The sequence below is a fragment of the Bifidobacterium pullorum subsp. gallinarum genome, assembly GCF_000741215.1.
Classification (GTDB): domain Bacteria; phylum Actinomycetota; class Actinomycetes; order Actinomycetales; family Bifidobacteriaceae; genus Bifidobacterium; species Bifidobacterium pullorum_B.
In genome coordinates, this window is sequence record NZ_JGYX01000007.1 from 1 (window position 1) to 57276 (window position 57276).

Annotated in this window: 52 protein-coding genes, 2 tRNA genes and 1 pseudogene (1 of these 55 only partly in view); 30 read left to right on the top strand and 25 right to left on the bottom strand. The window is 62.9% G+C overall.

Translation table 11 applies throughout. The features are described from left to right. The coding region (locus BIGA_RS07885; RefSeq protein WP_034259938.1) for a transposase at positions 1-414 on the top strand (414 nt) is incomplete at its 5' end. A 365-nt stretch (positions 415-779) separates the two neighbouring features. Here the strand turns inward: BIGA_RS07885 and BIGA_RS07890 are convergent. After that, complete coding sequence (locus BIGA_RS07890) at positions 780-1940, bottom strand: sensor histidine kinase (protein WP_033506959.1); 1161 nt, start codon at positions 1938-1940, stop codon at positions 780-782. A 6-nt stretch (positions 1941-1946) separates the two neighbouring features. Next, positions 1947-2612: a response regulator transcription factor gene (locus BIGA_RS07895; protein WP_033506957.1), complete on the bottom strand. Its 666-nt coding sequence runs from the start codon at positions 2610-2612 to the stop codon at positions 1947-1949. Positions 2613-2798: 186 nt separating this feature from the next. On the opposite strand from BIGA_RS07895, the gene BIGA_RS07900 reads away from it, so the two are divergent. Further along, the gene (locus tag BIGA_RS07900; RefSeq protein ID WP_152596000.1) at positions 2799-3482 is read left to right on the top strand and encodes a hypothetical protein; all 684 of its coding nucleotides are present in this window, start codon (positions 2799-2801) and stop codon (positions 3480-3482) included. 31 nt (positions 3483-3513) lie between these two features. After that, entirely contained in the window at positions 3514-4086 is a 573-nt protein-coding gene (locus BIGA_RS07905; RefSeq protein WP_033506953.1) for an ATP-binding cassette domain-containing protein, read from the top strand. A 161-nt stretch (positions 4087-4247) separates the two neighbouring features. On the opposite strand, the gene trpS is transcribed toward BIGA_RS07905, so the two are convergent. Further along, positions 4248-5348, bottom strand: coding sequence for a tryptophan--tRNA ligase (gene trpS / locus BIGA_RS07910; RefSeq protein WP_033506951.1), 1101 nt, complete (start codon positions 5346-5348; stop codon positions 4248-4250). 133 nt (positions 5349-5481) lie between these two features. Between trpS and BIGA_RS07915 the strand changes: the two genes are divergently transcribed. After that, positions 5482-5856, top strand: coding sequence for a DUF3073 domain-containing protein (locus BIGA_RS07915; RefSeq protein ID WP_033506949.1), 375 nt, complete (start codon positions 5482-5484; stop codon positions 5854-5856). A 15-nt stretch (positions 5857-5871) separates the two neighbouring features. Here the strand turns inward: BIGA_RS07915 and BIGA_RS07920 are convergent, their stop codons facing one another. After that, positions 5872-6303 (bottom strand): sterol carrier family protein, encoded by a 432-nt coding sequence (locus BIGA_RS07920; RefSeq protein WP_033506947.1) that lies wholly within the window; start codon positions 6301-6303, stop codon positions 5872-5874. Positions 6304-6619: 316 nt separating this feature from the next. Between BIGA_RS07920 and BIGA_RS07925 the strand changes: the two genes are divergently transcribed. Continuing rightward, positions 6620-9076 carry a glycogen/starch/alpha-glucan phosphorylase gene (locus BIGA_RS07925; RefSeq protein WP_033506945.1) on the top strand — a complete coding sequence of 819 codons (2457 nt, stop codon included), beginning with the start codon at positions 6620-6622 and terminating at the stop codon, positions 9074-9076. Between the two features lie 170 nt (positions 9077-9246). On the opposite strand, the gene BIGA_RS07930 is transcribed toward BIGA_RS07925, so the two are convergent. Continuing rightward, positions 9247-9486 carry a hypothetical protein gene (locus BIGA_RS07930; RefSeq protein ID WP_033506943.1) on the bottom strand — a complete coding sequence of 80 codons (240 nt, stop codon included), beginning with the start codon at positions 9484-9486 and terminating at the stop codon, positions 9247-9249. Positions 9487-9641: 155 nt separating this feature from the next. Between BIGA_RS07930 and BIGA_RS07935 the strand changes: the two genes are divergently transcribed. Continuing rightward, positions 9642-10433 (top strand): rhomboid family intramembrane serine protease, encoded by a 792-nt coding sequence (locus tag BIGA_RS07935; RefSeq protein ID WP_033506941.1) that lies wholly within the window; start codon positions 9642-9644, stop codon positions 10431-10433. Positions 10434-10601: 168 nt separating this feature from the next. On the opposite strand, the gene BIGA_RS07940 is transcribed toward BIGA_RS07935, so the two are convergent. Continuing rightward, on the bottom strand, positions 10602-12122 hold the full coding sequence (locus BIGA_RS07940) for a class I SAM-dependent methyltransferase (RefSeq protein WP_033506940.1): 1521 nt from the start codon (positions 12120-12122) through the stop codon (positions 10602-10604). 87 nt (positions 12123-12209) lie between these two features. Between BIGA_RS07940 and BIGA_RS09560 the strand changes: the two genes are divergently transcribed. After that, positions 12210-12554: a hypothetical protein gene (locus tag BIGA_RS09560; protein WP_152595999.1), complete on the top strand. Its 345-nt coding sequence runs from the start codon at positions 12210-12212 to the stop codon at positions 12552-12554. Positions 12555-12719: 165 nt separating this feature from the next. Here BIGA_RS09560 and BIGA_RS07945 read toward each other — a convergent pair whose 3' ends face one another. Next, on the bottom strand, positions 12720-13970 hold the full coding sequence (locus tag BIGA_RS07945) for an MFS transporter (protein ID WP_033506938.1): 1251 nt from the start codon (positions 13968-13970) through the stop codon (positions 12720-12722). Positions 13971-14257: 287 nt separating this feature from the next. Here BIGA_RS07945 and BIGA_RS07950 point away from each other — a divergent pair, with 287 nt between their 5' ends. Further along, positions 14258-14443 (top strand): hypothetical protein, encoded by a 186-nt coding sequence (locus tag BIGA_RS07950; protein ID WP_033506936.1) that lies wholly within the window; start codon positions 14258-14260, stop codon positions 14441-14443. A gap of 109 nt (positions 14444-14552) precedes the next feature. On the opposite strand, the gene crgA is transcribed toward BIGA_RS07950, so the two are convergent. Beyond that, on the bottom strand, positions 14553-15005 hold the full coding sequence (gene crgA, locus BIGA_RS07955) for a cell division protein CrgA (RefSeq protein WP_394295748.1): 453 nt from the start codon (positions 15003-15005) through the stop codon (positions 14553-14555). 94 nt (positions 15006-15099) lie between these two features. Between crgA and BIGA_RS07960 the strand changes: the two genes are divergently transcribed. After that, complete coding sequence (locus tag BIGA_RS07960; protein WP_033506932.1) at positions 15100-15852, top strand: DUF881 domain-containing protein; 753 nt, start codon at positions 15100-15102, stop codon at positions 15850-15852. After that, positions 15849-16964 carry a class E sortase gene (locus BIGA_RS07965; protein ID WP_033506930.1) on the top strand — a complete coding sequence of 372 codons (1116 nt, stop codon included), beginning with the start codon at positions 15849-15851 and terminating at the stop codon, positions 16962-16964. Before BIGA_RS07960 ends, BIGA_RS07965 begins: the two co-directional genes overlap by 4 nt. A gap of 172 nt (positions 16965-17136) precedes the next feature. On the opposite strand, the gene pknB is transcribed toward BIGA_RS07965, so the two are convergent. From pknB to BIGA_RS08000, 7 genes are read right to left on the bottom strand one after another with little or no spacing between them, the layout of a single operon-like run. Next, positions 17137-19176, bottom strand: coding sequence for a Stk1 family PASTA domain-containing Ser/Thr kinase (gene pknB / locus BIGA_RS07970; RefSeq protein WP_033506928.1), 2040 nt, complete (start codon positions 19174-19176; stop codon positions 17137-17139). Beyond that, on the bottom strand, positions 19173-20198 hold the full coding sequence (locus tag BIGA_RS07975) for a serine/threonine-protein kinase (protein ID WP_081885352.1): 1026 nt from the start codon (positions 20196-20198) through the stop codon (positions 19173-19175). The genes pknB and BIGA_RS07975 overlap by 4 nt, the downstream gene beginning before the upstream one ends. Further along, positions 20195-21661 carry a peptidoglycan D,D-transpeptidase FtsI family protein gene (locus BIGA_RS07980; RefSeq protein WP_033506926.1) on the bottom strand — a complete coding sequence of 489 codons (1467 nt, stop codon included), beginning with the start codon at positions 21659-21661 and terminating at the stop codon, positions 20195-20197. Before BIGA_RS07980 ends, BIGA_RS07975 begins: the two co-directional genes overlap by 4 nt. Then, positions 21658-23085 carry an FtsW/RodA/SpoVE family cell cycle protein gene (locus tag BIGA_RS07985; protein WP_033506924.1) on the bottom strand — a complete coding sequence of 476 codons (1428 nt, stop codon included), beginning with the start codon at positions 23083-23085 and terminating at the stop codon, positions 21658-21660. Before BIGA_RS07985 ends, BIGA_RS07980 begins: the two co-directional genes overlap by 4 nt. Next, positions 23082-24674 (bottom strand): BofC C-terminal domain-containing protein, encoded by a 1593-nt coding sequence (locus tag BIGA_RS07990; RefSeq protein WP_033506993.1) that lies wholly within the window; start codon positions 24672-24674, stop codon positions 23082-23084. Before BIGA_RS07990 ends, BIGA_RS07985 begins: the two co-directional genes overlap by 4 nt. 5 nt (positions 24675-24679) lie before the next feature. Beyond that, a complete protein-coding gene (locus tag BIGA_RS07995) occupies positions 24680-25195 on the bottom strand; it encodes an FHA domain-containing protein FhaB/FipA (RefSeq protein ID WP_033506922.1) in 516 nt (171 codons plus the stop codon). A gap of 28 nt (positions 25196-25223) precedes the next feature. Continuing rightward, entirely contained in the window at positions 25224-25922 is a 699-nt protein-coding gene (locus BIGA_RS08000; RefSeq protein WP_033506920.1) for an FhaA domain-containing protein, read from the bottom strand. Positions 25923-26099: 177 nt separating this feature from the next. On the opposite strand from BIGA_RS08000, the gene BIGA_RS08005 reads away from it, so the two are divergent. The 6 genes from BIGA_RS08005 to BIGA_RS08030 all read left to right on the top strand — a co-directional run bounded on the left by BIGA_RS08005 (position 26100) and on the right by BIGA_RS08030 (position 32590). Continuing rightward, positions 26100-28664: a prolyl oligopeptidase family serine peptidase gene (locus BIGA_RS08005; RefSeq protein ID WP_033506918.1), complete on the top strand. Its 2565-nt coding sequence runs from the start codon at positions 26100-26102 to the stop codon at positions 28662-28664. A gap of 42 nt (positions 28665-28706) precedes the next feature. Further along, entirely contained in the window at positions 28707-29768 is a 1062-nt protein-coding gene (locus BIGA_RS08010) for an alpha/beta fold hydrolase (RefSeq protein WP_169743575.1), read from the top strand. Positions 29769-29858: 90 nt separating this feature from the next. After that, the gene (gene mscL / locus BIGA_RS08015) at positions 29859-30371 is read left to right on the top strand and encodes a large conductance mechanosensitive channel protein MscL (RefSeq protein ID WP_051917190.1); all 513 of its coding nucleotides are present in this window, start codon (positions 29859-29861) and stop codon (positions 30369-30371) included. Between the two features lie 182 nt (positions 30372-30553). Further along, positions 30554-31045, top strand: a complete 492-nt coding sequence (locus BIGA_RS08020; RefSeq protein ID WP_033506914.1) for a prolyl-tRNA synthetase associated domain-containing protein — start codon at positions 30554-30556, stop codon at positions 31043-31045. Positions 31046-31064: 19 nt separating this feature from the next. Continuing rightward, on the top strand, positions 31065-31532 hold the full coding sequence (locus BIGA_RS08025; RefSeq protein WP_033506912.1) for a class I SAM-dependent methyltransferase: 468 nt from the start codon (positions 31065-31067) through the stop codon (positions 31530-31532). A gap of 155 nt (positions 31533-31687) precedes the next feature. Beyond that, positions 31688-32590 (top strand): DMT family transporter, encoded by a 903-nt coding sequence (locus tag BIGA_RS08030; protein ID WP_033506910.1) that lies wholly within the window; start codon positions 31688-31690, stop codon positions 32588-32590. 116 nt (positions 32591-32706) lie between these two features. Here BIGA_RS08030 and BIGA_RS08035 read toward each other — a convergent pair whose 3' ends face one another. Then, complete coding sequence (locus BIGA_RS08035; protein ID WP_394295749.1) at positions 32707-33948, bottom strand: Nramp family divalent metal transporter; 1242 nt, start codon at positions 33946-33948, stop codon at positions 32707-32709. Positions 33949-34209: 261 nt separating this feature from the next. On the opposite strand from BIGA_RS08035, the gene BIGA_RS08040 reads away from it, so the two are divergent. Next, positions 34210-34725, top strand: coding sequence for a P-loop NTPase family protein (locus BIGA_RS08040; protein WP_033506908.1), 516 nt, complete (start codon positions 34210-34212; stop codon positions 34723-34725). A gap of 102 nt (positions 34726-34827) precedes the next feature. On the opposite strand, the gene BIGA_RS08045 is transcribed toward BIGA_RS08040, so the two are convergent. Next, entirely contained in the window at positions 34828-35034 is a 207-nt protein-coding gene (locus BIGA_RS08045; RefSeq protein ID WP_033506906.1) for a helix-turn-helix domain-containing protein, read from the bottom strand. Continuing rightward, positions 35034-35528, bottom strand: coding sequence for a DUF2975 domain-containing protein (locus BIGA_RS08050; RefSeq protein WP_051917191.1), 495 nt, complete (start codon positions 35526-35528; stop codon positions 35034-35036). The genes BIGA_RS08045 and BIGA_RS08050 overlap by 1 nt, the downstream gene beginning before the upstream one ends. 216 nt (positions 35529-35744) lie before the next feature. On the opposite strand from BIGA_RS08050, the gene BIGA_RS08055 reads away from it, so the two are divergent. From BIGA_RS08055 to BIGA_RS08085, 7 genes and pseudogenes are all read left to right on the top strand, one after another. Then, the gene (locus tag BIGA_RS08055; protein ID WP_033506904.1) at positions 35745-36200 is read left to right on the top strand and encodes a zinc ribbon domain-containing protein; all 456 of its coding nucleotides are present in this window, start codon (positions 35745-35747) and stop codon (positions 36198-36200) included. A gap of 238 nt (positions 36201-36438) precedes the next feature. Beyond that, entirely contained in the window at positions 36439-37596 is a 1158-nt protein-coding gene (locus tag BIGA_RS08060) for a substrate-binding domain-containing protein (protein WP_033506903.1), read from the top strand. Positions 37597-37737: 141 nt separating this feature from the next. Next, positions 37738-39237 (top strand): annotated as a pseudogene (locus BIGA_RS08065) (ATP-binding cassette domain-containing protein); the annotation flags it as partial. Beyond that, a complete protein-coding gene (gene mmsB / locus BIGA_RS08070; RefSeq protein ID WP_033506901.1) occupies positions 39234-40451 on the top strand; it encodes a multiple monosaccharide ABC transporter permease in 1218 nt (405 codons plus the stop codon). The pseudogene BIGA_RS08065 and the gene mmsB, both read left to right, overlap by 4 nt. A gap of 93 nt (positions 40452-40544) precedes the next feature. Continuing rightward, positions 40545-40805, top strand: coding sequence for a hypothetical protein (locus BIGA_RS08075; RefSeq protein WP_033506900.1), 261 nt, complete (start codon positions 40545-40547; stop codon positions 40803-40805). A gap of 34 nt (positions 40806-40839) precedes the next feature. Then, positions 40840-42012, top strand: a complete 1173-nt coding sequence (locus BIGA_RS08080; RefSeq protein ID WP_033506899.1) for an ROK family transcriptional regulator — start codon at positions 40840-40842, stop codon at positions 42010-42012. A 47-nt stretch (positions 42013-42059) separates the two neighbouring features. Further along, the gene (locus BIGA_RS08085; RefSeq protein WP_033506897.1) at positions 42060-42926 is read left to right on the top strand and encodes an ATP-binding cassette domain-containing protein; all 867 of its coding nucleotides are present in this window, start codon (positions 42060-42062) and stop codon (positions 42924-42926) included. 331 nt (positions 42927-43257) lie between these two features. On the opposite strand, the gene BIGA_RS08090 is transcribed toward BIGA_RS08085, so the two are convergent. Continuing rightward, positions 43258-43716 (bottom strand): GNAT family N-acetyltransferase, encoded by a 459-nt coding sequence (locus BIGA_RS08090; protein WP_033506895.1) that lies wholly within the window; start codon positions 43714-43716, stop codon positions 43258-43260. Positions 43717-44093: 377 nt separating this feature from the next. On the opposite strand from BIGA_RS08090, the gene BIGA_RS08095 reads away from it, so the two are divergent. From BIGA_RS08095 to BIGA_RS09365, 5 genes are all read left to right on the top strand, one after another. Continuing rightward, a tRNA-Ile gene (locus tag BIGA_RS08095) sits at positions 44094-44167 on the top strand. Positions 44168-44206: 39 nt separating this feature from the next. Further along, a complete protein-coding gene (locus BIGA_RS09040) occupies positions 44207-45307 on the top strand; it encodes a DUF7695 domain-containing protein (protein ID WP_051917192.1) in 1101 nt (366 codons plus the stop codon). A gap of 136 nt (positions 45308-45443) precedes the next feature. Beyond that, positions 45444-45896: a hypothetical protein gene (locus BIGA_RS08105; protein WP_033506891.1), complete on the top strand. Its 453-nt coding sequence runs from the start codon at positions 45444-45446 to the stop codon at positions 45894-45896. 266 nt (positions 45897-46162) lie between these two features. Next, a complete protein-coding gene (mobC, locus tag BIGA_RS09045) occupies positions 46163-46615 on the top strand; it encodes a plasmid mobilization relaxosome protein MobC (protein WP_081929597.1) in 453 nt (150 codons plus the stop codon). 199 nt (positions 46616-46814) lie between these two features. Further along, complete coding sequence (locus BIGA_RS09365; protein WP_161786262.1) at positions 46815-47813, top strand: DUF4238 domain-containing protein; 999 nt, start codon at positions 46815-46817, stop codon at positions 47811-47813. Positions 47814-47876: 63 nt separating this feature from the next. Here BIGA_RS09365 and BIGA_RS08120 read toward each other — a convergent pair whose 3' ends face one another. The 6 genes from BIGA_RS08120 to tgt form a co-directional block, all read right to left on the bottom strand. Next, complete coding sequence (locus BIGA_RS08120; RefSeq protein WP_081929601.1) at positions 47877-51008, bottom strand: type I restriction endonuclease subunit R; 3132 nt, start codon at positions 51006-51008, stop codon at positions 47877-47879. A 3-nt stretch (positions 51009-51011) separates the two neighbouring features. Continuing rightward, positions 51012-52181, bottom strand: a complete 1170-nt coding sequence (locus BIGA_RS09370; protein WP_081929603.1) for a restriction endonuclease subunit S — start codon at positions 52179-52181, stop codon at positions 51012-51014. A gap of 1 nt (position 52182) precedes the next feature. Then, positions 52183-53751, bottom strand: a complete 1569-nt coding sequence (locus BIGA_RS08125) for a type I restriction-modification system subunit M (protein ID WP_033506886.1) — start codon at positions 53749-53751, stop codon at positions 52183-52185. A 352-nt stretch (positions 53752-54103) separates the two neighbouring features. Continuing rightward, positions 54104-54186: transfer RNA gene (locus tag BIGA_RS08130), tRNA-Leu, on the bottom strand. A gap of 105 nt (positions 54187-54291) precedes the next feature. After that, positions 54292-55191, bottom strand: a complete 900-nt coding sequence (locus tag BIGA_RS08135; RefSeq protein WP_051917194.1) for a nitroreductase family protein — start codon at positions 55189-55191, stop codon at positions 54292-54294. Between the two features lie 91 nt (positions 55192-55282). Further along, positions 55283-56584: a tRNA guanosine(34) transglycosylase Tgt gene (gene tgt / locus BIGA_RS08140; RefSeq protein WP_033506884.1), complete on the bottom strand. Its 1302-nt coding sequence runs from the start codon at positions 56582-56584 to the stop codon at positions 55283-55285. Positions 56585-56928: 344 nt separating this feature from the next. On the opposite strand from tgt, the gene BIGA_RS08145 reads away from it, so the two are divergent. After that, positions 56929-57276, top strand: partial view of a S1C family serine protease gene (locus BIGA_RS08145; protein WP_033506882.1) — the 5' end (the start) only. Its footprint extends 1500 nt past the window's final position; the window shows 348 of its 1848 coding nt (coding positions 1-348); the start codon lies at positions 56929-56931; its stop codon lies beyond the right edge, outside the window.

Genomic DNA, 57276 nt, shown 5'->3' on the forward strand with positions numbered 1-57276 from the left:
TCCAGGGTCAGCCACAAACACATGGCATGGGCCGCGTCGGCGCTCAAGGCCATATTCGCCATGGAATCCCGGGAATCCGCGTTGGAGAAGGCCGAATGCGTGGCCGCGCAGATGGAATCCACGGGATTGAAGGCCGCGGCCTCATGCCTCAGGGAGGGCGTCGGCGAGGCGACCACCTACCTGCTCGACGAGTATCCCGTCGAGCACCGGCGGCGGATCCGCACGAACAACATGATCGAACGGCTCAACCGGGAGATCCGCCGCAGGACGCGCGTGGTCGGCTCGTTCCCCGACGGCAGGAGCGCGCTCATGCTCGTCTGCGCGCGCATCCGCTACGTCACCGCCAACCAATGGTCCACGCGCCGCTACCTGGACATGTCCCGGCTCGGTGACACCATGCAGTCAACCGACTGAAACCGACCCGGCAACGGGCCAGACCGCTTTTGCGCAAGACTTCGGGCACAACCGCGATTTGAAGGAAATCGTTGCATTCCATTCTTTTATTGCATGATTGCATGCATAGATTTCACTCTTTTGTGCATAGATTTCATTCTTTATTGCATCATTGGTCAATGATTCTACAATCATTGATGAAATCGGTTGATTCTTTATATAAAGAACGCCACATCAGTGGGCAGGGAGATTATCTTCGCAGGCTGACGGCGAGCGTGCGCTTCCGTGCTGGCACGGGAGGATGAGTGTGCGTTGCAGTATGTGTTTGGTTGCGAATCAGCAACCCAATGCATACTGCAGCACACAGCAGTGCGTCTCGTGCCCGTTCATCGATCAATCACCGAATCCGCAGCATTGGGGATTCGGATACGGACGATCCACTGTGAATCGGTGTGCTGTACCTCGATATCCCCTTGGGCATCGGAAATTTGTTGTCTGATGCGTTTGAGGCCGGTGTGGAGCGAGGCATCTTGCGGATGTGTGGATGCGCCGTCGATGCCGTTCACCGCGGTGACGGCGATGTGATCATCAATGGTGATGTGCAGGAAGTATCCGCGCTGTGGGTCCCCGTATTTCATGATATTGCCGTATAGCTCCGGTACGAGTTCGTTGAGCAGGTCGGCTTGCTGCTCGCCGAGGATGGCATCAGGTCCGTGGTGGATGCTGCTGGTTCCCTGGAACCCGAGTTCGTGCAACTGTCGGTCGTATTGGCGGCAGCAGGCTTCCACCCGTGCCAGACATGCCGCATTGTCGGCGTCGGGCGCGGCGGAACGTGGAGACCGCATTGTGTCTGTGGCGGGCTGGGAGTCGGCGGGCGTTGCGCTGTCGAGCAGCCGGATGGCGGTACGGGTCTTCTCCAATGCGTCTTGGGCGACTCGGGCAATCTCCCCCTTGGATGACGAAGCTTGGCTCTGCGCGACGTATGAGATATAGACCAGATCGTTGCATACCGAGTTATGCAGTTGGGATGCGATTCTGGCATTGCGGGCATGCTGCTGTTGCAGTTCCTTCTGATGCTCCCGCTGACTGTTAGCGAGTTGGCGGTGCCAGACCTCCTCGATGAGCAGTGCGATGCAGATGGCAGCGAGGACCGATTGGGCTCGGGTGTAATCGACACGACCGGTGTTGATCCAGTCTGCGAGACAATTCAATGTGAGTAATGCGATGCCCGCGGCGATTCCCCTCCGGAAGGAAGCCACCGCTAGATAGGCGATACCGGCGATAATCGGAATCGAGGCGTAGTCCGGTAGGGGAATCCTGGCGATCATTGCGATGCCGGCGATTGCAATGAGGATCCAGGTCACGTGAGGACCGTACATACCCAGCAGTACAGCGAACACGCAGATCAGGATGGAAACGACGATGGCTGTGCCACTCATCTCGGCATGACGAATGGCGACATATAACAGCAGGGGTAACGTCGCGAGCAGGAACAGCGACGTTCGCGCGGATACGCGCTGTTTGAGGGAAGCGAGACGTTTATGCATCGGCGATCACCCGAACAGGTGAAGCCGTTCGCAGATGGCCACGGCCTCGGTTCGATTCCGGGCATGAAGCTTGGCAAGGGCGCGTTCTTCGTACGACCGGAGCGTTCCCTTGGATGTCTGCATGAGGTCGGTGATGTCGTTGGTGCTCAGACCTTGTGCGTAATACCGTAGGGTCTCCAATTCTCTTCTGGATAATCGCGGCGTGGCCGGGACTGTGACGCGAGTATGCGTCTCGGCGTTGACGTCGCCCTTGGCATTGTCGCCACTGTCGCCATTGCTGCCGGCTTGGTCGGGGATCGGGCGCATCGCGTTCACGATGGCTGCCGGTATCGCCCGGAAGTTGTCCTTGGCTACGATGCCGAACGGACGCTGTGCAGCGGAAGATGACGTCGGCGTTTGGGGGAACGCCGTGATGCCGACAAACCGTACCGAGGGGGCCATCTGGTGTACGAGTTTGCACAGTTCCGCACCGCTCATGCCATCAAGCGCCATATCGGTCAGAAGCACATCGGGACGGCTCGCCGTATCCAGGCAGGATTGAATCGCCACGGCTGAGTCTGACACAGCCCACTTGAGGGTGAAAATCGGCTGCTGCAGGACAATGCGTTTCAGCATCTCCAACGAAAGTCGATCGTTGTCCACAACCCCCACGGCAATAGTCGTTCTCGTCATGAGAACAGCCTTATCCGGTATGTAAGACAAATGCCTGCCGTGGGCGGGCAATGGCTGGTCCGCGTGCGCGAAAGCCTCAAAACTTATGAGCGGCAATGGCCACAAGACGCAGCAGCAGGAGGCAATGTGCTAAGAAAGACATGCACAGTATCGTTCGTTTTCCTTCGCTCGCAAATGAGACACTTGGTGCCTTGGACACTGACACTGGCAGTGCCGATTGTGTTGTTCGCGGTGACGTACGGGTTACGGGCCCCAGTCAGCCCTGAGTCAGGTGCCGAGGCAGCGATGTTCTTTGAAAGCTATGTTGTGGTAACGGGCATATTGAACAATCTGATTCTTCGCTGGGCGCAGATACGGGAATCCGGTGTATTGGTGCAGGTGTCTTATATGTGCGGGGCACGGTGCGAGCCGTTGTTCGCCGCCGTACTTGCCGGCGCTGCTCAAACCTCGGCAAGTGGCGCTATCTTCGCGATATTTTGCAGCGCTACCGGTTATTGCTCCGGGCTTGATGCGGTGCTGTTGATCGGGGCGACGATGTGGCTCGTCGCGTTACTGTCATGTGTTGCCGTACTGTTCCTGATTCCCAGGTTTTCCATTACGACCATTTCAGTGTGGGGTTCCATGCTGCTGCTGGCGATGTGGTGCACCGCAGGAGGGATTGGCGGCGGTTCGGGTATGAATGCAATACTGACCGTTTGCAATCCCATGCGCTACGCATTGCAGACCTATGCAATGGCATACATGGGGGCGCATGACATGGCGATTCCAATTGCATTGATTGCCGCTCTAGCGCTGGGAGCGCTGCTGTACTGCGCAATCGGCGGAACTGCTGTCAGATTCGTGAATTCCAGGATGCTGCCGACGCAGTGAACAAAAGAGCCATGGTATTCAGGGAGGGACCATGAAACTGGAGCATTGTAACTTGGCTTTCCGCGACCACATTGTTTTTGATGATGACACGTTTGTCTTTGCGGATCATCGCCTGAATATTCTTGTGGGCGACAATGGTGCGGGCAAGACCTCACTGCTCAACATATTGGCAGGCGCCGAGGCGAACGCGGCAGATGTGCATACTGCAGGTCTGCCGCCGGCCGAGTGTGTTGCCTATCAGATGCAGCATCCGGCCTTCTTGGATGGTATCCATGTTGAGGAGATGCTGGCACTATACCGGCTGCACGCCGGGGCGGCTGTCCGAGAGTACGATGCGCTATCGCAACGATTGCACGGGTTACGTTACAGCATCGTTGATGCATTGTCAGGCGGGGAACGTCGGCTGCTGGCCGTGTACGGCGCGATGATCCTCGACCGGAGTCTGTATCTGTTTGATGAGCCGACGAGCGAGCTGGACGAGCATAACGCCGATCTGGTTTTCTCGTTGCTGACCCGACTGGCGGGGAGTGGGAAGACCGTCATCGTGGCCACCCATGATCTCGACCGTATCCGCGACTTGGATGCGTGGAAGGTTGATATCTGACTCAATAGTAATGACGCAGCCTGATATCAACTGCGCTGGCGATACGCTTCTCTCATTTGTGGGGCAGCAACGATGTCGCCGCAACGGGATACGTTGCGGCGACCAGTCATATTGCACTTGTGTACGGTTTCACGGCACGGCTGCCGAATGAAGCGGGGATATCAGTACTTCATGCCCATGGCGGCGCGCACCTCGTCAAGGGTCTCCTCGGCGATTGCGTTCGCGCGCTTGTTGCCGTCATGCAGGATGTCGCGGATCGCGTCCATATCCTTGGCCAGCTCGACGCGGCGCTCGCGGTGCGGGGCCAGGAACTCGTTGACCGATTCCGTGACGTACTTCTTCAGCGCGCCGGCGCCGGCATCGTCGATCTCCTCGGCGATTTCCTGCGGGTCGCGGCCGGTCACCAGACCTGCGGTGGTCAGCAGTGCGGAGACCTGCGGACGGTTGATCGGGTCGAAGGTGATGCGGCGCTCGGAATCGGTCGGGCTCTTCTTGATCAGCTTGGCCGTCTCCTCGGCGGTGGCACCCAACATGATCGAGTTGCCGTACGACTTGCTCATCTTGCGGCCGTCCAGACCCGGGATCTCCGGTGCCTCGGACAGGATGGCGGCCGGCTCCGGGAACACCGGATGCTTCTTGGCGTAACGCTCGTTGAACCGGCGGGCGATGGTGCGGGTGATCTCCACATGCGGCAGGTTGTCCTTGCCGATCGGCACCACGTTGGCCTTACAGAACAGGATGTCGCATGCCTGATGCACCGGGTAGGTCAGCAGCAGGCCGGTCAGCGCGTGGCCCGAGGCCTCCATCTCCGACTTGACGGTCGGGTTGCGGTGCAGTTCCGCCTCGGTGACCAGCGAGAGGAACGGCAGCATGAGCTGGTTCTCGGCCGGCACCGCGGAATGCGTGAAGATCATGGTCTTGGTCGGGTCGATGCCGGCGGCCATGTAGTCAAGCACCAGGTTGAGCACGTTGTCGTCGATGTGTTCGGTGGTGTCGCGGTCGGTGATGACCTGATAGTCCGCGATGATGATGTTCGTGTTCACACCGCGCTCCTGCATGGCCACGCGCTCGCGGATCGAACCGAAGTAGTGGCCCAGGTGCAGACGTCCGGTCGGTCGGTCGCCGGTCAGCATCGTGAACTTGCCCGGGTTGGCCTCCAATGCGGCCATCGTCTCATCCGAACGCTTCTTGGCGGCGAGGAAGCTGGCGCTCACCTCATTGCCGGCCGCGGTGATCTCGGGTTCCACTGTCTCGTTCGTCATCTTCGCATCCCTTGCAATAGTCCGGTTTTCGGCTGTTTTTCATCGTAAAAGGCTGAGCCGACAACGAAAGGGGAAAACTAGTGGTACGCTCTAATGTGATGAATTGAACACACAGTAATCCTCAGGGGGTCAGATGGGCCGCGGACGACAGAAGGCAAAACAGCAGAAGATAGCCCGAAAGCTCAAGTATCTGACCACTGACACCGATTACGACGAGCTCGCCAAGGAGCTCAGTGCGCAGGAGCCGGGCACCGGTTCGGTCGACCCGTTCTCCCATGAGGAAGTCCAGTACGTCCATGATGTGGACGACGATGCCGATGATGCGTACGACGGGGAACCCCCCGCACCGGTTGACGACGATCTGGACGAGTACGCCAAGTGGGCCGCCGAAGCCGCCGCCAAGGCCACAAGCGGAGAGATGCCCGCGGTGAAGGCCGTGCCGAAGCCGCGTCCCATCCCGATGCCGATGCCGAGCGCGCTCAAGCCGAAGCCCGCCGCCGGCAAGTAGTTGGTATCTCCTCCCTTACGTCAGCGGCAGCAGGTCGCTCAGGTCGTCGCGTTCGCCGACGGCGCTGATGCGTCCGGCCGTCTTCTCCTCATCCCATGTGGTGACGCCTGTGGCCAGGCGCAGCCATACCTCCGGGTCGAGTTCGATGACGTCGGGCGGGGTCAGGTTATGCGGGTCGGAGGCCGGGCCGTCGAGGATCTTGATCGCGCCCCACGGGGCCACGCGCACCTCCACGCCGGGGCCGGGCGCCTTGCGTTCCAGCAGGTGCAGCGAATAGCGCACCGCCATCGCCCATACTGGGCGCGGCAGGTTCGGTTTCAATGCGAGCCGGAACGCCGTCGCTGATGCCTGCGTCCCCGCGCCGTCGAGCATGCTCTCCGCTGCGTCGCGCCACTGGGCGAACGCCGCCCGTCCCTTGTCCAGATCCTGTTCCCGTATCACTGCCATGCGAGCCATTGTCCCTCGGGCTGATGACCGTTGACGCCCATTGAAATGTTTCGGGCTTTCGGATTCTATCCAATCTGGAATCTCGCCATATCGGGTAGAGTGTGAGCGATAACACCCGCCACATCCCTTGTTTTGGCGGCAATGGAGGCGGTTCGGGCGGGTTTCGGGTCGTCGTTTTTTCAGTAGGGGTCGTGATAGGCTCGGGGATGAAAACGTATGCAAGAAGTCATGCGCCGTTCATGTTGCGGAAGGACGGAGCGGGCTGACTCAAGGCATAATGTTTCTCGGAGTGTTATCCGTCAGAGGGAGTCAGATAATGACTGAAATTACCGCACCGAAGTCCCCCATCACGACTGCGGAGTTCGCGGATGAGATCCGCGAGCAGCTCAAGTACACGCAGGGCGTGACCGTTGAGCAGGCCACGCCGGCCGACGTGTACGTCGCCGCCTCCACCGCAGTGCGCCGTCATCTCATGGATTCCTGGATGAAGACGCAGCAGGACATGGTCAACGGCAACACCAAGGCCGTCGGTTACCTGAGCGCCGAGTTCCTGATGGGCAAGCAGCTGCGCAACGCGCTGCTCAACGCAGGCCTGACCGAGCAGTTCGACGAGGCCGTCGAGCAGCTCGGCTTCGATTACCAGGACGTCGTCGACGCCGAGTACGAGCCCGCGCTCGGCAACGGTGGCCTGGGTCGTCTGGCCGCCTGTTTCATCGACTCGCTGGCCTCGCTGGGCGTGCCGGCATTCGGCTACGGCATCCAGTACCAGTACGGCATCTTCAAGCAGTCCTTCAACGAGCAGGGCCAGCAGATCGAGAACCCGGAGTACTGGCTGGCCAACGAGGAGCCGTGGGGCCATGTGGACTACAACCGTTCGCAGCGCGTGGACTTCGGCGGCTACGTGGCCGATGAGGACGGCAAGCGCGTGTGGCACCCGGCCACCTGCGTGCGCGCCGTGCCGGTCGACTACATGGTGCCGGGCTACGCCTCGGGCCGTGTGAACACGCTGCGCCTGTGGACCGCCAAGAGCTACGACGAGTTCGACCTGCTCACCTTCAACCGTTCCGACTATCTCAACGCCGTCCGCCCGCAGGTCGATGCCGAGAACATCTCCAAGATCCTGTACCCGGAGGATTCCACGCCGCAGGGCAAGCGTCTGCGCCTGCAGCAGCAGTACTTCTTCGTGTCCGCGTCCATCCACGACGCAATCCGCGTGTTCTACCCGGGCCAGGACAAGCCGGACCTGACCACCTTCCCGGACAAGATCACCTTCCAGCTCAACGACACGCACCCGGTCATCGGCATCCCGGAGCTCATGCGCGTGCTGATCGACGAGTACGGCTACGACTGGGATACCGCGTGGGACATCACCACCCGCACGTTCAACTACACCTGCCACACGCTGCTGCCGGAGGCGCTTGAGGTGTGGCCGGCCAACCTGATCGGCGAGCTGCTGCCGCGTCATCTGGAGATCATCTACCAGATCAACGACCACTTCCTGAACGAGATCGCCGGCAAGACCCGCGACAAGGCCAAGATCGAGCGCATGCGCATCGTCACCGAGGGTGACGACCCGCAGGTGCGCATGGCCTACCTGGCTGTGGCCGGCGGCTCGCACGTCAACGGCGTGGCCGAGCTGCACTCGCAGCTGCTCAAGGACATCACGCTCAAGGACTTCTCCGACCTGTACGGCGAGAAGTTCACGAACGTGACCAACGGCGTGACCCCCCGCCGCTTCATCAAGCTGGCCAACCCGCGCCTGTCCGACCTGATCACCGAAGGCCTGGGCACCGACAAGTGGCTGAGCGACCTGGAGCTGCTCAAGGGCCTCGAACCGCTGGCGCAGGATGACGAGTTCGTCAAGAAGTTCGCCGAGGTCAAGCACGCCAACAAGGTGAGCTTCGCCAACTACGCCAAGCGTCAGTACGGCTTCGACATGAACCCGGACACCATGTTCAACTCCATGATCAAGCGTCTGCACGAGTACAAGCGTCAGAGCCTGAAGATCCTGGCCCTGATCGCCCGCTACGCGGACATCAAGAACGGCAACATGTCCGCCGACGATGTCATGCCGCGCACCGTGATCTTCGGCGCCAAGTCCGCCCCGGGCTACTACATGGCCAAGCTGACGATCCAGCTGATCAACAACGTGGCCCGCGTGGTCAACAACGATCCGGACGTCAAGGGCAAGCTCAACGTGTTCTTCCCGTGGAACTACAACGTGCGTCTGGCCCAGCACCTGATCCCGGCCACCGACCTGGACGAGCAGATCTCGCAGGCCGGCAAGGAGGCCTCCGGCACCGGCAACATGAAGTTCGCCCTCAACGGCGCGCTGACCGTCGGTACGCTCGACGGCGCGAACGTGGAGATCCGCGAACGCGTCGGCGCCGAGAACTTCTTCCTCTTCGGCATGACCGTGGACGAGGTGGAGGAGCTCTACGCCAAGGGCTACGGTCCGGCCGCCTACTACGAGGCCAACCCGCGCCTGAAGCAGGCCATCGACATGATCTCCAACGGCACCTTCTCCAACGGCGACCGCAACACCTTCGCGCCGCTCGTTGCCGACTGGCTGACCAAGGATTACTTCATGACCCTGGCCGACTTCGACTCCTACACCGCCATCCAGTCCGACATCGAGGCCCTGTACCGCACCCCGCTCGAATGGCACCGCAAGGCCCTCATCAACGTGGCGAACTCCGGCTACTTCAGCTCGGACCGCTCGATTGAGGATTACCTCGAGCGCATCTGGCACACCGGCCCGCTCGCCGACTGACGAAGTGTCCGCTCACTGAGCGTTGAACTGCAACGGGGCCCGCACCAGCAGGTGCGGGTCCCAACTTATATCGTGCCGTATTGCCGCTGGGCGGTTCCGGACACAACGAAAAGGTCCGCCCCTGTGAAGGGACGGACCTTATCAAGTCCATATTGCGGATGGAACCCCGATCAGGCCTCTTCCGGAGTCTCCTCGGCTTCGGCTTCCTCGGCCTCGACAGCCGGCGTCTCGGTGGCGGCTTCCTTGGCCAGGCCCAGATCAACGGGCGAGGAGCTGTTCTCCCACGGTTCCTCCCACGGATCATAATCCGGATTCTGCTGCTTGTAGATGTACAGGCCGACGACTGCGGCAAGCAATGCACCGAACAGCAACGCGAAGAACTTCCAACCGCTGGACGACTTACGCTCCATAGCGGCCTCCTTTCCGTACATGTGGCCTGCTCATCCAAGCCAACTCTGCTATCCATCATACGGCGAGGTTTGTAACGATTGGGTGGATTTCCGCAATGCGGCGCCGGTGTGGCGGCGGCGGAACGGTAATCCGACCGCCCGCTAGAGTGGATGCCATGGCATACCGTCGTTTCAGTCTGTTCCCCGAGTCGCCGACCCTGCGCGACATATTCTCCAAACGTGCGATCCGCTACCATTGGCGTGACAATGGCCCGGTATTCTGTGCGGCGATCGCGATCATCTGCATCGCCATCTGGCTGATCGAACTGCTGTTGTCGATCGTGTCGCCGTCCGCGTTGAACGCGCTGGTGAACTTCGGCGCGATCCAGCCGATGCTGGCCGTGAGCCGTCCATGGACGTTCATCACCTCGATGTTCCTGCACCAGCCGACCTCGATCCTGCACATCCTGTTCAACATGCTGACGCTGTGGTCGGTGGGCCCGCTGCTGGAACGTCTGATGGGGCATTGGCCGTTCCTGGCGCTGTACATGCTCTCCGGCATCGGCGGCGGCATGGGCATGATGCTGTGGGGCGCGCTGGCTCCGGGCCAGGCCGGATGGTTCACGGCCGCCTACGGCGCCTCCGGCGCGCTGTTCGGTCTGTTCGCGGCGGTGCTGGTCGTCTACCGCCGTGTGGGGGCGGACATCACCTCCATGCTGGTGTGGATGGTCATCAACTTCCTGATGCCGGTGGTGGTCCGCAACGTGGCCTGGCAGGCGCATGTGGGCGGCTTTCTGGTCGGAGCGCTGTTCACCTGGCTGCTGGTCTCCGGCCTGCATGCGCTGCGCGGCAAGAGCCTGGCCTACCGTTCGGCGGTGTATGGCGCGGCCGTGTTCGTGCTGATGGTGGTGGTGATCCTGCTGTGCGATCTGGGCAACCCCATCGGCTGGATGCTCCGGCTGTTCTGATGAACCCTGGCGTCCCGCATCATACTGGTGCGGGACGCCGGCTTGCGGATGCGGGATTCGCCGCATGCAGGTTGAGGGCCGGGAATCGGTTGACGGCGCGGCGGTCACGGTTGGCTGCGTACGTTATGCAGCCGACGAAGTAGCCGGCGGCTCGGCGGACGCGGCTGATCACAGGTGTGTGGCGCGGATGATGATGCGTCTGTCGTCGCGGTCGGTGGTGGCGAACAGGTAGGCGTCTCCGCCGTCTTGAAGTTTGAGTCTGCCGCGCAGCTGGCTGACCGACATCGGGAAGTTGCGCGTGGCGATGTTGGCGTGCGTCAGCCCGGACAGTCCGCGCTTGAGGTCCTTCTTGCCCATCGTCATGATTGCGTCCACCCGGAACGCTCGCCCCGGGAACCCCTCCACCGGCGTATCCGAAACGAATAGGTGACTGTTCGGCGCCAGCTGCGGCACCCCGAACGCCGACGACAGGGCGGCGAAGCATCCGGCCTTCATAATCGCCGCGTTCGGCTCGTACAGATACCGGAACGGCAGCCCATCATCCGCGTGGCTCACCGGATCGCCATCCGCATCGGTGGTCGAACTGTCTTCCGCGACCGTTCCGCCAGCCGTGACACCGGTTGCAGCGCCATCCGCGGAACCGGCGAGGGCTTCACCGTCATTGGCCGATTCGATATTCGTTGTGCCGGTTGCAGCGCCGTCCGAATGCCGGGCGGTACCGACGGAGTGCACTCCGGTCGCATCCGCCGCAACCGTGAACCGCTCCGTGCCCCGTGCGGTGATGTTGACGCAGTGGACCGTCACCGGCGCATCCTCGACGGGCACCGCATCGGGCTGCCCGCGCAGCACCAGCAGCAGCTCCTTGCACTCGTTCGCCACCGCAACGATGTGAACCTCCCGCACCGTGCCGCGGCAATCTTCCACGGCCTTGTGCCAGTCCAGCATCGGGGATAGCTTGACCAGCACATGCCCGGCCTTGGCGGTCAGCAGGTCCAGCATGCCCAGAATGTCGGGCGTGCAGTCGGCGATGGCGAACGTGCGGCCGCCGTGCTCGTCCCTCCGTGCGGGATCGATGACGATGATGTCCGCGCGGTCCGCCGTCGCCAGGAACGAGGCGGCGTCGGCGTTGACGACCTGTGCGTCGCCCAGTCCCAGCAGATCAAGGTTGTGACGGGCGATGTCGCACAGGTCCGGTTGCCGCTCCACGTACACGGCTTGGGCGAAGTTCCGCGCCATGGTGGAGAAGTCGACGCCGAACCCGCCGGTCAGGTCAATCAGTCGGCCACGACGTGGGGCGGCGGAGGCGACGTCGGGGGCGGCAGTGTCGGCGGTCGTCGTGGATACCGTGGTGTCGTGGGGTTCGTCGGATTGTTCGGACTGGGCATGTGCTGCGATGTCGGACTGCGCGGGGGCTCCGTCCGACGCCATGAGCCGCGTCGCCAGTTCGGCTTTGTACCGGGCGGTCGGCTCCGATGAACATTGCTCCATCGACAGGTGGGGAGGGTAGATGATGCCGTCGGTATCCGCCCATTGGGGCAGTTTGGTGCGGGCCGTCTGCCAACCCGCGATCTGATCCAGCGCCCACGGCAGATCGAGATCCGGTGTGCGCTTGGCGTGCAACGCGAGATCCCGCACATCGTCCGTGCGATGGCTGCGGATGAATTCACGGGTTTGTTGGCTGATTTCCACGACAAGTATTGTATCGGCGTCATGTGGGCGGCATGCGCGGCATCCACATGTACATGACGGAACGCTGATAGACGCGCGACTGTAGACGTGAGCGTGAGCGGCGCTCACATGTACATGATGAAATGGCTGACGCACCGCCACGGGTTATTGGTGGCCATACTGCACCCACATGCACACAACGGAACATGGTGGATTGTGGATAACTCTGTCCACACTTCTCCACACGGTGAGACCGTTGGTATTGGTGGATTTGTGTATAACTTTGTGGATAACTTGGGGCATTATCCACCGGTTATACCCACACTATCCCCAACTTATCCACATGGATATCCACAGATTGTGGAAAACTACACCGGTGTTGTTTATCGCAGTCTGCTTATCGAAGGCACAGTGAGTATTTTTGCTCAGTTGTTGAGTAAAAATACTCAATGACTGAGCAAAAATACTCAATCGAATGAAAAACGCTACATATATCGGTTCTTCTGGTCTCTGCGTGGCACGCCTCAGGATGGTGGTGTCTCACTGCGTACGCACATGAAATCAGTGGTGCCGCCCCGGCTGCAACGGTAGCGGCGCCTCCAACCGGGCACGGCCGGCTTATAACGAGATCTTATCCCAGTCGCTCGCCTTGGGGATGCGTCTGATCGGTGGATAGACCCATATCGCGATGGCGCTCAATGCCATCAGCGTCAGAAAGACGATGACGGCGACGGAGAACCCCCACCGTGCCAGCAGACTTCCCGCAGCGGCGCTGCAGAACGCCGTCAGGATGTTGCACGGTACGGTCAGCGCCACCGAGACCCTGCCCTGCATCGATTCGGGTGCCTTGGCGAAGATGAATCCCAGAAGCAAAGCGTTGACGATCGGGAATGGGAAGCATGCCACGGAGTTGCTGATCAGAATCCCCCAATAGTTGTGGGTGAACACCATCGGCAACATGGCGATGCAGACGAATGCGAACGCGCTACAGGTGGTGAGACCGACCGGTGCCCGTGTGCTGAGCCGGCTGGACACCAATGCGCCGACGAACATGGAAAGAAACACGCCGGTGCTGATGAATCCGATGTAGGTGGCGTTTGTGCCTGCTGAGGCCAGATGCAGCTGGATGGCGTATTGGATGCCGTTGATGCCGAAATTCAGCACGCTGATGGCGGCGACGCTGATGACGAGCAGGGGTTTGCGGAACGTCCAGCTCCATCCCTCCGTGAATGCGCGGATGAAGCTGTTGCCGGCTTCATCGTGAGGCGCTTCGTGTTTCGGGAGCCGTGTGGCGGCCACGCCGGCTATGGCATACGCGAGGGCGGACAGCAGAAACGGCAGCCACGGGTATATCCCGTACAGGAAGCCGCTGATGGGACTGCCGGACATATTCACCATCGCGTCACGTCCTTCGTTGAGGCTACGCGCCTTGGGATAGTCCGTGATGGCGATGATCTCCTTCAGCGCGGCGTCCGTGGCGCTGCCCAGAAAACCGTTGATCGCCGAGGACGCCGTGGAGATCACCAGCAGCGTCGGCACCGACATGAGATTGAGACCGAGCAGGACGAAGACCGTTCCCCAGCAGAGCACGCCGGCCAAGGCGTTGACGATGATCAGGGTCCGACGGCTGTGGCGGTCAACGAACGTGCCCCCGAATACGCTGCACACCTGCTGGGCGACCATCGAGGCCGACCCGATCCATCCGGCGGTGACCGTGGAACCGGAGATGTGGTAGCCGAGCAGGGTTATGGCAAGGATGCGCAGTGCGACGCCAACCGCCGTGGCGGTGTCCGCCGTGAACCATGTCGGGTACCCTCGTGTCCTCCACAGTCCCTGTGCGCTGACCCCGCCATGCTGCTGCACGTTCATCTGGCGCTCCAATCAGGTTCCGCTTCGGGACGATCGACCACACGTGTGGTGTGCCATGTGCAATCAGTCCGTGTGCTTGGAACTTTCACGATATTGCCCGCCCCTCATGAGATTCATACCGGTATATATATTAGGTTTCTTTCTCGCATTCCATTCCGGGGTGTTCGCAACGTGAGCGTTCCGGTATGTGGATGTTATGCCCATTCCCGTGGGCGGACTGGCACTAGCGTGGAACCTGCAGCGTGTATCGGGCTGCGTGTATGCAATGTTCTTCGGGAGGGGGCGCGATGGAGATCGTAATCGTCATTGTTGTGGTGGTGCTATGCGTCGCCGTATCGTGGGGGTTCAGCCTGCGTCGGCGGATGGATAAGCACGCACAGGAGGAAAGCGACCCGGAGCTGCGTCAGGCGTACATCGACGCGCAGCGGCAGATGGACCGTGGTCGCGCCTCCAGCCACGGATTCTTCGGCTGAGATGAGGATAGCCGGTCGAGACACTCCGGCAATACGCGTGAGGGCCGGCGTCCGAAGACACCGGCCCTCACGCAATACCGCCCCGGCTAACAGGGGCGGACAACGGCGTTTAGCGCCACCACATCGTCATCAGGAACCCGATGAGGATGATGCCCAGCGCAATGGCCAGATTCCACGCGTCGATGCCCGGAATCGGGTAGTTGCCGGTCAGGTAGTAGACCACGGCCCAGATCAGGCCGATGATCATGAATGCGCAGAACAGCGGCACGAACCAGCGCGGGTTGGACTTGGTGCCCTTGATGGACTCCTCCACGCGGCGGGTGTTCTCCGCCTGACGCTGCATCATCCGCTGCATCTGCGGGGTCAGCGAAGCCTTGTCGGCGGTGGCGTTGAGCACGGCCTCCACCTTGTCCATCGGAATGCCGTAGTCCTCGTCCTCGTCAGCGGTCTTGTCCGCTGCCGAAGCGTCGGCAACCTCGGCGGCTTCGTCGGTGGTCTCGACCTGGTCCTGCCAGTCTTCCTGGTCGTGCGCGTTGGTTTCGTGCAACTCTTCGTCAGCCATCAGCATAGTCTCCATTCAATAGGCTAAAAGTCATAATAGTGGGTAGACTCGAAAGCGGCCAACAGGCGTACGAAAACCTTGGGCTGGAGGACATATGGCACGGCATGGGGGCAGACACGGTGCCCGGCGCTCTTGGGCCGGGGGAGTGGCCGTATTCCTTGTTGTGGCGCTGACCGGCTACCTGCTGATGACCAATCTGCGGGTGAACCGGACCACGCTGGTGACGGCGGATACCGCCGATCTGGTTGAGCAGCGTGTGGAGCAGGCCGATGCGCTGCGTGCCGAAGTCGACGATCTGAGCTCGCGCCTGACCGCGTTGAATGATCTGGTGGGAACCCCGTCCTCCAGCTCCGAGGAGGCCGGTTCCGGCACCACGCTGCCCGCCGTGCACGGTCCGGGGGTCACGGTGACGCTCGATGACTCGCCGTTATGGGAAACGGCTGTGGACAGTTCCGGTTCGGCCACCAATATCAACGATTATGTGGTGCATCAGCAGGATATCGAAGCCGTGGTCAACGCCTTGTGGGCGGGCGGTGCCGAGTCGATGATGATCCAGGACCAGCGTGTGCTGTTCAGCTCGGCGGTGATCTGCTCCGGCAACGTGCTGCTGTTGCAGGGCAAGCAGTACTCCCCGCCGTACACGGTGTCGGCGATCGGCCCGGTGGATAAGATGCTGGCGGCGCTGGACGAGTCGGAGGCGGTGCGGACCTACCGCGAATACGTCGGCGCGTTCGGGTTGGGCTGGAAGGTGGAGACGAAGGACGACCTGCAATTTGACGAGGCGGCCGCCCTGCTGCAGCCGCTGCAGTATGCGACAGCGACGGAAACCGAAGGAGTTGAGCAATGAGACACGCATCACATCGGGGGGCGGCGGCCGTCGCCGGCAAGCGCCGTCACGGAGTGGTTTGGAATGTGCTCGGCGTACTGATGGAGATCCTGTTCACGCTGGCGGCGGTGTGCGCGTTGTACATCGTCTGGCAGATGTGGTGGACGGGTGTACAGGCCGAGCACGAGCAGGTGGAGGCGCGGCAGTCCGTGGCGTGGGAGAACCCCGCCACCGACGGCGAACAGACCAAGGTGGCCCCGAAGCAGGAAGGCGATCCGCCGGTGCAGCCGGAGCAGGCCGCGGAGGGCGATCTGATCGCGCAGATCTACATCCCCCGCTTCGGCGACCAGTGGGAGCGCAACATCGTGGAGGGCACCACGCTGGAACAGCTGAACAAGCATGGCATGGGGCGCTACACCACCAGCCAGATGCCCGGGGAACTCGGCAACTTCGCCGTGGCGGGCCATCGCAACGGCTACGGCCAACCGTTGGGCGACGTCGACAAACTGCAGCCGGGCGACGCGATCGTGATCCGCACCCAGGATTACTGGTACGTGTACCACTACACCGAGTATGAGATCGTGACCCCGGACCACACCGAGGTCGTTGCAGCGAACCCGGAGAGTCCCGGCGCCGCCCCCACCAAGCGGATGATCACGCTGACCACCTGCGAGCCGAAGTACACCACCGCCACGCATCGGTGGATTAGCTACGGCGAATTCGATTACTGGGCCAAGGTCTCCGACGGCGTGCCCGCCGAACTGACGACCACCGACGAGTCGGGTGCCGTGCGTTTCGTCAACACGGAGCAGCCGACACCCATCGAACGGCTGGGGTCGATGCGGCCGGTGGTGATCGCGGCGCTGATTGCCTACGTGGTGCTGTTCATCGCGGCGGCCGTGGCCTGGCGCTGGCCGGTGCTGCGCGAGATCCGCGAAGGGGTCCGCCCGCGTCCCGACGTCAGCTTCTACGGCTGGCTGCTGCGGCACCAGCCCGGTGTGATGCCGATCCGGTGGCTGTTGGTGCTGCTGCTGGCGGTTGCGGCGGCCGGTGCGCTGCTGGAATGGGGATACCCGTGGCTGGCTGCGAACATCCCGTTCCTGCGCGACATGTCGAACTACGTGGCCGTATAGCCGGATGAACGGACGTGTCCGGCTACACGGCCACGTAACGAAGAAGGGCCTCCTCGTATACGTGATGCGGGTGAAGCCGGGCCTGTCACTCAAAACCAAGGGCCTCCCGCACGCGTGACGCGGGAGGCCCTACGCATATCCGCAACGACGTATCGCCGCTACTGCGCCGCCGTTACGGCTGTCCCTGTCCCTGACCGTGGCCGGGGTCGTCGTCATCGTCGCCGGTGGACGATGACGCCTTGGTGGTGACGGTGATCGTGGACCCCTTGCCGATCTGCTGCCCCATCGAGGACACCTCGGTCACAATGGCGGTGTCGTCGTCCGGGCCGTTCACGCTCACCACGAACCCGAGCCCCTCCAGCTGCTGACGCACCGAGGCCAGCGTATCCCCGGTGGCGAACGTCGGCACCGTGACCTGCTCCTTGCCCAGCGAGACCCATACGCTGATGTTGGCGCGCTGCTCCACGGTCGAGCCGGAGCCGGGATCGACGCGGGTCACCGAGCCTGCGGCGATGGTGTCGGAATACTCGGACTGCAGCGTGATGCTGAAGTTGTAGTCGCCGGTCAGGATCGACCGCACCTGGTCCTCGGTCTGGCCCACCAGACCGTCCGGAACGGTGGTGTTGCCCGAGGAGATGTACAGGGTGACCAATGTGCCCTCGTCAGCGCTGGTGCCCGCGGCCGGGTCGGTGCGCGTGACGCGGTCCTGTTCGACCTTGGGGCTGTCCTCGGTGCGCGTGGCGGACGCCACCTTGAACCCGGCGTCCACCAGCATCTGCCGGGCTTCATCCTGCGAGCGGTTGGACACGTCCGGCACGTCGGCGGAGTCGGGGCCGTCGGAGAAGTAGACGGTCACGGTCGACCCCTTGGGCACCGAGGTGCCGCTGTCCGGATCGGCGTGGGTGAACGTGCCCTCCTTCTCTGTGGATTCGGTGTCCTTGGCCTTCTTGCAGACCAGCCCGGCGTCCTCGATGGCCTGGCAGATGCCGGTCTCGTTCAGCGAGGCGCTCAGCTCGGGCACCGTGACCATCTCGACCGGCGGCGTGCGCAGCGCGAACCACCAGACGCAGAATATCGCGATCACGGCCACCACCGCCGCAGTCACGCCGCCGATGATCATCTGGCGCTTGCGCCGGGCCTTGGCCGCCTCGGCGCGCTGCTCGGCCCGGGTCTTGCCGGTCTGCGGCGTCACCTGCTCGAACTGGCCGGTGACCGGGTTGAACGCCTGCGTGGCCTGCCCCTCGGCAGCCGGGTTGAGCGCCACCGTGGCCGCATCCTGCTCGGCCTGCCGGCGCGCCTTCATATTGGTCAGATCGGTCAGCGGGTTGAACGCGGCCGCCACCGGCACGCCGCCGTTCATGAAGGTCAGCAGGTCGTTCTTGAACTCGGCCGCTGTGGCATACCGGTTCTGGCGGTCCTTGGCCATCGCCTTGGCGCAGATCGAATCCCACATCTTCGGCAGGCCCGGCACCACGGCGCTCGGCGGCGTCGCCACCTCGGAGACGTGCTGGTAGGCGATCGCCACCGCGGAGTCGCCGGTGAACGGCGGCCGGCCGGTCAGCATCTCATAGAGCACGCAACCGGCGGAATACAGGTCGGAGCGCATATCCACGGTCTCGCCGCGCGCCTGCTCCGGGGAGAGGTACTGCGCGGTGCCGACCACGCCCTGCGACTTGGTCATCGTGGCGGCGGAATCGTCCAGGGCGCGGGCGATGCCGAAGTCCATGACCTTGACCACGCCCTGCTCGGAGATCATGATGTTGCCGGGCTTGATATCGCGGTGGATTACGCCCATGCGGTGCGAATACTCCAGCGCGTTCAGCACGCCGAGCATCACCTGTTCGGCGTCGCGCTGGCTCAGCGCCCCGTTGACCTTGATGATGTCGCGCAGCGTCTGGCCCTTGACGTACTCCATCACCAGGTAGGGCACGCGTTCGGTGCCGCCGTTGGCGGTGGGGATGTCCTCCTCGCCCGAATCGTAGATGCTCACGATGTTCGGGTTGTTCATCTGCGCCACGGCATGCGCCTCGCGGCGGAACCGGGAGAGGAAGATCTGGTCGTTGGCGAAATCGGCACGCATGACCTTGACCGCCACGGTACGACCGAGGCGGGTGTCAAGCGCCACATAGACTTCGGCCATGCCCCCATGGCCGATGGACTGACCAAGCTGGTAACGCCCCTGTGCCAGCGAGTCGGGCATCATGCTGCTCATGCGTGTTCCCTCCGGTGTGCGGGCTCGTCGGCGTCACGGCCGCCGGCCCAGTTGTTGATGATGGATGCCACGGGCGAGGCGCCTGTGGTCGATGACATGCGAAAGATGGTTTCCGCCGCATGCGGGGCGCTGAACACCCGGCGCGGAATGCGGCTGTTCGGCGGCAACGTCATGGTTTCCGCCGCCTCGGTCTGCTGGTCGAGCAGCCGCCGCTCGATGCGGGTCATCGTGCGTGCGACCACCAGTGCGTCCGCGGGGCGGTCCCGCGGGTCCTTCTCCAGCATCGACATGACGAACTGCCGCAGTTGCAGGTCCACGGAGTCGGGCAGCGGCGGCACCGGGTTGTTCACATGCGCGGCCGCGATGTCGACCGGCGTGGCCCCGGTGAACGGACGGTGCCCGCACAGCCCCTCGTAGGCCACCACGCCCAGCGAGTAGATGTCCGACTGCGGGGTGGCCTGCTGCCCCTGCGCCTGTTCGGGGGAGATGTACTGCGCGGTGCCGACCACCATGCCGTCCTGGGTGATCTGCTCCTGATTGGTGGAGTAGGAGACGCCGAAATCGGTGATCTTGACCTCGCCGGTATCCGACACCATGATGTTCGCCGGCTTGACGTCGCGGTGGATCACGCCGTGCGAATGGGCCACGAACAGGCCGCGCGCCGTCTGCGCGAGGATCGGCAGCAGCTCGATCGGGTCCATCGCGCCCCTCTCGTGGTACAGGTCGGCGAGCGAGGCGCTCGGCACGTATTCCATGATCAGGAACCCGATGCCGTCATGCTCGTAGTATTCGAACAACGCCGCGATGTTCGGGTGTGCCAGATTGGCGGAGTTGTGGGCCTCCGCGCGCAGACGGCGCAGTTTGGCCTCAGTGTCGGAGGTGTCGCGCCGCAGCGCCTTGATGGCCACCGGGCGGCCGAGCTGGATGTCGTAGCCCTTCCACACTTCGCCCATGCCGCCCTGGGCCAGTCGGCTGTCCAGGCGGTATCGGCGATGGATGAGCTGTCCTTCGATCAGTTTCATTGCTTCAATGCCTCCTGCATCATCGCGCGCATCAGCGGCCCCGCGGCGTGCGCACCGTAATCGTTGACGTTGTGCACCACCACGGAGACGGCGATCTGCGGGTCGTCCGCAGGGGCGAACCCGATGATCCACGCGTCGTTGGCCTCGTTGCTCTCCCCGATCTGCGCCGTGCCGGTTTTGGCCGCGATGCTGACGCCGTCGATGGCCAGTGACGGGTTCTCCGCCGGGATGACCTGCTCCATCATCTGGGTGAGCTTGTTGGCGGTGTCGGCGCTGAACGCCTCGGACATCTTGTGCGGGTAGGTTTCCGAGATCACCGACAGGTCGCTGGCACGTACGCGGTCCACGATGGTGGGTTCCATCAGCGTGCCGTCGTTCGCCACGGCCATGGCGACCATCAGGTTCTGCAGCGGCGTGGACAGCGTGTCTCCCTGACCGATCGAGGCGAGGGCCAGCCGGTCGTCGGTCGGGTCCTCGGGGAAGCTGGAGGCCGCCGCGTAGGTGGGGGAGCCGGTGGCAGTGGAGCCGTCGATGAGGATCTGGTCGTCGTAGCCAAGATTCTCCGCCATGTCCCGGATGGAATCCGCGCCGAGGCTAACGCCGAGCTGGGCGAAGGCGGTGTTCGACGATTGCGCCAGGGCGTCCTGCAGCGTGATCTTGCCATCGGTGCCGTTCCCGGCGGCCGTGGCGTTGGTCAGGTCGGTGCTGGTGCCGGGCAGCGTGTAGCTGGCGCCTGCGGGGATCTCCGTGTCGGGCTGGTAGTCACCGGTTTCGAGCGCCGCCGCGGCCACGATGACCTTGAACGTGGAACCCGGCGGGAACAGCTGGGAGGTGGCCCGGTTGAGCATGGGGTTGGTCGGCTGGGAAACCAGGTCGGTGTAGGCCTGGTTGGCTTGGTTGCCGTCGTGCACGGCCAGCTGGTTCGGATCGTAGCTGGGGGTGCTGGCCATGGCCAGGATGCGCCCGGTTTTGGGATCGCTGGCTATGATGGCGCCCTCCTTGCCGTCCAGGAGCTGGTAGGCGAGCTGCTGCAGCGTGGGGTCGATGGAGGTCTCCACCGACGCGCCCTGCGATTGGTTGCCGGTGAAGGTGTCCTTGAGCTGCTGCCAGAACAGGGAATCGGCCTGGCCGTTGAGCTGTTCGTTGCGCGACGCCTCGATGCCGCGGTCCACGCCGTGCGTGATGGAGAAGTATCCGGTGACGGGCGCGTAGACCGGTCCGTTGCTGTAGGTCCGCTGGTAGGAGAATGGGTCGTTGACCGGGTCGGATTGGGCCAGTACGGTGCCGTCGGAGGCCAGGATCGCGCCACGGGGCGCGCCGATGGTGTGGTACAGCATGCGCGTGTTGCGCGAATCCGCGTTCAGATCATCGGCCTTGATGGCCGTGATGATGGTTGTGGACAGTCCGAGGACCACGAACAGCGCGACGACCGCGGTGAACAACTGACGTAGGGCCTTGTTCATGCCGCACCTCCCGTCGCCGAACGCGGCCGGGCGATGGGCTGCGTGGCGGCCTCGCGCTCCTTGAGCTCATGTTCGCGCAGCACGGCCAGCGCCTCGTACTGGAAGGTGTCGGTGCTCACCTCGGGCTCCGGCTTGTTCGCCGCATTGGAAATGACGATCAGCAGCGCGGCCAGCAGGTAGTTGGCGATCAGGGAGGAGCCGCCCGCGGCCATATAGGGCATGGTCAGGCCGGTCAGCGGGATGACGAGCGTGATGCCGCCGACCACGGTGAACACCTGGAATGCCATCGTGAACACCAGCCCGGAGGCCAGCAGCTTGCCGAACCCGTCCTTGATGCGCATGGCGGTGATCAGCCCGGAGGCGATGACCAGCAGGTACAGCATCAGCACCGCCAGCAGGCCGCTCAGACCCAGCTCCTCGCCGAGCGAGGCGTAGATGAAGTCGGAGTTGGCCAGCGGGGTCAGCGAGGGGTGCCCCTGGCCCAGCCCGGTGCCGAGCAGTCCGCCCGAGGCCAGTCCGAACAGGCCGCTGACGATCTGCGCCGAACCGCCGGGGTACCGGTCGTAGATCTCCTGATCGAAGGGTCGCAGCCAGGCATCGACGCGGTAGCCCACATGGGCGAAGATCTGGGCGGCCAGCACGGCGCCCGCCGCGAAGGCGATCACGCCGATGATGATCCAGCTCTTGCGGCCCGTGGCCACGTACAGCATCGAGACGAACATGGCGAAGAACATCAGCGAGGTGCCCAGATCATGCTGCAGCACCAGCACGCCCATCGACGCGAGCCACACGATGATGATCGGCCCCATGTCCTTGATGCGGGGCAGCTGCAGCCCGAGGAACTTCCTGCCGCCGACCGCCAGCTGGTCGCGGTGGTCGAACAGGTACGCCGCGAAGAAGAACGCCAGGAACAGCTTGGCGAACTCGCCCGGCTGTATCGTGCCCAGGCCGAAGATGTTGATCCAGATGCGGGCGCCCTGGATCTCCATGCCCAGGCCGGGGATCATCGGAGACAGCAGCAGCACCAGGCCGACCACCATGCTCACGTAGGAGAACCGTCGCAGCACGCGGTAGTCGCGCATGAACACCACCAGCAGACCGCACAGCACCAGCGCCAGGCACATCCAGATCAGCTGACGGAACGCCACCGCGGTATCGGCCGCCTGGTCGATGCGCGCGATCATTGCGGTACCGATGGCGGTGAGCAGCAGTACGCAGGGCATGATGGTCTGGCTGGCGTAGGGCTGGAAGCGGAGCATCAGCCCCCACAGCACCAGGTACAGGACCATGCCCGCGCCCAGCATCAGCGTGTACTGCATGGGGAACGAGCCGGTGGTGCGTTCGAACATCTGGAAGAACGCGAGCAGGCTGATGGCCATGGCCAACAGCAGCAGGGCGATTTGACGGAAGCGGATGGCGATCATCGCTCGCCTCCGTCCTGTTGCTCGGAAGTCTTAGTGCCGTTGGACTTAGAATCGGCGGACTTGGCGTCGTCGGTCGTGTCGCCCTTGGTGTCGGTGTCCTTGGTCTTGGCATCCTCGGACGACTCGCCATCGTCCTGCGACTGCTGCGCCAGCGCACGGCTCTCCTGCTCGATCTGTTCGGCGTGGGCGCGGGCGTCGTCAAGATCGTCGAACACAATGCCGCGGTCCAGCTGCGTCCGCCAGTTCTCGGGCAGGTCGTCGACGTCCAGCCCGGTGCGTTCCACTGGATGGGAGAGCTCCAGCCCGAACAGGTTGGTGGGCACGCCCTGATAGATGGCCATCTGGCCATCCGCGACGCCGAGATAATACTGGGTCTGCGACCACAGATACCCGCCCACGGCGGCGCCGGCCAGCGCGATCAGCATCGCCACGATACCCAATGCGATGAGTATGCGCGCGCGGACCACCTTGGCACGGGAGATGCGCTCCCGCTTGTCATGCTCACGGTGGATCGCCTTGGCCACGTCGGGATCGTTCGGATCGGCGGTCAGGCGTCCGTCGCGCTTCTGCACCACGGGGATTTCGCCGGTATCGGGCTCCTGCAGGTCCCCGGTCTCCTCACGGACCGTGGACGGCTGCACGGTATGCTGCACGGCGGCCTCATGCGCCTCCTGCGTCAGCGCGGCCGCACGCTGGGCCGGCGAATCTTTGCCGCTGCGCAGCGCGGGGGCGGTGGACACCGGTTCGTTGATGATGTCGGCGATCGGCTCCAGACTGGCGCTGGCGGCCCCGCCCACCAGCGGCGTCTGATGCGGCAGGTCGAAGGCGTCGGCGTCCAACGCCAGCGTGGCGTCGGCGATCACCGCGGTCACATTGTCGGTGCTGCCGGCCCGCAGCGCCATAGCCACGAGCTGTTGCGCGCATTCGCCCTGATCGGCGACCGTGGACAGGATCTCCTGGATGGTGGAATCCTCCAGCACGCCGCTCAGGCCGTCCGAGCACAGCAACCAGCGGTCGGCCGCGTGGGCCTTGCGGATGGCGATGTCGGGCCTCGGGTCGATGTCGAAGTCGCCGAGCACGCGCATGACCACGTTGCGCTGCGGATGGTTGCGCGCCTCGGCCTCGGTGATGCGGCCGGTGTTGATGAGATGCTGCACGTAGCTGTGGTCCTGGGTCATACGCACCAGGTGGCCGTCGCGCAGCAGATAGGCGCGGGAGTCGCCGATATGCGCGAGCACCCAGTACCCCTCCACCAGCGCGACCGCCGTGACGGTCGTGCCCATGCCGGCCAGTTTGCGTTCGCGTTTGGCCTTGCCGACGATGGCGTCGTGCGCGGCCAGCACCGAGGTCTCCATCATCGTGGCGCAGGAGTGGACGTCCAGCTTGGTGTCGTCGCGTTCGATATGCGCCAGCGAACGGATCGCAATCGTGGAGGCCGTGTCGCCGCCGGCGTGGCCTCCCATGCCGTCGCAGATGGCCACGAGATGCTCACCGGCGAACGACGAGTCCTGATTGTTGCTGCGGACCGTGCCCACATCCGAAACGGTCGTGGAATACAGGAACAACGATTGCGAAGTATCGGAAGGCAAGATCGTCACCTCAATTCGAAGGTGGTGGCGCCGATGCGTACCGGAACGCGGGGAGCGAGAACGGTCGGGGCCGAGATGCGCTGCTGGTTGACCACGGTGCCGTTCGTGCTGCCGAGATCCTCGATGGCCCACTGGCCGGACGCGGCATCGGGGTAGACCCGGGCATGATGGGACGAGACGAACTCGTCATCCAGCACCACGGAGTTTGACGCCGCCCGTCCGAGCGTGATGGCGCCGGCGTTCAGCTGCACGGAGGTGCCGGCCAGCGGTCCGTCGATGATGACCAGCAGGGTCGGCGAGGCGTGGGAGACGGGCATCTCATGCGTGGCGGGCGTCGGCACCGGGGTCGGCGAGGCCGCCGCCTTCTGGGCCTGACGGGTCTTGCGGCGGTGTGCGCGCGACTTGCGCGGGCTCAGCGTTTCAATGTCCTTGTACAGCGAACGCACCGTCAGCCAGACGAACACCCACAGCAGGATCAGGAATCCATACTTGAGAATCGCGAATGTCAGTTCGGTGAACATACCAGATTACGGCTCCTGCGCGGATGGGCTACGCCTGCTCCTGCGAGGCCCAGTACAGGATGCGGGTGCGGCCGATGGTGATGGTGTTGCCGTCCAGCAGCGTGGCGGCCGGCACCTGATGGCCCTCCACATACGTGCCGTTGGTCGAGCCCAGGTCGCGCGCGATCACGCCGTTGTCGGTGATGTCGATCTCCAGGTGCTTGCGGGAGATGCCCGGGTCGTCGATGACGATGTCGCAGCCCGAACCGCGGCCGATGACGGTCTGCGGCTTGGTGAGCAGGTATTGGTTACCGTTGACCTCCAGCACCGGGCTGTCCTCGGACTGGTCGTCGGTGGTCACGGGCACGGCGTTGCCCTGCACGGATTCCGAACTCAGGTTGAAGCTGCCCTTGCTCAGTTCGAGATCCTCCTCGAAGATCACCACCACAGGACCCACGAAGGCGTAATGCTGGCTCTTGGCGTACTGGGTCAGGTTGTCCGCAAGCTCGTTGGCCAGGGCTTCGGAGCCCCACTGCTCGATGCGGTCGAAGTCCGGGGTGCTCAGCTTGAACCGGTACTCGTTCGGCGCTACGGTGCGGTCACGCCCGACCGGCATGGCCTCGGCGTCGATCTCGCGCTCAAGGGCGCTGGAGAGGTCGACAGGCTGCAGGTCCTTGGACCCGAACTTGGAGAACACTCCGTTGACCGCGCTTTCCACGCTTTTCTCAAAACGGTCGAGAACGCTCATAGTCACACCTTTCTATTCCTCACCTATCCTACGCAAAGGCGCGAACCTCCCTAAATATCGGCCGCAATACTTGCAAAATTCGCCCATGCGCACGGGTCAGTGGGGAAGAAGAGCGAGATGCAACGTTATTCCCGCGGCGTTCGCCCGCTGGGCGGGGCGGCGGGTAGGTTGGGGCATATGACTGAACTGACTGCATCACAGGCGATAGCCGCATTCCCCCGCCGCAAGGCCCGCACCCTGCGGTTCACCTCCGGCGCCCCGCGCTCCGCGCAGGCGATCGGCGACGGCACCCGCGCATTGTTCCTACGCTCCGACGGCCCCGAGGACCTGGTCACGGCGCTGTGGCTGAGCGTCTGGTCCGCCGACGGCACCGACCACCGCGAGGTGCTGCTCGCCGATCCGCGCCGGCTGCTGGCCGATGCCGACAGCGAGGAGGTCTCCGAAGAGGAGAAGGCCCGCCGCGAACGCGCCCGCGAAGGCGGCCAGGGCATCGTCTCCTATTCGGTGGATGCCGCCGGACGCCGCGTGGTGTTCACCATCAACGGCCAGCTGTTCCTGACCGAGATCAACGAGGACGGCACCGGCGACGTGACCCGCGAGGTCGCGCTCGCCGACCCGCAACTGTCCGTCATCATGCCGCACATCTCCCCGGACGGCCAGCTGATCGCCTACACCACCGGCAGCGAGGTCCGCGTGATCGCGCTGGGCGCCGACGCCTCCCAGGACGAGGATTGGGCCGTTATCGGCATCGACGAGGACGAGTGCACCTATCCGGACCAGTCCGTGGGCCTGGCCGAGTTCGTGGCCGGCGAGGAGATGGACCGCTACGAAGGCTTCTGGTGGTCCCCGGACTCGCGCGCGCTGCTTGTGCAATCCACCGACGAGGAGCCGGAGCCGCTGTGGTACATCAGCGACCCCGCCGACCCGTCCAAGCCGGCCGCGGCCCGCCGCTACGCCCGCGCCCTGACCCGGAACGCCATCGTCTCCCTGGCCTATGTCGACTTCACCGTCCTGCCGGCCGCCGAGACCCGGCCCACCCCCGTCCCCTCCGACGAGGAGGACCCCCTCGCCTTCGCCGACTTCACCGAACCGCGCGTGCAGGTCTGCAACGTGGCCGACATCGACTGGGATCACGAGACCTACGAGTACCTGGCCGCCGTCAACTGGAGCAAGGGGCACGAACCGCTCCTGCTGGTTCAGGACCGACTGCAGCACCACGACCAGGTGCTTGAGGTGCAGCTCAAGGCCGCCGGATTCCACGCGGGCGTCGACACCGAGGCCGCCATCGGCGAGCCGGTCGCCACCCGCGTGCTGGAGGAGCATGAGAACCCGCAGTGGCTGGACCTGATCCACGGCACCCCGGCGTTCACGCCGGACGGCCGTCTGATCTGCGCGGTCAACGACATGGAGCACGACACGAACCGGCTCAGCGTGGACGGCGTGCCGTTCACACCGGTCGGCTGGCAGGTGCGGCAGGTCCTGGACGTCACCGATACCGACGTGCTCGCCGTCGTCTCCCGCACCCCGGAAACCGCCGGCGACGCCGGGCTCGGCACATGGGACGACGCGGATCTGCACGATGCCCGCAGCTGCGACGTGGTGAGCTTCGACTACCACGGGGCCGTCACCCAGTGGACCTCGCGCCCCGGCGTGTGGACGGCCTCGCGTGCGGGCAAGGGCATGGTCATCTCCGGGCGCGATATGTGCTCGCCGTATGCCGGCATGCACCATAGCCTGCGTCTGCCCGAAACCGTGGATCCCATCGCCACGGCCGAGGAAGGACAGACGATTATGACCGGCGGGTCAGCCGTCGCCGGGATCGCCAACCACGCCGCGGACCCCGGCATCACGCCGAACACTCGATTCGTCACGTTGCCGTCCGAACACCGGCTGCTCGCAGCCATCACCGCTCCGAGCGAATCCAGCCCCTATGCGCAGGCCGAGAGCCTGCCGGTGCTGCTCAAGCCGTATGGCGGTCCGGGCGCCCAGCAGGTGCTGTTCAGCCAGTCGTACTATTGGGAATCCCAGTGGTGGGCCGACCAGGGCTTCCTGGTCGTCACCGTGGACGGTCGCGGCACCCCCGGCCGCGGACCCCAGTGGGACCGCGCCATCTACGAGACCATGAAGGACGTGACCCTGGCCGATCAGGTCGAGGCCGTGCGTGCGTTGCCCGCGCTGTGGTCGGCTGACACCGCCGTGCCGTCGGTGCGCTGGACGCCGCGGGAGGGGGCCAGGCTGGCCGTCTGCGGTTCCGACGCCACCGTTCCGCAGCTCGACATCGTGCGCCGGAACGACCTGCTCGACTGCCCCAAGCCCGACCTGGACAAGGTCGCGATGATCGGCTGGTCGTACGGCGGCTTCCTGTCCGCGCTCGCCGTGCTCGACGCGCCCGACGTCGTCCACGCCGCCTGCGCCGGCGCGCCCCCGACCGACTGGACGCTCTACGACACCCATTACACCGAGCGCTACCTGGGCCTGGACCCGGAGGTCTACCGCCGCAACGGCATCGTGGAGGACGCGCCCAAGCTGCGCCGTCCGCTCATGCTCATCCACGGCTTCGCCGACGACAACGTCACCATCGCCCACTCGCTGCGGCTGAGCCAGGCGCTGATGGCGGCGGGCCGCCCGCACACCTTCCTGCCGTTGACGGGCATCACCCACATGACCAACGACGAGACGGTGGCCGAGAATCTGCTCATCCTCCAGCGCGACTTCCTCTACGACGCGCTGGGCATGCGCTGAGGGGCGTCCGGGCTGGTCACGCCGACCACTACAGTCATAACCATGGATCTGATCGACGAATCCCGATACGACGAGCAGATGCGCGTGATGGTGCTGCCCGCGCTCGCCGCCTGCTGCGAGGAAGGGTGGATGGAGCCGGCCCGGGCGGAGGACCTGCCCGAGCTCGACCATCCCGGTTCGCTGCACTACCTGTGCTACGACGCCGCGAAGTTCGACGATCTGCGCGAGGACGGCGCCACAGCCACGTTCCGTGGCGCCGTCGTCATCTCCTACGGATTCACCGAGAACGCGCGCAAATACTCGGAGCTGATCTGGTACTTCCTGCTGGACGGCTATTCGGTGTGCGTGCTCGAACACCGTGGGCACGGGTTCTCGGTCCGTGACGTGGACGACCCGAGCGTGGTGTGGATCGACGACTGGCGGCGGTACGTGGCCGACCTGGGCAAGTTCGCCGAAACCGTTGGGCTGAGGTACGCGGGGGACCGCCCGATGGGGCTGTACGGGCATTCGATGGGCGGCGGCATCGGGGCGGCCGTGTTGGAACGGCGTCCGACGCTGTTCGACAAGGCGGTGCTCTCCTGCCCGATGATCGCCCCGGTGACCGCCGGCATCCCCAATGCGGTGGCGGCCGCGGCGTCCGAAGTCGTCTGCGGCATGGGATTCGGGAAGAATCGGGTGGTCGGGCAGAAACGGTTCACCGGGGAACTGGACATGAGACCGTACCGGGGTGCGAGCGAGGCCCGTGTGCGCTGGTATCATCAGCAGCGCTGCGAGACGCCGGAATACCGGACGAACGCCGCCAGTTACCAGTGGGTGCGCGAGGCGTTGCGGCTCTCGCGCTCCATTCTGGACCCGCAGGCCTGCGCCCGCATCGAGACGCCGATCCAGCTGTTCCAGGCCGGACGCGACGTATGGGTGCGCAACGAGCCGGAGAACCTGTTCGTGCGTCGTGTGCGTGACGGCGGCGGGCAGGTGCGGTTCGAGCGCTTCCCCGATTCGGTGCACGAGATCTTCTCGATGCCCAATCCGGTGCTTGAGGACTATTACGGCCGCATCTTCGCGTTCCTGGACGGGCCCGTGGAGCCGCTCGACGATCAGTGCTGAGCGGTGGGGCGGCGCGGGTTGTCGGCGAAGAACCGTGATAATGGATGACGGCGTTTTGTACGAAACCAGAAGATTGTAAGGAGGGCGTTCATGCCCAGCGTGAATGATGCGGCCAAGGCCGCGCTCAATGTAACCGGTGGCGTGGCCAAGAACGTCGTGGCCCTGACCGACAAGGGCCCGCTCGGCGGCTTCAAGAAGTTCATCTCCCGCGGCTCGATGATTGACATGGCCGTCGGCGTGGTCATGGGCTCCGCCGTCACCACCGTGGTCAACTCCATCGTGGACAACCTGATCAGCCCGCTGATCGGCATGATCGGCGGCGTGCCGGATATGTCCAGCGTGCTGACCATCACCTTCAACAACTCCACCATCTCCTTCGGCGCCATCCTCAACGCCATCATCAACTTCCTGCTCATCGGCGTGGCCGTGTACTTCTGCGTGATCCTGCCGATCAACAAGCTGCGCGACCTGTCGGCCGCCGCCCTGGCCGAGGAGGAGGCCGAGGAGGCTGCCGCCGCCGGCCCGACCACCGAGGAGCAGACGCTGGCGGTGCTGCAGGAGATCCGCGACGAACTCAAGCGCACCAACACCGCTCAGGCCTGACCCGTCCGGACCGGGTGGCGAATCCCGCCCCGTCCGGTATCGACCGCACGACGCGCATCCGATGTTCGGGTGCGCGTCGTGCGCATATGGGCGGCCGCGCAACAGCGTCCGTTGCCGGCGGGTACGATGGGTGGATGCGAACCGATGCCGGTATCGCACGCTGACAGGAACGGAGACGGACGATGGTGGGCAGCCGCGAGATCTACGAATATCTGGACCGCCGGCACATCCGGCATGAGATCGTCGAGCACCAGCCGGTCTACACCATGGCGGACCTGCCGCAGGTGCCGATACCCTACCCCTCAGGGGAGGCGAAGAACCTGTTCGTACGCAACGACAAGAAGAACCAGTACTATCTCATCACCGTGCAGGGCGCCAAACGGGTGGATCTCAAGGACCTCCGTCGCCGCTACGGCACACGGCCGCTGAGCCTGGCCTCGGAACAGGACCTGCAGGACATGCTGGGACTGTCGGCGGGGTCGGTCACGCCGTTCGGTCTGCTGAACGATGCGGACGCCACGGTCCGGTGGTTCCTCGACCGCGCCCTGCTGGAGGGTGACGGCGTCATCGGCGTACACCCGAACACCAACGACGCGACGGTATGGATGAACACCCGCGACCTGATCGCCATCATCGAGGAACACGGGAACCCGGTCGACATCGTGGAGATCTGACCCACACGAAAGGACAACGGTGGACTACCAAGACATCAACGCGGCAACCATCACACGATGGATCGAGGACGGCTGGGAATGGGGCAAGTCGATCGACCACAACACCTACGCCCAGGCGCTCGCCGGCGAGTGGGACATCCTGCTGACCCCCACACGACCGGTGCCGCACTCATGGTTCCCGGAGGACCTGCGCGGGCTGCGCGTACTCGGACTGGCCAGCGGCGGCGGCCAGCAGATGCCAATCCTCACCGCCCGCGGCGCGCGCTGCACGGTGCTCGACTACACGCCGGCCCAGCTCGACGCCGACCGGACGGTCGCCGAACGCGAAGGCTACGACATCGACCTCGTCCGCGCCGACATGTCCAAACCGCTGCCGTTCGCGGACGCCTCATTCGACCTGTATGGGGACACGAACGGCTACGGTCGCCTGCACGAGCTCGGCATCCCCAGCTTCTGGGCCACGCTCGCGCAGAAGCCGGAAGACTGACGGTCGGCTGATGCCGTCGCCGTGGGGGCGGGCCGCAACGGAACCGCGACGACGGACGTTCCCGTATCGCATAATGCCGTTGGGCGCGGCGTGACTCGGACGGCGGTAGAATCGCACGCGGAGTTTTACGGACCGTGAGAAGAAGGAAACCTGCGATGCGTCGTGCGACGTTCGAACGAACCCCGAAATCGCTGCTCATCGGCATCGGCGTAACCTTGCTGGGCGGCGCGCTGTGGGGCGTCAACGCCACCGTATCCAAAATCCTCATGTCCGACTACGGCGCCGACCCGCTGTGGATCGCCAGCATCCGCCAGCTCTGCGCCGGCATGCTGTTCCTGGCCGCGGCGGGCGCGACCAAGCCGAAGCTGCTGACCGGAGCCGTGCGCGACGTGCGCTCCTACCCCGTCTACCTGCTCGGCGCGCTCATCTGCGTGATGGCCACGCAGGTCACCTACCTGAACGCCATCAAATGGACCAATTCCGGCACCGCCACCGTATTGCAGACCCTGAATCTACTATTCGTGCTCGCCTGGGTGTGCCTGCGCGGGCGGCGGCTGCCCGGCAAACGGGAGACGTTGGGCGTGGCGCTCGCGTTCATGGGCACCGTGCTGATTGCCACCGGCGGCGACCTGACCACGCTGACCTTGCCTCTCGCCGGCCTGATGTGGGGTCTGGGCGATGCGTTGGCCACGGCCACGATGTCGATTCTGCCGGTCAAGGTGATGGGCCGGTACGGCAACTTCACCGTCAACGGCTTGATGTTCCTGATCTCGGGGGTGATCCTGTGCGCGGTCGTGCGGCCGTGGGCGCACGCGCCGCAGTTGGACGCGCTAGGTATCGGACTGATGGTGTTCACCGTGGTCGGCGGTACCTTCGGCGCCTACTGGCTGTATATGTCCGGTGTGATGCGGATCGGCGCGATGCGCGCCACGATGCTCGGCACCAGTGAGCCCGTGCTGGCCACCATCTCCGCCGTGGCGTTGACCGGCGCCGTATTCACTCCGGTCGATCTGGTCGGTTTTGCGATGATCTTGGCCATGGTGTTCCTGGTGCGGTAGCCTGGGCCGGACTTGGTAGCCGGAGGAATCGGCCCGGGGTTTGCCTCGGTGAGTTGGTTCGCCTAGCGCGGTGCCGGCGGCTCACCCAGCGGTGATGTCTGAACGCGTGAGCCGTCCTACAGCGTGAGGAAGATCAGCGCCGCGTTCAGCGCGATGATCAGTCCCGTGACGGCGATGAATACCGCGTGCTTGACCGGACCATCGGCGTACTCGCCCATCAGCGTGCGATCGTGGGTGTAGCGCAGCAGTGGGATGATCGCGAACGGGATACCGATCGACAGAATCACCTGACCGACCACCAGCGCCTGCGTGGGATTCGGCGCAAACCACAGCACGGCCAGGCCCGGCACCAGGGTCACGATCCGGCACGCCCACATCGGCGGGGTGAGATGCAGCAGTCCGCGCATGATCTCGGCCCCGGCGTAGGTGCCCACCGACGTGGAGCTCAACGAGGATGCCAGGAGTCCGATCGAGAAGATCATGCCGACCGCCGGGCCGAGCGCGGCCGTGATTGCCTGCTGCGCGCCTTCGATCGAATCGGTTCCGGCCATACCGTGCAGCGAGTGCGCGGCCAGCACCAGCAGGCTGAGGTTCACGGTGCCGGCCAGCAGCAGGGCCCACAGCACGTCAATCTTCGAACCGCGCAGCAGCGTGCGTGTGTCGGGCCTGATGCGTCCGTCAGCGTAATGGTCGTTGACCAGCGTCGAGTGCAGATAGATTGCGTGCGGCATCACCGTCGCGCCCAGCATCGACGTGGCCGTGAGCACCGAGTCGGTGGTCGTGAACCGTGGCAGCAGTCCCTGCGCGACCGCGGTCGGATCCGGCGGATCGACCAGCAGACCGGCCATGAAACCGAGCGTGATAACCAGCAGCAGGCCGATGACGATCCGTTCGAACAGTCGATGCGTGCGCCCGCCTTGGAATCGCAACAGCAGCGTGGAGACCGCGCCGATGATGCAGCCTCCGATGAACAGCGGCAGCCCGAACAGCAGATGCAGCGCGATCGCTCCGCCGATCAGTTCGGCCAGGTCGGTGGCGATGGCGATGACCTCGGCCTGGGCGAAGAACAGGAACCGACCCGCGTCGCCCATCCGCTCGCCGAGCAGCTGCGGCAGCGATTTACCGGTGACAATGCCGAGTTTGGCGGACTGGTATTGGATGAGGACCGACATCATGTTCGCCAGCGCCAGTACCCACACCAGCAGATAACCGTACCGGGCTCCCGCCGTGATGTTCGCCGCCACGTTGCCCGGGTCCACATACGCGACGGCCGCCACGAACGCCGGGCCGAGCATGCCGATGAGGGTACGTCGGGGCGTGGGCGTCGCCGTGACCTGCGGCGCGGTTCGGGTGTCCATCGGCATCACCTCCACGATCTGTCATACCTCCGTCAAGTAAACATGAATCGCCGCGACGGCTGGGTCCGGGGCGCCGATGGTCGAACGGCGTCGCGATGCCTTGGTAATGCTGGGAATTCCCGGCGGGCAGGGCGGGGTTGTTCGCTGTGCGTAAAACCAGTTGTGAGCGAGGTCACACGGCGACGCGGCCATGCGGGTATGATTCCGTAGGATTGATGAAGGCGGCGTCATGTCCGGTGTTCGGCGATGGATGGGAGAGGAATGAAGATCAGCGTGCTGGGATTCAGCGGCAGTGGCAAATCCACGCTGGCCGGTGCGTTGGGGCGGCGATACGGGGTGCCGGTGCTGCACCTGGACCGGGTGCAGTTCGCGCCCGGATGGGTGGAACGGCCGTTGGACGCGAAGGTTGCGGATGTGCAGCGGTTCCTGGACGGCCATGGTGATGGCGGTTGGGTGATTGACGGCAACTATGCGGCGTTGCTGCAGGAGCGACGGCTGGAGGAGAGCGACCGGATCGTGATTCTGGCGTTCGGACGCTGGACGTGTCTGCGCCGTGTGCTGGCGCGGTATCTCCGATATCATGGCCGGGCTCGCGAATCGATGGCCGAGGGGTGCGACGAGAAGATCGACCTTGAATTCATCTGGTGGGTGCTGCATGAGGGGCGGAACCGCTCCCACCGTGAGGCGCTGCGGGCCATTCGCGACCGCTGGCCGGACAGGACCGTGATCATCCGCAACCAGCGTCAGCTGGACGCATTCTATCGGTCGATGGCGTAGGGGCGGTTCGCACTATCTCGCGTTACGCAATCAGGAGGGTTGAAAAACCGGGCCTGCGCATGCGAATCCTTGAGGTAGTGCGAACCTTGTCTACAACTCGATTCAGTCGTCCACCCATTCGAGGATGTCACCGGGCTGGCAGTCGAGCGTGCGGCAGATCGCGTCGAGTGTGGAGAAGCGGATGGCCTTGGCCCGTCCGTTCTTGAGCACGGCCACATTGGCCGGCGTGATGCCGACGGCTTGGGCGAAGTCGCCGACACTCATTTTCCGCTGGGCGAGTAGAAGATCGATGTTCACGCGGATCGCCATCAGATCACCGCCTCCAGTTCTTCGCGCTGTGCGGTGGCGGCGGCGAGCAGTCCGCGCATCACGATCATCAGCAGGGTCAGCGCCGTGCCGACGACGGTGAGTATGGTCAGCGCGATCACCAGGATGGGCGGGCCGAGGGAGGCGATGAGATTATGGGCCAGCAGACCGATGACCAGCGCGGTGTCAAAACTGATGCATCCGATGATGAGTCCGACCCAGCGGAACGCCGCATCGGAGAACACCGAAGATGACGCCGTCAGTGACAGCAGCCGCCAGATCGCAATGAGAGCGATGTCGAATCCGAGCATCAGCAGCTCGCAGACGATGAGATACGGTATCCGCAGATAGGCGAATTCCGGCGCGTCCACTGCGAAATCGGACGACACGGCTGGCAGGAGCCAGATGTGGACGGCCGCTGCGATGGCCAGCAGTAGCGCTATCAGAGCTTTGAGCATCCGTATGGCGACCGGGTGCGTCTGCGGCGTCGGTGTCATGGCTGTTCCTTTCGAAGATGGTGTGGATGTCTGCCCACCCCCAGTATATATCGATATTCGATAGATAACTACCGAATATCGATAGATTTGGTGAAGGTGGGTGTTGACTAATCGCAGTGAGGCTTCGGTGCAACAGTCTGTTGCCAGTGGCGTGTGGGACGATGCGTTTTCCCTACGATGGAGCTGAAACGAAGCTTGTGAGGAAAGGAACCGGTCATGGCCATCAAGGATGTGCTGCCGCGTCTGCGTCGGGAGCGTGGGCTGACTCAGGAGGATTTGGCCAAGCGTCTGTATATCACCCGTCAGGCGGTGAGTAGATGGGAGCGCGGCGAGACGACTCCGGGCATCGATATGATCAAACTGATCGCGCGCGAGTTGAATGTGCCGATCGTGGAGCTGTTGGAGATGCCCGAACAATATTGTCAGAGCTGCGGCATGATGTTCACCGGGCCGGACCAGCACGGACACGAGGCCGATGGTGCCGAGACGGCGGAATACTGCCGTTGGTGCTATGACGATGGCGCGTACACCTATGCAACCACGATGGACGAGATGATCGAGGATTGCGCTCCGCGCATGGCCGAAGCCATGGGGTGGAGCGTGGATGAAAGCGCCTCGTTGCTGGGCGCGGTATTGCCGACTCTGAAGCGTTGGCGCGAATCTGCGGCATAGGGGCCTCAGGCGCGGCCGTACCGGTGACGGGGGGATGGGGGTCGTCTCGGCGACGACGCCGACGACCGTCATGCCGCCTGAATCGCCGCATATGAATCAGGAAGACAAACATAAACCCCCTATATTCGCTTTTTTGAGTTTGATAACCGGACGCAAGCGGGTATATTCGGGGTATTCGCGGGACGAGCCGCGAATCGGACGGGCACAGTGGTCCGTCCGAAACGTCAAAGGAGATCATATGCGATTCACGAAGAAAGCCGTTGCGTTGCTTGCCGGCGCGGCGCTGTGTCTAGGTCTGGGCGCGTGCGGAGGTTCCCGGGGCGGCCAGCAGGCAGGCGGAGAAGCCGGATCCATCGAAAAGGGCGCCACGATCGGCATCTCAATGCCTACCAAGTCGGAGGAACGCTGGAACAAGGACGGCAACAACCTCAAAGCCAAGCTCGAAAAGGCCGGCTACAAGGTCATCCTGTCGTTCGCGGACGACAAGCCGGCCCAGCAGAACGCAGACATCGAAAACATGGTGAACAACGACGCGAAGGTCGTCGTGGTCGCCGCCAAGGACGGCACCGCAGTCGGCCCCGCCGTCGAGAAGGCGCATGACGCCGGTGCCAAGGTCATCGCCTACGACCGCCTGATCATGAACACCGAAGCGGTGGACTACTACGCCACCTTCCAGCTGGAACAGGTCGGCGTGCTCGAAGCCAACTACCTGATCGACAAGCTCGGCCTCAAGGATGGCGCCAAGGGCCCGTTCAACATCGAACTTTTCACCGGTTCCCCGGACGACAACAACGCCAAGTACTTCTTCAAGGGCGCGTGGGACCTGCTTCAGCCCTATTTCGAGTCCGGAGTGCTGGTCAGCCCCTCCAACCACGGCCAGGGCGTCACGAAGGACTTCACGGTCGACGATTGGCAGGCCATCTCCGTGCAGTCGTGGAAGACCGAGCAGGCGCAGAAGGACATGGAATCCATCCTCGACTCCACCTACGCGCATGGCGAGAAACTCGACGCGGTGCTTTCCCCCTACGACGGCATCTCGCAAGGCGTCATCAACGCCATTGAGGCCAAACGACCCGACATGAAGCCCGGCACCGACACCTGGCCGTACATCACCGGACAGGACGCGATGGAGATCGCCGTGTCGAACATCGCCAAGGACAAGCAGGGCGAGACCGTGTTCAAGAACGTCAACGAACTGGCCGACGCGGTGTACGAGATGATCATCGAAATCGCCGAAGGCAAGGAGGTCTCCGGCATCAACGGCGAATTCAACAACAACAGCATCGACGTGCCGTCCAAGCTGCTCGATCCGCAGAACATCACCAAGGACAACCTGTCTGATCTGGTCAAGGCCGGATACATCACGCAGGAACGTTTCGACGAGCTGACCAAGTGAACGACCGAACCGATGCGCGGCACGCGGCCCGTCCTCTCGGCGGGCCGCGCACCCCAGCCGGCATCATGACGAGGAAGTGGTGACATGTCCGAAAGAGACACCATTCTGACGATGGAGCACATCACCAAGACGTTCGGACCGGTCAAGGCCCTGACCGACGTGAACCTTACCGTCGAGCGCGGGGAGATCCACGCGATCTGCGGCGAGAACGGCGCCGGCAAGTCCACGCTGATGAACGTGCTCTCCGGGGTATACCCCCACGGCAGCTACGACGGCCGGATCGAGTTCGACGGCAAGGAGTGCCGGTACCGCACCATCAAGGACTCCGAAGCGGACGGCATCGTGATCATCCACCAGGAACTCGCGCTCAGCCCGTTCCTGTCGATCGCCGAGAACATCTTCATCGGCAACGAACGCGCCCGTGGCGGCGTGGTCAACTGGGACGAGACCCGCGCACAGGCCGCGCGCCTTCTTGAACGCGTGGGCCTGCCGGAGGACCCCGACACCAGGATCGCCGACATCGGCGTAGGCAAGCAGCAGCTGGCGGAGATCGCCAAGGCCCTGTCGAAGAACGTCAAGCTCCTGATTCTCGATGAGCCGACCGCGGCCCTGAACGACGAGGACTCCGAGCACCTGCTCGGTCTCGTGCGCCAGCTGCGCGACGAGCAGGGCGTGACCAGCATCATCATCACGCACAAGCTCAACGAGGTCGCCGCGATAGCCGACAACGTGACCGTCATCCGCGACGGCTCGACCGTCGGACAGATGTATGTGACCGAGGAGACGCCGCTCGACCAGGACGAGCTGATTCGCAAGATGGTCGGCCGCGAACTGACCAACCTGTACCCGGATCATCCATCGAACCCCGTGGGGCCGGAATACCTGCGTCTGAAGGACTGGACCGTCCACCACCCGCTCGACCCGAACCGGGTGGTCGCCGACCACGCGAACATCACCGTGCACGCCGGCGAGATCGTCGGACTGGCCGGACTCATGGGCGCGGGCCGCACCGAACTCGCGATGAGCGTGTTCGGCCGTTCCTACGGCTCCAACATCTCCGGCGAGGTCTACGTCAAAGGCAGGAAAACCGAACTGCACAACGTGCAGGCCGCCATCGACGCGGGCCTGGCCTACGCCACCGAGGACCGCAAGGCATACGGGCTGAACCTGCTGCAGAACATCCGCGAGAATGCCTCGCTCGCCTCGCTGCGCAAGCTCAGCCGCCACGGCATCATGGACGACAACATCGAACGCAAGGAAGTCAGCCGGTACCGTCGGGACTTCAACATCAAATGCCGCGACATCGACGTGCCGGTTTCCACGCTCTCCGGCGGCAACCAGCAAAAGGTCGTTCTCGCCAAATGGGTGATCGCCGACCCCGACATCCTGATCCTCGACGAACCGACCCGAGGCATCGACGTCGGCGCTAAATACGAGATTTACGAGATCATCGACCAGCTCGTCGACGCCGGCAAGGCGGTGATCGTCATCTCGTCGGAGCTGCCCGAGCTGATCGGCATCTGCGATCGCATCTACACCGTCAGCCAAGGCGTCGTGACCGACAACGTCGACAAACAAGGATTCACCCAGGAATATCTCATGCGCGGCATGACCAAGGAAAGGGAGGTGGCCGTACGATGAGCGCAACAACCGCGGCACCAGCACAGACAACCAAAACCGGCGGACTGCTCGCCACCATCGCCAACAACGCACGGCAATACGGCATCGTGGGAGCGCTGCTCATCATCGTCGTCGTGTTCCAGATCCTCACCGGCGGCGTGCTGCTCAAACCGAACAGCTTCGTCTCGCTGATCCAGCAGAACGCCTACGTGATCATCCTGGCCATCGGCATGGTGATGGTCATCATCGCCACCCACATCGACCTGTCGGTCGGCTCGCTCGTGGCGTTCATCGGCGGCATATGCGCACTGTTGATGGAACGCCAGGGCGTCAACTGGGGACTGGCCATCCTCATCTCCCTGCTCGTCGGCCTGATCGTCGGCGTATGGCAGGGCTTCTGGGTCGCCTACGTCGGCATCCCCGGATTCATCACCACGCTGGCCGGCATGCTGATCTTCCGCGGACTCGCCACCGTCCTCGTCGGCGAATCCGTGCCGATCACCTCCGAATCGTTCCGCGGCATCGCGCGCAACTACCTGCCGAACGTCCTCGGCTGGTGGGGGCCGTTCGACGGTCTGACCATCGTGCTGGGCGTCGCCTGCATCGCGGCCTTCGCCTGGAGCCAGCTGCACAAGCGCATCCGTGCGCAGCGGGTCGGCCTCGTGCCCGAACCGATGAGTCTGACCGTCATCAAGATCGTCGTCGCGGCGCTCGCAATCGGATTCGTGACCTACCTGCTCGCCTCCTCCGGCAACGCCGACCAGGGCGGCACCCCGATCATGCTCGTCATCGTCGGCGTGCTGGTGCTGATCTACAACTTCATCCTGACCAAGACCGTGTTCGGCCGCCACGTGTACGCGGTCGGCGGCAACCGCAAGGCCGCCGAGCTGTCCGGCATCAACACCAGACGCGTGGACTTCACGCTGTTCGTGCACATGGGATTCCTGTCCGCGGTGGCCGCGGTGTGCATGCTCTCGCGTCTGGCATCCGCCACCGCGCAGGCCGGCATGGAGTTCGAGATGGATGCGATCGCGGCCTGCTTCATCGGCGGCACCGCGGTGACCGGCGGTGTCGGCACGATTCCAGGCGCCGTCGTCGGCGCGTTCGTGATGGGCGTCATCAACCAGGGACTGTCGATCATGGGCGTCGACACCGCGATCGTCAAGACCATCAAGGGTCTGGTGCTGCTCGGCGCCGTCGCGGTCGACATCATGTCCAAGCGCAAGAAGCGCTGACCCGCACACAGCCGCCGATCCGGTCGGACCCGTACCGCCTGCGGGCGGGGCCGACCGGATCGGGGCCTTCTCATATCTCGCAAAGGAGCACCCATGAAACTGACCACCTCCGCGCGTGCGCGCCTGTATGCGATCACCGGCGTCGCCTGCATCATCTGGCTGGTACAGACCCTCATCGAGGCGCACGGCGATGGCACACTGTTCTCCTGGGCGACGATCGTGCTCGCCCTGTGCCTGATCGTCGTCTCCGTATACTGCGTGGCCAACGCGGTCCGGGATTGGAACGCCGACGCCCGCGGCACCCGCCGTACCGATAGCCGCGACAACGGCGGGAATACAGGGGGTCGGACGTGAACGGCGAGCATCGCCGTGCGTTAAGCTAACTGTCATGGCACGAAGAACGAACGGGTCTCAGGCGTCGCTGCGGCGGGCGAATCAGGCGAGTCTGCTGGAATCCATCCACCGATTCGGCGCGATGACCCAGGTCGAACTCGCCGAGATTACCGGACTGTCGACGACGACCGTCTCCACACAGGTGCACCAGTTGGTTCAGGAAGGCAAGCTGGAAACCCGCAACACCGTGCGCAACGGTCGCCGGGCGACGCTGGTCGCCCTGGCACGCAAGCAAGGACTGGGCGTGGGACTGTCCATCACCCGGCGCGACCTGATCGTGGTCGTGGCCGACTACGCCAAGGACGTCATCGCGAGGCGTCGGTTGCCGCTGCCGGCGAAGCACAAGGCCGACACGACGCTGGAGCGGGCGGTGCGACTCGTCAACGAGATGCTGGAGAACGCGGGAGCCGATGCGGGCGAGGTCGTGGGCGTCGGCGTTGCGGTGGGCGCGCCGGTCGATTACCGCGCCCAGACGGTCGCGGTGCCGGGCATCCTGCCCGGGTGGAACGGCGTCGACATCCGCGGGCCGCTGGCTACGGCGTTCCATGTGCCGGTCGTCGTCGACAACGACGCCAACGCGGCCGCCGTGTGCGAGGGACGCGTCGGCGCGGTCGCCGGTCGGCAGAACTTCGTATACATAGGCACCAACGACGGCGTGGGCGCGGGCATCATGGTCAACGGCGACATCCTGCACGGCGTGACCGGACTCGCCGGGGAGATTGGACACATCCAGGTCGATCCGTTGGGCAGCATCTGTTCGTGCGGGAACCGAGGGTGCCTGAACACGATCGTCGACGAGACGCGGCTTGTTTCGCTGCTCAGCGTCACACACGGGAACATGACGTTGGAGGACCTGGTCCGGCTCGCCAACGACGGCGACCCGGGATGCCGGCGGGTCATTGCGGACACCGCGGTGCGCATCGGGACCGTGGCCGGCGATCTGTGCATCTCGGTGGATCCGGAGATGGTTGTGGTGGGCGGCAACCTAGCGATGTCCGGGGACACATTCATCGAGCCGTTCTCCGAGACGCTGCAACGACTGCTGTTCCCGAACGCGCTCACCCCGATCCGTGTGTGCGCCGCCGCCCATCCGGACTACGGGGCCGCGCCCGGGGCCGCCATCATGGCCATTGAAGTAGTGGAGAAGAGGAGCCTGCTCCAGGGCTGAGCCTCGGGCCGGACGTGCGTGCCGGCGCGGGCGTGACAGGAGAATCGATGAACGATATGACGCCGCTGCTGGAGATCAAAGACGTCTCCAAGCGTTTTGAATATGTCGAGGCACTCAAGTCCGTCAATCTGACGATTGGACGACGCGAGGTCGTTGCACTGGTCGGTGACAATGGCGCGGGCAAATCGACGCTGGTCAAGATCATCGCCGGGCTGTGCCAGCCCACGTCGGGCGGACTGGTGGTACGGGGCGAACCGGTGCGGATCGGCGACGTACGTGACGCCAACGCCCTCGGCATCGTCTCGGTATTTCAAGGCAACGAGCTGTGCGAGAACCTCAACGTGGCCGCGAACCTGTTCCTGGGGCGGGAACTGCGCACAGGCTGCGGCATCCGCGACGAGAACGCGATGGTCGTGCGGGCGCGAGCCGTACTTGACACGTTGTCGTCGTCTATTCAGGTCGGGCGGCCGGTGGCGAGTCTGTCGGTGGGGCAGCGGCGGATTATCGCGATCGCGAAGACGCTGCTCAGCGAGCCGGACCTCGTTGTGCTCGACGAGCCGACCGACTCGCTGTCCGTGATGCAGACCGCCGAGGTGCTGGAGTATACCCGACGGTTGCGTGCGGAGGGACGTTCGGTGATTATGGTATGTCACGATTTGCCGGACGTGTTCGCGGTGGCGGACCGGATCGCGGTACTCCGGCAAGGGCGGATCATCGCCGTGCACGAGACCTGCGAGACCAGTTATGAGCAGATTCTGGCGGAGATGGCCGGCATCGTGGACGAGGATGCGGACGGGCGCGGGGACGAATCCGACGGCGTACCGGCAGGCGGGGCTGTCGGATACCGGATACGGGTGGGAACGTCCCGGCGGTTGATCGAGCGGCGCGGCGAGCAGAGCGGTTTGCCCGTGTAGACGGTATGGCGACGGGTCGCTCGGGCGCGGGCTGCCGACTCGGAAGCGCTGACGCGAGTCCGGGGCGTAGATTTCCGGACGTGGCTCATTCAGTTGGGGAAAACCGCGTTCAGTTGGGAACTTAGCCGGGCATTTTCCGCATCAGTGGCGTGATTTCAAGCGGTTTGTTCCGTTGGCGTGCCCGAAAGTTCCCAACTGAGTGCAAAAATCCCCAACCGAATGGTACTCGACGGCTGTGCGTATGCTACTGCTCGCAGTGCACCGCGGAATCGCGTGCGCTAATGGGCCGTTCGAGAGGGATTGCGGGAATCGGTTCTTCGTAAGGACGAATCTACTGGTGGAGACGCATGTACAGCAGCGGGTAGGGGCCACCCTCTTCATCCTGCTCGGTGCGTCGGTATGTGACGAATCCCATGTGTTGGTAGAACTCGATCGCCTGCGGGTTCTGCTCATTCACAGTGAGTTCGCTGACGTTGTGATGGGCGATGCCGTGTTCGAGCAGCTGCTTGCCGACGCCGTGTTCACGATGATCGGGATTGACGAACAGCATTTCGAGCCGTCCGTCGGCGACTCCCATGAACGCAAGGGGCGTCTGGTCCGAGCTGTCGCCGTCGGGGCGCATGACGATCAATTCCGGTACTTCGGCGATGGCTTGCGGCACGTATTGCTTGATGCGGTTGATCTCATCATCGGTCAGAAACGTATGCGTCGCGCGAACCGACCGCTCCCACACCGCGACCAAGGCGCTGACGAGAGCGGTGTCGCGATGTTCCGTATCCTGCAGAATCATGGTGACCTTTCTATGTTCGCGTGATGACCTGTTGCCACCATAGCGTGGCCGACGATGGGTTTTTCTTGCGGAAAGGGAGTTTTTGAGAGCAACGCTGGATGTCAGCACGCTGCGCCGCACGGTCGGTTTTCCGTGTTCTGGGGTAGGCTGGTGTTTCGAGGAGGTGTTCCGATGGCGGCGGGAGCGATGTTCGCAATGATGACGGTCAGCGCCGTGCGCTCGCGTGCCCGGATGCCGTTTTCCGTCGTGTCCGTCCACCATGCGCCTTTGTCGTGGGCGTGGCGGCCGAACGGTCGAATACGATAGCTGGGATCGTCGTCGCATCGTGCCGAAGCGGGCTGGTTGCTCGTTTCCGTTCTTGAAAAACTCTTTTCCGCGCCCCTGTAGCTCAGTGGGTTAGAGCGGCGATCTTATAAGTCGTTGGTCACGGGTTCAAGTCCCGTCGGGGGTACTTGTATGTTGTTCGATTGCATGGTTGAAGGAGGATCCGATGGTGGATGATTCGTCGGCGCCGATTATGTTGTTGGATTTTGATGGGGTGCTTAACGCGTTCCCGGATGCGATCGGCGTCAGGTACGAGGACGTGGGCGTGGCGCCCGTGGTCGAGTGCCGGGGGCGTATGACCGACGATTTCGGTCCGGAGCGGGCGTTCCGTTTGGATGGTGTGGAGACCGTGCGGCTGGGCCGCAGGGGCGGCACGTGGCATCTGCATTGGTCTCGCGAGCTGGCTGCGAACCTGTACGGGCTGGCCGAGTCCGGTGCCGTCGACCTGCGCTGGCTGAGCACGTGGCAGCCGTATGTGCATATCCTGGACGGTCTGCTGGGCTGGGATCCCGACGTGGTGCATAACACGCACTGGTACGATCCGCTCACCGGCAGGGGCCGTATGGGTGGCAAGCTGCACGCGGTCGTGGACGAGGTGATCCGCCAATTGCGCGTCGCGGACGCGGATGGAAGTCCACGTCCGATCGTGTGGGTCGACGACGAGGAGGCGTCGGTCGCGAACGCGCTGATGCTGCACGGGCATGAGGGCGCGGGCCCCATGCTGCTGGTCAACCCGCTCGCGTTCCGTGGGATCAGCCGCCGCCAGTGGGCGTGCATCCGCCGGTTCGTCGCGGACCCGCCCGAGGGGCCGGTGGTCGTGTACAGCGACACCATGCACGAGGATGGCGTGACCGCCGACCGGCTGCATGACATCGACCGCCTGCCCGACATGACCGGGCACCGGGGGATTATGAGACCGAGGAACGGGTTGTCGCTGCCGTACCCGCGGTTCGTGATCCTGCATAACAGCGGCCGCTGCCGGCTGTGCGGACGCGTGCTGGTCTCGCGGTTCCGGCATGAGATGGACGGATGTGCCTGCGGCGCGGCCGTGGACGGCGGCCTGGACTACCAGCGTCTCACCGGTCTGGTCGAGAGCACCTTGGTGGCCGTCGAGGTCGCGGATCCCGACCAGGAGCGGCGCGCCGCGCAGGTCCAGCGAAGCATCACCGCCGCCTACCGGCGTGGAGAACCGCCGTCGGACGAGGCGCTGTGTGCTGCGATCACGTACATTACCGGCACCGGCGACCGGGGCGCAACCGTGACCTGACGATGGCGGGCTCGTGCGTACGCGGTGTCGGCTCATGTGCATCCATGCGGTCGTCGTGTCCGCCTGTCCTCCCCGATCCGGCGTGTTTCGGCGCACGATGATTGTGGATGCCAAAACCGCGGAAAGGGGACGAATCATGTTCTACAAGCATCACTTCACCGTGGTGATCGATCACGACACCGCACAGGATTTCAGGAACAAGTGCGCCGAATTCAAGGTGAGGACAGGACACGCGCTTCGCTGCCTGCTCCAGCCGCCAAGCATCGACGAACTCTACAAGGGCGACCGGCTTGATTTCGACGGCATCCCTAGGCTGCCCGGGGAAAGGCTCATAGGCGGAGAGAACCCCGACAGGCTGACCGTGAACCTGACCCCGGCGATGTACGACGTGTTCACCCGATACGCGATCGCACGGGAATATTCGCGGTCCGAACTGGCCCGGATGCGGGTCTTCGAAGCGACACGCACCCAATACTTCGAGGAACTTATCGGACCAACGACATGGACGCTGGAAATCAAATGCCGCACGATGCTCGAGCAAATCGGCGCGCCCGCCCACAAGGAAACGTGTACACGGTGCGACCGATAACACGGAGCCGCACCGGTTGCTCCATGCGGTCGCGAACGCGCTCCGCCACAAGTTCCGCAACAGGTATCTGAACGGGACGGCAAGCGGTGGATGACACCCGACTGCAATGGGTTCGCGAACCCTATCGTGAACCCGTTCACGAACCGTTCTCCTGTGGGAGCAAGCTATACGGTTTGTGCGTACAAACCATGCTTGCCGCCCTCCGGCCCAGGCCGGAGGAAAACACCCGAGTGCCACAGGCCGGACCCGCACGGCCGTCATGAAAGATGGAGACAGCAATGGCGAGGAAACAATTCCACATCAACGGCGAGCTGCGAAGCGAACGCATCTACATCCGCGTCAGCGGGAAGGAGAAGGAGACGATCGCGTCCGTCGCCAAGGTACGGAACGCAACGATCTCCCGCACGTTCCTCGACCTGTTCCGCGATGAGTACCTGCGCATCGAACGGGAACAAATGGAACGGGAATCGCCGACGGTCCAGGAACTCAAACGCATCCGCAGCGAGATCTGGCACATCGGCCACAACATCAACCAGATCGCAAGACTGACCAACACGGAACTCGGCACCACCCACAAGGACGTGACAGCCATTAACGACGGCCTGGAACGCTGCGAACAGCTCCTTTCTGGACTGGATGATCTCGTGGCGAAGGAACATAATTTGCGGCGGGACAGATCCGTTAGAACGCATGATGTCATCTCCGATCAAAAGAAATAAAACGATAATGAATATGCGAGAATCCACACGATTAGGAACGGCGTTGGAATCTTCTCCGGATATGGAAAATAGTAAAGTCGTTCATGAATACCATTAGGCGTCGTACCAAGATGACGATAGCTGGCTGTTTGCACCTGCTCATTTCTCATGATATTTGCGGGAAGTTTCGGAATAGCTGGCCGTGAAGCGGTGTTGTCAATTGCAGGAATCGAATGAAATCTTTTCAGCTGCACGTACCTACGACGGAAATGAGACGGTCGCTTTGACAAAAAAGAACAATCATTACATCCCGAAGTTCCTGCTTAAGCAATGGAGCGAGGACGGTAAGAGCATTTACATGTACGACACAATCGCTCCTAATGCCGACAAACCGCTGTGGTGCAAAAGCTCTTTACGAAGCACAGCGTCGGAGAAAGGTATGTACGTACGCCAAGGACCAGACGACGAGCTGGACGATTCCTTGGAACGCAAACTTGATAAAGAGGTAGAGAATCCGGCCGCATCTGTGGTCGAGAGGATGAACAATCGTATGCGTCAACCATCTGCGGAAGAGGAACGGATTCTGAAGAACCTTGTAGTGGCGCAGCGAGTGCGTACTCCAGGTGCACGGAGACGCGCATTCGTCGCAGCACAAGATTGTTTGATAAACGGTATACCGGAACTGACAAATAGATTTATAGACATTGTTGAGCAGACAGGAACGGTGCCGGAACCGAGCGGCGAGGCTCCCAATGTTCCAGGTTTGACAATCGAACCTGTCCCTGAAGGAATCAGGTGCGGAATCACTTTGGGATCAGAGCTATTCCAATACAGCGTTGAAAGAGGGCTTACCAGTGAGTTTCGGGAAGTGTTCGATTCCTCTCACTGGCGGCTGGGTATTCTTCCCGAAGACGCCGCAGACCTTCCGCTGGGAGATGAGCCTGTCATAACATCCATATCGTTCGACCGGGAAGGGAACGCGGAACGCGGCTCTTTCCTCGCCATGCCATTGGGCCCTAGACGGCTGTTTTATACGTTCATCGGTTTTACCAAGAAGGAGATGAGGAAAACCGCGACGTCGCCTGCATTCTATGCCGGAGTCAGGCAAATGATCGTCAAACAGGCGATACGCAGGATATACAGTCGCACTGAGGATCCCGATATACCTGAAAGTCGCCCAAGAAAGATCGATCGGCAATCTTTTGGAGAAAAAGTGTAAAGGCGACGAACGCCGGTACTTTACGAATCCTCTGGGCTGTCCGCTAGTCTGTTTCTGTTGTCCCTATTTACTGCCGTTCTCTTCGTCGAGCGGGTAGCTGCGCACCAGCGTCTTGTATTTGTCGTAGAACGCTTGGAGCTTGTGGATGATGCGGTGTCGTTGTTCGAGGTAGGCGTTGCCTTTTGTGAAGCGTGACATGCGCGGCATGCATTCGCCGATGAGGGCACCCGTTTCGGGGACGCCGTCGCCATCGAAGGCGATGGACAGGATCCTGCGGGTCTGCTCGGGCTTGAGCCGTTCCTCGGCGATAAGCCCGTCAAGCTCCCGTTCGACCTGCCCGCCCAGATACGTGTGCCACGCGTCGTCCACGCGGCGCCGGCGTTCCTCCAGCCCGCCGTCCTCGTGGCGGGCCCCGTCCGGCGAGACGCCCATGCGCTCGACGAACTCGAGAATCAGGTCGGCCTTGTCACGCAGTTGCGGACTGGACGCGACCGCTCGGCGTATCCGGTCGTACGCGGTCCTGTCCTCACCGTTGCCGCCATGCGCCTTGGCCACGAGCTCGAGGATGTAGTCCACGCCGACCTCGACCTGACGGATCAGCTCGATCTCGAACACCAGATCGTCCACGATGTCGCTCTTCTCGGCCTTCGCCCGGCTTTTGAGCTTGTCACCGATGTCGAGGTAGACGCCCTGCAAATCCTGCAGCAGACGGTCGGACAGCGGGTCGTCGGCGGGGAACTCGTCGAACACGCCGAGCACGTTGCGCAGTTTCAGGAGCGCGCCGAACGCGCCCACGAACCCTTTCTCCGCGGCTTCGCCGACCACGCTGACCGCGCCATCCCGGACGTACTTGCGGGTGATCTCGTCGACGAGCTCCAAATACTGGCCGAGGTACTCCCGGTAGGGTTTGAGCACGACGATGCCTGCCGCATCCCGGTCTCCGAACAGTTCGAGCGCCTCGTCGACCTGCTTGGACAGATCCCGGAAGCACACGACGTTGCCGAACGTCTTGACCGAATCCAGGATCCGGTTCGTCCGGCTGAACGCCTGGATCAGCCCGTGCATGCGCAGGTTCTTGTCCACCCACAGCGTGTTCAGCGTCTTCGAATCGAAGCCCGTAAGAAACATATCCACCACGATCAGCAGATCGATCTCACGGTTCTTCAACCGTTGGGACACGTCCTTGTAGTAGTTCTGGAACCTGGCCCCGTCCGTCGAGTACGAGGTGCCGAACATCCGGTTGTAGTCCCCGATCGCCTGTTCCAGCGCCTCGCGGTCGCTCGCGGGCAGACCGGCCGCGTCCATGGACTCGTCGGCGATGATGCCCGTGGCCAGGTCGTCGCCGTTGGGCGCGTACGAGTAGATCATCGCGATCCGCAGCCGGTGCCTGAGCGTGCCGGCCCGCTCCATCTCGTCCTCCTGCTCGGTCAACGCCCGGTAATACCTGCGGGCGGCGGGAATCCCATCGGTCGCAAGGATCGACGTGAACCCGGTCCCATCCGCCCTGCGCATCGTGGCCTGGCCGAAATGACGGAGGATGTACGCTGCGTTCATCGCGATGCGCGCCTCCGAGACGATCGCGCCCTCCCGGTCGATGGCCTCCACGAGTTCGCCCTGGGCGTCCGAATCCGCGGACTGGCGCATGGTCTGCAGATAGGACACGCGGAACGGCAGCACGTTCCCGTCCGCGATCGCGTCCACGATCGTGTACGAATGCAGACGGTCTCCGAACGCCTGCTCCGTGGTTCGCAGCGTCGGATCCCCGCTCATGTTCGCGTTTTTGGCGAAGATCGGCGTGCCCGTGAACCCGAACAGGTGGTAGTTCCGGAACTTCCGGATGATCTCCCGGTGCATCCTGCCGAACTGGCTGCGATGGCACTCGTCGAAGATGAACACCACATGCCGGTCGTAGATCGGATGCGTCTGGTTGCGCGAAATCAGTACGGACAACTTTTGAATCGTGGTCACGCAGATGCGTTTCGTGTCGTCACGCAGGTTCTCGTCCAGCGCACGCGTGTCCTCGGACCCGTTGACCGCGTCCTTCTGGAACCGGTTGTACTCCTTCATGGTCTGGTAGTCCAGATCCTTGCGGTCCACGACGAACAGGACCTTGTCCACGCCCTCCATGCGGGACGCCAGCTGCGCGCACTTGAACGAGGTCAGTGTCTTGCCCGACCCGGTCGTATGCCATATGTACCCGCCCGCGTCCGTCGTGCCCAGACGTTTCCGGTCATACTCGGAGATCAGGATCCTGTTCAGGATCCGTTCCGTCGCGCAGATCTGGTACGGGCGCATCACCAGCAGTTTGGGTTCGTCCTCCGCGGTCAGCACGCAGTAATGCGTCAGCACCATCAACAACGTGCCCCGCGACAGGAACGTGCGCGCGAACCCCTCCAGATCGGCGATGCGCCGGTTGTTCGCGTCCGTCCACCAGCTCGTGAACTCGAACGAGGCGACGCCACGCCGCCCCCGCTTGGGATGCGTATGCTCCCAACGCACCGTGTTCCCGTAATACTTCGTGCTCGTGCCGTTCGAGATCACGAACACCTGCACGAACTCGAACAGACCCGACCCGCTCCAGAAACTCTCCCGCTGATACCGCTCGATCTGGTTGAACGCCTCCCGCAGCCGAACCCCGCGCCGCTTCAACTCGATATGTGCCAACGGCAGACCGTTCACCAGAATCGTCACGTCATACCGGTTCAGGTGCGCGCCGTCACCCGCCTCGTACTGGTTCATCACCTGCAACCGGTTCCGATGGATATGCTCGCGATCCAACAAGTAGACGTTCTTGACCGAACCATCATCCCGCTCGAACGCGATCACCGGATCGTTCTGGATGCGCCGCGTCTTGTCGATTACCGTCAACGCCGGATTCGTGACATACCCCGAACAGAAACGCGCCCACTCCGCATCGGTGAACACGATACCGTTCAATTCCTCGACCCTGGCGCGCAGATTCGCCACCAATCCGGCCTCCGAATCAACCCGCAGCCGGTCGTACCCCTGACTCGTCAGAACACGAAGGAGCCCTTCCTCCAACGCCGCCTCGGACTGATACGCGTCCCCCGCGGCCGGAACCGCGGGAGCCTCCGAACACACCGTCGACTCCGGCCCCTGCAAAATCAGCCCATACGTCAACGCCCCAGACGATGGCCTTCTCTCAGTCTCAATAGGCTCATCCACGGTCGCCATAATCTACGCTTTCTTTGGGAAAACCAACAGCCGGTCACGGTAATACTCATATTGCCGGTGACGAGCTTCAATCTCGGCAGGCAAACCGTCCGATAGCGAACTCGTTAACGCATCAAAATGGTCAAGAATATCAACAACCCGTTGCTGAACAAAAAGAGGCGGGACGGGGATACGAACTTTTCCTACATCTCCCAAATTAATCTTTATCGGCACGGCAGTTAAAATAGTGTATCGACGTAATTCTCGTCTGCCATCAGAGCTTTCGAGGACATACTTAAGATATCGTGGCAGTATAGCGTTGAAATTAGGTTTTATAAGACAAAGTGAAACATAATACGCAAGTTTCTCATCCGTCTCGACTACTGCACACTTACCTATTGATCCAATTCTTGTCATAAGTACGTCGCCTTTGCAGGGGGGATTGTTATATTGTTTATTAAATGCGTCTTCAGAAATACGTTTATCTGACGCGTATAGATCAGTGATATTCTCAACGCTTACAAATTTAATGCCCGTTGTTGTATATTTAGGTGTTTGATGTGTTCCGTCGTATACGTTTGCGATATCCGAAATAGGACGGATATAGATTTCATTTCCTGCTATTTTTTCCAGGTTTTCGCGGGACAGCAATTGGTCACGGTAATAGGCATACTGCGCCTTCCGTGCTTCTAGCTCCGTTTCTAGCTCCGTTTCCAGCTCCGTGAACGAATCCAACACCCGCACGACCTCATGCTGAACATCAAGAGGGGGAACTGCGACGGGAAAATCAAGAAACATCGGTTTACGTAATGACTTAACAGTAGCTGAACATGCTCTTTTTTCAACATATTTGCGGAATTGGCTTACCATGAACCAATAGCAATAACGAGGTAACACGTCATCCGAAGTAATATGTACACGATATGCTCGTTGATGAAGCGCATATTTTCCTTTAACAAAATGGAAAACTTTGCCCACTTCTCCATCTCCAGCCGTGACAATGGAAGTCTCATCAAATTCATATGTATTGGAATGTTTTATTTCCGGCGAACGTACATAAAAAGGATATTTTCCATCTTCAACTTGATCTTGAGTATTGCTTGACCCTGTGCCGATTTCAGCAATCTCTGCAAGAGTCCTATATTCAACTCCATTAGGGCAAAGTTCTGCAAGCATGTCATCAATTTTGCTCATTTCATGCCTCCAGATCCTTGATAATGGTGTCGATTTGTTCGCGTAGTTTCTGCTCGCGTTTCACAATGCCTGCGATGTGCTGGTTGAGCTCATGGATGTCGATCTTCTCCCGCATGTCCTTCTTCTCGACCCAAGTGTTCACGGACAGGTTGTAGTTGTTCTCCCCGCCCAATTGCTCGATGGACACGAGCTTGGAGAAATATTGTTCCTCGGACCGGTCGTGAACCGTTCGGTAGATGTGGTCGATGTTCTCGGGCATGAGCTTGTTCTTGTTGCCCACATGACTGAACTCGTCGCCCGCGTCCACGAACAGCACCTTGTCGTCCTTCTTGCTTTTGGAGAGCACAATGACACATACGGCGATGGTGACCGGTCCGAAGAAAAGATTCGCAGGCAGTTGGATGACCGCCTCGACGAAGTTGTTGTCCACCATGTACCTGCGGATCTTCTGCTCGGCGCCGCCCCGGTACAGGACGCCGGGGAATTCGACGATCGCGGCCTTGCCGTCCTGGCTGAGCCAACTGAGCATATGCATGGTGAACGCGAGGTCCGCCTTGCCTTTGGGGGCGAGTACGCCGGCTGGGGAAAATCTTGGGTCGTTGATCAGCGTGGGATCGGAATCCCCGGCCCATTTGATCGAATAGGGAGGATTCGACACGATCGCGTCGAACGGCTCGTCGTCCCAATGCTTCGGCTCCATTAACGTGTCGCCTAGAGCGATGTCGAACTTGTCGAACGGGACCCTGTGCAGGAACATGTTGATGCGCGCCAGATTGTACGTGGTGATGTTGATCTCTTGGCCGTAGAAGCCGCGGCGAACGTTCTCCTGCCCCAGATTCTTCGAGAATCTGAGCAGCAGGGAGCCGGACCCGCAGGCCGGGTCGTACACCTTATTCACGCTTGTCCGGTCGCCGATTACGATGCGGGCGAGCAGCTCGGATACCTCTTGGGGGGTGAAGAACTCGCCTCCCGACTTGCCCGCGTTCGACGCGTACATGTTCATCAGATACTCGTACGCGTCGCCGAATAGGTCGATGCGCGCATCCCCGATATCCCCGAAGTCCAGGGATGCGATACCCTTGATAATTTTCACAAGTCGCTGGTTACGTTCCGACACCCCGGTGCCCAGCTTGTTCGAATTCAGATCGATGTCGTCGAACAAACCACGGAAGCTTTTCTCCGAAGGCGTGCCCACGCTCGACCCCTCGATATGGTCAAACACATTCCTGAGCGTCTCGTTGAGGTTCGGGTCACGGTCGCATCGCGCCACGACGTTCTCAAACAATTCGGAGGGCAGCATGAAGTAGCCCTTCTCCTCGATGATGCCCTCCCTGGCGTCCTCGGCCTCCGCGTCATCCATCAGAGCATAGGAGAAATCCAAATCCCCGGATTCGTGCTCGCCTTCATCGATATACCCGGCAAGATCCTCGGAAATGAACCGGTAGAACAGAAACCCCAACACATACATCTTGAAATCCCAGCCATCCACCGCGCCGCGCACATCATCCGCGATACCCCAAATCGCCTTATGCAACGCCGCACGCTGTGACTCCTTCGTCGTATCCGTCATTGCTCGTACTCTCCCTCACCTGTTGTCGTATCCGTGAAAAACACCAATACTCTGAATAATAAAATGACTTGGCTCGTCATCGATGTCCCAACACGGTGTTGGACGGGGAATGACGCGAATCAATAACCGATGACGATGCCGTTGTTGCTCTTTGCTGGTTCGGAATCGGACGTTACCAATCATCAAGGCCGTGATTGTCGCGGAACGTCCGGAACGACAGGGATTGCTCGCTCCTGATTTCTAAAAACCCGATTTTTTTGTTACCAATTCTGTTACCATCGCCCGGTTTCCCAGGAAAGCGGAAGGCTCCGAATCGTTGTCGTTCCAACGATTCGGAGCCTTCCTCCAATCGTGCGAGTGGGGGGACTTGAACCCCCACGAGCATACACTCACTGCCACCTGAAGACAGCGCGTCTACCATTCCGCCACACTCGCAGACAAGTGATTAACTTACCACTCGATTGCCGGAATGTGCAAATCGGCGTGTCGCGATGTGTCGTACGGGGTCTTGCTCGTAAGCAAAGGCGGTCTCTCCGCCCGCTAGTCGGTCGCGCCGGCAGCTTCTTCACCGGAGGCGGCAGTGTCACGCCAACGAACGTTCTCGCGCCCTGCACCGACTTCGAAGTGGTATTTCGCGCAGCCCAGTCCCACATGCGCGAACAGTCCCTCCGTCGCCTCTGCGCTGACCGTGCCTTCCTCATACAGGGTGAACAGGAACGGCTGCTGGCTCAGCGACGTCGGCGCGAGCATCGCGGCCTCCATGCCGGCGCGGAACCAGTCAGGCATCGCCATGCCGTCCGGTATCCGGCATAGCTCCTCGATCGGCTTGCTGCGGCGTCGCCCGCCCGGCCGTGCACCATGACCGAACGCCAGTACCCACACAATCTTCTCCCCGGGGTGCAGGCACCACCACGGGTGTTCCGCCGCGTCCGCATCGTCCAGCACGGCCCAGCTGGTCTCCAATCCCAGCTGCACGGCGCGCAACGCCAAGCGCTCCCCGTAGTAGCCGACCCGTTCCTGCAACGCGATCTCGCCAGGGTCGGTGGCCGCCTCATCCGCGGCGGCGGCCTTGTGCCACGCAGCTGCGGCGCCGTCCGGTATCGTATCGACCGCCACGCTGGGGTCGGCCGTACCTGTTGCGGTTTCGGTTGCCGCGTCGTGCTCGTTCGTGCCTGCCGCACCGTGCCCGTCCGCCGCACCGTCGCGTACCGGCCGCCCAATCAGGGCGATGGCGTTGTGCACGCCGGTGAACCGTCCGTAGTGCGTCTTCAGCCCGAGGAACGCGTCGTCGAGGCCGGTGGTCATCTGGATGTGCAGGCCGCTCTCCTGATTGCACGCGTCGATCTCGGCGCGCAGGATGTCCAGAATCGCCTGGTCGACCGGTTCATCGGTGTAGGCGCGGATGGCGTGTCGTTGTTCCATCGCTTCGAGCAGGTTCATGATGCAGTCCTCTCTGTCGCTTCGGATTGTCGAGTAGCTTCGGACTATCGATTTGGACTATCGATTCGGATTATCGCGTCGGCCCATCGGTTCAGCCGCGTGAACCGTTGGCGTAGAACCGGGTCAGCGTCGCGTCGCGGAACTCGTCGAAGTATCCGCCGTCGATCGAGGCGCGGATGTCGTCGAGCAGCTTGACGAAGAACCGCTCGTTGTGGATGGTGGCCAGCGTGAACCCGTTGAACTCGCGGGCGCGCAGCAGGTGGTCCACGTAGGCGCGCGAGTAGTGCTGGCAGGTGTAGCAGTCGCAGCCTTCCTCCAGCGGCCCGAAGTCGGTTTTGAACTCGGCGCGCTTGACGTTGTACCGGCCGTCGCGCGTGAAGATCGCGCCGTTGCGCCCGCAGCGGGCGGGGGCCACGCAGTCGAACGTGTCGCCGCCGTTCTCCACGCAGGCGAAGATGTCGTCGACCGCGGCGATGCCGAGGACGTGTCGCGGCCTGTTCTCCGGCATCTCGTCGCAGATCCACGCGCAGATGTCGCCGATGATGCGTTTCTCCATCGCACCGCCGATGCCGACGCCGTCGAAGTCGAGCGAGGCGATCTGCGATGCGGCCCGTCGCCGCAGATCCTCGTAGTTCGCGCCCTGCACCACGCCGTACAGCGCCTGGTACGGCTTGCCCAGGCGTGATTCGGTGAGCCGCTGGTGCTCGGCCACGCAGCGCTGCGCCCAACGGAACGTGCGTTCCACCGACCGCTCCTGGTAGCCGCGCGTGTTCATCAGCGTGGTCAGCTCGTCGAACGCGAACATGATGTCGGCACCGATTTTGTGCTGGATGCCCATCGAGATCTCGGCGCTGAAGCGGTGCAACGAGCCGTTGAGCGGCGACTTGAACGTCACGCCGTCCTCATCCACGAACGCCAGGCGCTCCTTGCCTTCGGCGATCACGTCATCCGACTTCATGCCGGTCACGTCCATCGCCAGCGTCTTCTTGAACCCGGCGCCCAGCGAGAGCACCTGGAACCCGCCCGAATCGGTGAACGTGGGCCCGTCCCAGTTCATGAATCGGCCGAGACCGCCCGCCGCGTCCAGAACATCCTCGCCGGGGCGCTCGTAGAGATGGAACGCGTTCGACAGCAGGCACTGCGCGCCCAGATCCTTCATCGTCTCCGGCAGCACCGCCTTCATCGCGGCTTGGGTGGCCACCGGCACGAACGCGGGCGTGCGGATGTCGCCGTGCGGGGTGTGGATGATGCCGGTGCGGCCGTAGCGTGCACCGCCGCGGCCCTTGCCGTCGGGGGAGTCGGGCAGCCGGGTGATGGTTTCGAACGAGAACGCGCCGCGGTCGCCGGGCTTGCCGGGTTCCGCGCCGCGGGGATGATCGAGCAGACTGGTCATACCGTTCACTCTAGGCGAAGCACTGCCGAAAGCCGGCGGTGAGCTGCGTCACATCGGGGGAGGGAGGGGCGATGGGCGATGTGGACGCGTGGCTGTCGGGAATCGGTCGGAATCGTTGGTATATGGGCGATTCGAGCGCAAGACGCCGGCTCGGTCGACTCCGTGCGGCCCGGGTGTCAACGAATACCATGCTGGTTAGCGCAAAGCTTCCAACCAACATTCAGAAAACTTCCAGAAGCGCTCCCTTAACTCATAGATAGCGATTCCGAGACGGCGGTGAGCCGAGCAGGTTGACCGCCGCTTGTATAACGGCATAAGGAACAGAACGAAACCAAGGAGCAGCAATGGCTGAAGAGAATAACGGCAGCTGGCCGAACCAGCAGACGCCGCAATCCAGCGAACAGCCGCACAACGAACAGCCGAACCAGACCCCGCAGATCGTGGAGGGCGACCAGTTCACCATGACCACCAGCGGCGAGGCCGCGAACGCCGAGCAGCCCACGGAGACAATCCCGACTGCGGCGGCGCCGGCGGCGGCCGAATCCGCGCCGAGCGCGGCATCGGCAGGCCCGGCCCCGGCCGCGGCCCCGGAGTCGCCGTATCGCCCCGCACCGGAATACGGCGCCTACGGCCCTACCCCCACGCAGCCGGCCGCGCAACAGCATCCGCAGTCCGCGCCGACCCAGCAGATG

Excerpts from the sequence above, each read along its gene's own strand:
- BIGA_RS07890 (WP_033506959.1), bottom strand. The coding sequence starts at position 1,940 with ATGCATAAACGTCTCGCTTCCCTCAAACAGCGCGTATCCGCGCGAACG.
- BIGA_RS07895 (WP_033506957.1), bottom strand. The coding sequence starts at position 2,612 with ATGACGAGAACGACTATTGCCGTGGGGGTTGTGGACAACGATCGACTT.
- BIGA_RS07905 (WP_033506953.1), top strand. The coding sequence starts at position 3,514 with ATGAAACTGGAGCATTGTAACTTGGCTTTCCGCGACCACATTGTTTTT.
- trpS (WP_033506951.1), bottom strand. The coding sequence starts at position 5,348 with ATGACGAACGAGACAGTGGAACCCGAGATCACCGCGGCCGGCAATGAG.
- BIGA_RS07915 (WP_033506949.1), top strand. The coding sequence starts at position 5,482 with ATGGGCCGCGGACGACAGAAGGCAAAACAGCAGAAGATAGCCCGAAAG.
- BIGA_RS07920 (WP_033506947.1), bottom strand. The coding sequence starts at position 6,303 with ATGGCAGTGATACGGGAACAGGATCTGGACAAGGGACGGGCGGCGTTC.
- BIGA_RS07925 (WP_033506945.1), top strand. The coding sequence starts at position 6,620 with ATGACTGAAATTACCGCACCGAAGTCCCCCATCACGACTGCGGAGTTC.
- BIGA_RS07930 (WP_033506943.1), bottom strand. The coding sequence starts at position 9,486 with ATGGAGCGTAAGTCGTCCAGCGGTTGGAAGTTCTTCGCGTTGCTGTTC.
- BIGA_RS07935 (WP_033506941.1), top strand. The coding sequence starts at position 9,642 with ATGGCATACCGTCGTTTCAGTCTGTTCCCCGAGTCGCCGACCCTGCGC.
- BIGA_RS07945 (WP_033506938.1), bottom strand. The coding sequence starts at position 13,970 with ATGAACGTGCAGCAGCATGGCGGGGTCAGCGCACAGGGACTGTGGAGG.
- BIGA_RS07950 (WP_033506936.1), top strand. The coding sequence starts at position 14,258 with ATGGAGATCGTAATCGTCATTGTTGTGGTGGTGCTATGCGTCGCCGTA.
- crgA (WP_394295748.1), bottom strand. The coding sequence starts at position 15,005 with ATGGCTGACGAAGAGTTGCACGAAACCAACGCGCACGACCAGGAAGAC.
- BIGA_RS07960 (WP_033506932.1), top strand. The coding sequence starts at position 15,100 with ATGGCACGGCATGGGGGCAGACACGGTGCCCGGCGCTCTTGGGCCGGG.
- BIGA_RS07965 (WP_033506930.1), top strand. The coding sequence starts at position 15,849 with ATGAGACACGCATCACATCGGGGGGCGGCGGCCGTCGCCGGCAAGCGC.
- pknB (WP_033506928.1), bottom strand. The coding sequence starts at position 19,176 with ATGAGCAGCATGATGCCCGACTCGCTGGCACAGGGGCGTTACCAGCTT.
- BIGA_RS07975 (WP_081885352.1), bottom strand. The coding sequence starts at position 20,198 with ATGAAACTGATCGAAGGACAGCTCATCCATCGCCGATACCGCCTGGAC.
- BIGA_RS07980 (WP_033506926.1), bottom strand. The coding sequence starts at position 21,661 with ATGAACAAGGCCCTACGTCAGTTGTTCACCGCGGTCGTCGCGCTGTTC.
- BIGA_RS07985 (WP_033506924.1), bottom strand. The coding sequence starts at position 23,085 with ATGATCGCCATCCGCTTCCGTCAAATCGCCCTGCTGCTGTTGGCCATG.
- BIGA_RS07995 (WP_033506922.1), bottom strand. The coding sequence starts at position 25,195 with ATGTTCACCGAACTGACATTCGCGATTCTCAAGTATGGATTCCTGATC.
- BIGA_RS08000 (WP_033506920.1), bottom strand. The coding sequence starts at position 25,922 with ATGAGCGTTCTCGACCGTTTTGAGAAAAGCGTGGAAAGCGCGGTCAAC.
- BIGA_RS08005 (WP_033506918.1), top strand. The coding sequence starts at position 26,100 with ATGACTGAACTGACTGCATCACAGGCGATAGCCGCATTCCCCCGCCGC.
- BIGA_RS08010 (WP_169743575.1), top strand. The coding sequence starts at position 28,707 with ATGGATCTGATCGACGAATCCCGATACGACGAGCAGATGCGCGTGATG.
- mscL (WP_051917190.1), top strand. The coding sequence starts at position 29,859 with ATGCCCAGCGTGAATGATGCGGCCAAGGCCGCGCTCAATGTAACCGGT.
- BIGA_RS08020 (WP_033506914.1), top strand. The coding sequence starts at position 30,554 with ATGGTGGGCAGCCGCGAGATCTACGAATATCTGGACCGCCGGCACATC.
- BIGA_RS08030 (WP_033506910.1), top strand. The coding sequence starts at position 31,688 with ATGCGTCGTGCGACGTTCGAACGAACCCCGAAATCGCTGCTCATCGGC.
- BIGA_RS08035 (WP_394295749.1), bottom strand. The coding sequence starts at position 33,948 with ATGGACACCCGAACCGCGCCGCAGGTCACGGCGACGCCCACGCCCCGA.
- BIGA_RS08040 (WP_033506908.1), top strand. The coding sequence starts at position 34,210 with ATGAAGATCAGCGTGCTGGGATTCAGCGGCAGTGGCAAATCCACGCTG.
- BIGA_RS08045 (WP_033506906.1), bottom strand. The coding sequence starts at position 35,034 with ATGGCGATCCGCGTGAACATCGATCTTCTACTCGCCCAGCGGAAAATG.
- BIGA_RS08050 (WP_051917191.1), bottom strand. The coding sequence starts at position 35,528 with ATGACACCGACGCCGCAGACGCACCCGGTCGCCATACGGATGCTCAAA.
- BIGA_RS08055 (WP_033506904.1), top strand. The coding sequence starts at position 35,745 with ATGGCCATCAAGGATGTGCTGCCGCGTCTGCGTCGGGAGCGTGGGCTG.
- BIGA_RS08060 (WP_033506903.1), top strand. The coding sequence starts at position 36,439 with ATGCGATTCACGAAGAAAGCCGTTGCGTTGCTTGCCGGCGCGGCGCTG.
- mmsB (WP_033506901.1), top strand. The coding sequence starts at position 39,234 with ATGAGCGCAACAACCGCGGCACCAGCACAGACAACCAAAACCGGCGGA.
- BIGA_RS08075 (WP_033506900.1), top strand. The coding sequence starts at position 40,545 with ATGAAACTGACCACCTCCGCGCGTGCGCGCCTGTATGCGATCACCGGC.
- BIGA_RS08080 (WP_033506899.1), top strand. The coding sequence starts at position 40,840 with ATGGCACGAAGAACGAACGGGTCTCAGGCGTCGCTGCGGCGGGCGAAT.
- BIGA_RS08085 (WP_033506897.1), top strand. The coding sequence starts at position 42,060 with ATGAACGATATGACGCCGCTGCTGGAGATCAAAGACGTCTCCAAGCGT.
- BIGA_RS08090 (WP_033506895.1), bottom strand. The coding sequence starts at position 43,716 with ATGATTCTGCAGGATACGGAACATCGCGACACCGCTCTCGTCAGCGCC.
- BIGA_RS09040 (WP_051917192.1), top strand. The coding sequence starts at position 44,207 with ATGGTGGATGATTCGTCGGCGCCGATTATGTTGTTGGATTTTGATGGG.
- BIGA_RS08105 (WP_033506891.1), top strand. The coding sequence starts at position 45,444 with ATGTTCTACAAGCATCACTTCACCGTGGTGATCGATCACGACACCGCA.
- mobC (WP_081929597.1), top strand. The coding sequence starts at position 46,163 with ATGGAGACAGCAATGGCGAGGAAACAATTCCACATCAACGGCGAGCTG.
- BIGA_RS08120 (WP_081929601.1), bottom strand. The coding sequence starts at position 51,008 with ATGGCGACCGTGGATGAGCCTATTGAGACTGAGAGAAGGCCATCGTCT.
- BIGA_RS09370 (WP_081929603.1), bottom strand. The coding sequence starts at position 52,181 with ATGAGCAAAATTGATGACATGCTTGCAGAACTTTGCCCTAATGGAGTT.
- BIGA_RS08125 (WP_033506886.1), bottom strand. The coding sequence starts at position 53,751 with ATGACGGATACGACGAAGGAGTCACAGCGTGCGGCGTTGCATAAGGCG.
- BIGA_RS08135 (WP_051917194.1), bottom strand. The coding sequence starts at position 55,191 with ATGAACCTGCTCGAAGCGATGGAACAACGACACGCCATCCGCGCCTAC.
- tgt (WP_033506884.1), bottom strand. The coding sequence starts at position 56,584 with ATGACCAGTCTGCTCGATCATCCCCGCGGCGCGGAACCCGGCAAGCCC.